52 protein-coding genes and 1 pseudogene (1 of these 53 running past the window's edge) are annotated in these 57,671 nt (G+C 71.5%); 24 read left to right on the top strand and 29 right to left on the bottom strand.

Annotated elements, in window-relative coordinates; all coding sequences use genetic code 11:
• From uvrA to BEP24_RS00225, 9 genes are all read left to right on the top strand, one after another.
• Nucleotides 1-2,315, top strand: the 3' portion of a protein-coding gene (uvrA, locus tag BEP24_RS00265) for an excinuclease ABC subunit UvrA (protein WP_065959294.1). 646 nt of this gene lie to the left of the window's left edge; the window shows 2,315 of its 2,961 coding nt (coding positions 647-2,961); its start codon lies off the left edge, out of view; its stop codon occupies nucleotides 2,313-2,315.
• Nucleotides 2,316-4,478 carry an excinuclease ABC subunit UvrC gene (gene uvrC, locus BEP24_RS00260; RefSeq protein WP_083229938.1) on the top strand — a complete coding sequence of 721 codons (2,163 nt, stop codon included), beginning with the start codon at nucleotides 2,316-2,318 and terminating at the stop codon, nucleotides 4,476-4,478.
• Between the two features lie 112 nt (nucleotides 4,479-4,590).
• Nucleotides 4,591-5,568, top strand: coding sequence for an RNase adapter RapZ (gene rapZ, locus BEP24_RS00255; protein WP_083229937.1), 978 nt, complete (start codon nucleotides 4,591-4,593; stop codon nucleotides 5,566-5,568).
• 73 nt (nucleotides 5,569-5,641) lie between these two features.
• Nucleotides 5,642-6,622 (top strand): DNA-binding protein WhiA, encoded by a 981-nt coding sequence (gene whiA / locus BEP24_RS00250; RefSeq protein ID WP_065959066.1) that lies wholly within the window; start codon nucleotides 5,642-5,644, stop codon nucleotides 6,620-6,622.
• Between the two features lie 266 nt (nucleotides 6,623-6,888).
• On the top strand, nucleotides 6,889-7,899 hold the full coding sequence (gene gap, locus BEP24_RS00245) for a type I glyceraldehyde-3-phosphate dehydrogenase (RefSeq protein WP_058742911.1): 1,011 nt from the start codon (nucleotides 6,889-6,891) through the stop codon (nucleotides 7,897-7,899).
• Nucleotides 7,896-9,113 carry a phosphoglycerate kinase gene (locus BEP24_RS00240; protein ID WP_065959064.1) on the top strand — a complete coding sequence of 406 codons (1,218 nt, stop codon included), beginning with the start codon at nucleotides 7,896-7,898 and terminating at the stop codon, nucleotides 9,111-9,113. The genes gap and BEP24_RS00240 overlap by 4 nt, the downstream gene beginning before the upstream one ends.
• Nucleotides 9,114-9,165: 52 nt before the next feature.
• Complete coding sequence (gene tpiA / locus BEP24_RS00235) at nucleotides 9,166-9,945, top strand: triose-phosphate isomerase (RefSeq protein WP_065959062.1); 780 nt, start codon at nucleotides 9,166-9,168, stop codon at nucleotides 9,943-9,945.
• Between the two features lie 183 nt (nucleotides 9,946-10,128).
• A complete protein-coding gene (gene secG, locus BEP24_RS00230; RefSeq protein ID WP_065959060.1) occupies nucleotides 10,129-10,380 on the top strand; it encodes a preprotein translocase subunit SecG in 252 nt (83 codons plus the stop codon).
• A 3-nt stretch (nucleotides 10,381-10,383) separates the two neighbouring features.
• Nucleotides 10,384-10,743, top strand: a complete 360-nt coding sequence (locus BEP24_RS00225; RefSeq protein ID WP_065959058.1) for an RNA polymerase-binding protein RbpA — start codon at nucleotides 10,384-10,386, stop codon at nucleotides 10,741-10,743.
• A gap of 282 nt (nucleotides 10,744-11,025) precedes the next feature.
• On the opposite strand, the gene pgl is transcribed toward BEP24_RS00225, so the two are convergent.
• From pgl to tkt, 6 genes are all read right to left on the bottom strand, one after another.
• Nucleotides 11,026-11,796 (bottom strand): 6-phosphogluconolactonase, encoded by a 771-nt coding sequence (pgl, locus tag BEP24_RS00220; RefSeq protein ID WP_065959056.1) that lies wholly within the window; start codon nucleotides 11,794-11,796, stop codon nucleotides 11,026-11,028.
• 147 nt (nucleotides 11,797-11,943) lie between these two features.
• Nucleotides 11,944-12,888 (bottom strand): glucose-6-phosphate dehydrogenase assembly protein OpcA, encoded by a 945-nt coding sequence (locus BEP24_RS00215; RefSeq protein WP_065959052.1) that lies wholly within the window; start codon nucleotides 12,886-12,888, stop codon nucleotides 11,944-11,946.
• Complete coding sequence (gene zwf, locus BEP24_RS00210) at nucleotides 12,885-14,423, bottom strand: glucose-6-phosphate dehydrogenase (RefSeq protein ID WP_065959048.1); 1,539 nt, start codon at nucleotides 14,421-14,423, stop codon at nucleotides 12,885-12,887. The genes BEP24_RS00215 and zwf overlap by 4 nt, the downstream gene beginning before the upstream one ends.
• Before the next feature lie 23 nt (nucleotides 14,424-14,446).
• Nucleotides 14,447-16,045, bottom strand: coding sequence for a glucose-6-phosphate isomerase (locus tag BEP24_RS00205; RefSeq protein ID WP_065959046.1), 1,599 nt, complete (start codon nucleotides 16,043-16,045; stop codon nucleotides 14,447-14,449).
• Entirely contained in the window at nucleotides 16,046-17,158 is a 1,113-nt protein-coding gene (gene tal / locus BEP24_RS00200) for a transaldolase (protein ID WP_065959043.1), read from the bottom strand.
• Nucleotides 17,159-17,292: 134 nt separating this feature from the next.
• The gene (gene tkt / locus BEP24_RS00195) at nucleotides 17,293-19,386 is read right to left on the bottom strand and encodes a transketolase (RefSeq protein ID WP_065959040.1); all 2,094 of its coding nucleotides are present in this window, start codon (nucleotides 19,384-19,386) and stop codon (nucleotides 17,293-17,295) included.
• Nucleotides 19,387-19,769: 383 nt separating this feature from the next.
• Here tkt and BEP24_RS00190 point away from each other — a divergent pair, with 383 nt between their 5' ends.
• Nucleotides 19,770-20,702, top strand: coding sequence for a heme o synthase (locus BEP24_RS00190; RefSeq protein ID WP_065959037.1), 933 nt, complete (start codon nucleotides 19,770-19,772; stop codon nucleotides 20,700-20,702).
• A 396-nt stretch (nucleotides 20,703-21,098) separates the two neighbouring features.
• Here the strand turns inward: BEP24_RS00190 and BEP24_RS00185 are convergent, their stop codons facing one another.
• Complete coding sequence (locus tag BEP24_RS00185) at nucleotides 21,099-22,085, bottom strand: COX15/CtaA family protein (protein WP_083229936.1); 987 nt, start codon at nucleotides 22,083-22,085, stop codon at nucleotides 21,099-21,101.
• 264 nt (nucleotides 22,086-22,349) lie between these two features.
• On the opposite strand from BEP24_RS00185, the gene sufB reads away from it, so the two are divergent.
• From sufB to BEP24_RS00160, 5 genes are all read left to right on the top strand, one after another.
• The gene (gene sufB / locus BEP24_RS00180; protein WP_065959033.1) at nucleotides 22,350-23,768 is read left to right on the top strand and encodes a Fe-S cluster assembly protein SufB; all 1,419 of its coding nucleotides are present in this window, start codon (nucleotides 22,350-22,352) and stop codon (nucleotides 23,766-23,768) included.
• Nucleotides 23,768-25,054 (top strand): Fe-S cluster assembly protein SufD, encoded by a 1,287-nt coding sequence (gene sufD / locus BEP24_RS00175; protein WP_065959030.1) that lies wholly within the window; start codon nucleotides 23,768-23,770, stop codon nucleotides 25,052-25,054. Before sufB ends, sufD begins: the two co-directional genes overlap by 1 nt.
• Nucleotides 25,051-25,380: a non-heme iron oxygenase ferredoxin subunit gene (locus tag BEP24_RS00170; protein WP_065959027.1), complete on the top strand. Its 330-nt coding sequence runs from the start codon at nucleotides 25,051-25,053 to the stop codon at nucleotides 25,378-25,380. Before sufD ends, BEP24_RS00170 begins: the two co-directional genes overlap by 4 nt.
• A gap of 103 nt (nucleotides 25,381-25,483) precedes the next feature.
• Nucleotides 25,484-26,257, top strand: coding sequence for a Fe-S cluster assembly ATPase SufC (sufC, locus tag BEP24_RS00165; protein ID WP_065959025.1), 774 nt, complete (start codon nucleotides 25,484-25,486; stop codon nucleotides 26,255-26,257).
• A gap of 2 nt (nucleotides 26,258-26,259) precedes the next feature.
• Complete coding sequence (locus BEP24_RS00160) at nucleotides 26,260-26,589, top strand: metal-sulfur cluster assembly factor (protein WP_022902786.1); 330 nt, start codon at nucleotides 26,260-26,262, stop codon at nucleotides 26,587-26,589.
• A gap of 316 nt (nucleotides 26,590-26,905) precedes the next feature.
• Here BEP24_RS00160 and BEP24_RS00155 read toward each other — a convergent pair whose 3' ends face one another.
• Nucleotides 26,906-27,505: a biotin transporter BioY gene (locus BEP24_RS00155; RefSeq protein WP_065959021.1), complete on the bottom strand. Its 600-nt coding sequence runs from the start codon at nucleotides 27,503-27,505 to the stop codon at nucleotides 26,906-26,908.
• A 116-nt stretch (nucleotides 27,506-27,621) separates the two neighbouring features.
• On the opposite strand from BEP24_RS00155, the gene BEP24_RS00150 reads away from it, so the two are divergent.
• The gene (locus BEP24_RS00150; protein WP_065959018.1) at nucleotides 27,622-29,220 is read left to right on the top strand and encodes an ABC-F family ATP-binding cassette domain-containing protein; all 1,599 of its coding nucleotides are present in this window, start codon (nucleotides 27,622-27,624) and stop codon (nucleotides 29,218-29,220) included.
• Between the two features lie 189 nt (nucleotides 29,221-29,409).
• Here the strand turns inward: BEP24_RS00150 and BEP24_RS00145 are convergent, their stop codons facing one another.
• From BEP24_RS00145 to BEP24_RS00135, 3 genes and pseudogenes are all read right to left on the bottom strand, one after another.
• Nucleotides 29,410-30,405, bottom strand: a complete 996-nt coding sequence (locus tag BEP24_RS00145; RefSeq protein WP_083229934.1) for an SURF1 family protein — start codon at nucleotides 30,403-30,405, stop codon at nucleotides 29,410-29,412.
• Nucleotides 30,406-30,503: 98 nt separating this feature from the next.
• A pseudogene (locus BEP24_RS00140) lies at nucleotides 30,504-30,710 on the bottom strand (hypothetical protein); the annotation flags it as partial.
• Complete coding sequence (locus BEP24_RS00135; RefSeq protein WP_065959015.1) at nucleotides 30,710-31,210, bottom strand: DUF3099 domain-containing protein; 501 nt, start codon at nucleotides 31,208-31,210, stop codon at nucleotides 30,710-30,712. The pseudogene BEP24_RS00140 and the gene BEP24_RS00135, both read right to left, overlap by 1 nt.
• Nucleotides 31,211-31,375: 165 nt before the next feature.
• Here BEP24_RS00135 and fabG point away from each other — a divergent pair, with 165 nt between their 5' ends.
• A complete protein-coding gene (gene fabG / locus BEP24_RS00130) occupies nucleotides 31,376-32,089 on the top strand; it encodes a 3-oxoacyl-ACP reductase FabG (RefSeq protein WP_065959014.1) in 714 nt (237 codons plus the stop codon).
• Between the two features lie 23 nt (nucleotides 32,090-32,112).
• Here the strand turns inward: fabG and serB are convergent, their stop codons facing one another.
• Nucleotides 32,113-32,751, bottom strand: a complete 639-nt coding sequence (gene serB / locus BEP24_RS00125) for a phosphoserine phosphatase SerB (protein ID WP_065959012.1) — start codon at nucleotides 32,749-32,751, stop codon at nucleotides 32,113-32,115.
• 113 nt (nucleotides 32,752-32,864) lie between these two features.
• Nucleotides 32,865-34,106 carry a glucose-1-phosphate adenylyltransferase gene (glgC, locus tag BEP24_RS00120; RefSeq protein ID WP_065959011.1) on the bottom strand — a complete coding sequence of 414 codons (1,242 nt, stop codon included), beginning with the start codon at nucleotides 34,104-34,106 and terminating at the stop codon, nucleotides 32,865-32,867.
• A 47-nt stretch (nucleotides 34,107-34,153) separates the two neighbouring features.
• On the opposite strand from glgC, the gene glgA reads away from it, so the two are divergent.
• From glgA to BEP24_RS00105, 3 genes are all read left to right on the top strand, one after another.
• The gene (glgA, locus tag BEP24_RS00115; RefSeq protein WP_065959009.1) at nucleotides 34,154-35,353 is read left to right on the top strand and encodes a glycogen synthase; all 1,200 of its coding nucleotides are present in this window, start codon (nucleotides 34,154-34,156) and stop codon (nucleotides 35,351-35,353) included.
• A gap of 9 nt (nucleotides 35,354-35,362) precedes the next feature.
• The gene (locus BEP24_RS00110; protein WP_065959006.1) at nucleotides 35,363-36,145 is read left to right on the top strand and encodes an ABC transporter ATP-binding protein; all 783 of its coding nucleotides are present in this window, start codon (nucleotides 35,363-35,365) and stop codon (nucleotides 36,143-36,145) included.
• A gap of 145 nt (nucleotides 36,146-36,290) precedes the next feature.
• Entirely contained in the window at nucleotides 36,291-36,539 is a 249-nt protein-coding gene (locus BEP24_RS00105) for a type B 50S ribosomal protein L31 (protein WP_065959005.1), read from the top strand.
• A 193-nt stretch (nucleotides 36,540-36,732) separates the two neighbouring features.
• Here the strand turns inward: BEP24_RS00105 and BEP24_RS00100 are convergent, their stop codons facing one another.
• From BEP24_RS00100 to treS, 13 genes are all read right to left on the bottom strand, one after another.
• Complete coding sequence (locus tag BEP24_RS00100; protein WP_065959002.1) at nucleotides 36,733-37,542, bottom strand: hypothetical protein; 810 nt, start codon at nucleotides 37,540-37,542, stop codon at nucleotides 36,733-36,735.
• Entirely contained in the window at nucleotides 37,539-40,190 is a 2,652-nt protein-coding gene (locus tag BEP24_RS00095; protein ID WP_065959000.1) for a phosphoribosyltransferase domain-containing protein, read from the bottom strand. The genes BEP24_RS00100 and BEP24_RS00095 overlap by 4 nt, the downstream gene beginning before the upstream one ends.
• On the bottom strand, nucleotides 40,187-41,374 hold the full coding sequence (locus BEP24_RS00090) for an HpcH/HpaI aldolase/citrate lyase family protein (protein ID WP_065958997.1): 1,188 nt from the start codon (nucleotides 41,372-41,374) through the stop codon (nucleotides 40,187-40,189). The genes BEP24_RS00095 and BEP24_RS00090 overlap by 4 nt, the downstream gene beginning before the upstream one ends.
• 3 nt (nucleotides 41,375-41,377) lie before the next feature.
• Entirely contained in the window at nucleotides 41,378-41,953 is a 576-nt protein-coding gene (locus tag BEP24_RS16765) for a hypothetical protein (protein ID WP_139197462.1), read from the bottom strand.
• Between the two features lie 347 nt (nucleotides 41,954-42,300).
• A complete protein-coding gene (locus tag BEP24_RS00080; protein WP_065958994.1) occupies nucleotides 42,301-42,861 on the bottom strand; it encodes a TerD family protein in 561 nt (186 codons plus the stop codon).
• Nucleotides 42,858-43,418: a hypothetical protein gene (locus tag BEP24_RS00075; RefSeq protein ID WP_065958991.1), complete on the bottom strand. Its 561-nt coding sequence runs from the start codon at nucleotides 43,416-43,418 to the stop codon at nucleotides 42,858-42,860. Before BEP24_RS00075 ends, BEP24_RS00080 begins: the two co-directional genes overlap by 4 nt.
• A gap of 18 nt (nucleotides 43,419-43,436) precedes the next feature.
• Complete coding sequence (locus BEP24_RS00070; protein WP_065958989.1) at nucleotides 43,437-44,657, bottom strand: toxic anion resistance protein; 1,221 nt, start codon at nucleotides 44,655-44,657, stop codon at nucleotides 43,437-43,439.
• A gap of 85 nt (nucleotides 44,658-44,742) precedes the next feature.
• Nucleotides 44,743-45,321 carry a TerD family protein gene (locus BEP24_RS00065; RefSeq protein WP_065958986.1) on the bottom strand — a complete coding sequence of 193 codons (579 nt, stop codon included), beginning with the start codon at nucleotides 45,319-45,321 and terminating at the stop codon, nucleotides 44,743-44,745.
• Between the two features lie 71 nt (nucleotides 45,322-45,392).
• A complete protein-coding gene (locus BEP24_RS00060; protein ID WP_065958984.1) occupies nucleotides 45,393-45,974 on the bottom strand; it encodes a TerD family protein in 582 nt (193 codons plus the stop codon).
• Nucleotides 45,975-45,994: 20 nt separating this feature from the next.
• Nucleotides 45,995-46,582, bottom strand: coding sequence for a TerD family protein (locus BEP24_RS00055; protein ID WP_065958982.1), 588 nt, complete (start codon nucleotides 46,580-46,582; stop codon nucleotides 45,995-45,997).
• Nucleotides 46,583-46,659: 77 nt separating this feature from the next.
• The gene (locus tag BEP24_RS00050) at nucleotides 46,660-47,787 is read right to left on the bottom strand and encodes a DUF475 domain-containing protein (protein ID WP_065958980.1); all 1,128 of its coding nucleotides are present in this window, start codon (nucleotides 47,785-47,787) and stop codon (nucleotides 46,660-46,662) included.
• A 76-nt stretch (nucleotides 47,788-47,863) separates the two neighbouring features.
• Nucleotides 47,864-48,577, bottom strand: a complete 714-nt coding sequence (locus BEP24_RS00045) for a 3'-5' exonuclease (protein WP_065959285.1) — start codon at nucleotides 48,575-48,577, stop codon at nucleotides 47,864-47,866.
• A gap of 243 nt (nucleotides 48,578-48,820) precedes the next feature.
• Complete coding sequence (treS, locus tag BEP24_RS00040; RefSeq protein WP_065958978.1) at nucleotides 48,821-50,530, bottom strand: maltose alpha-D-glucosyltransferase; 1,710 nt, start codon at nucleotides 50,528-50,530, stop codon at nucleotides 48,821-48,823.
• 359 nt (nucleotides 50,531-50,889) lie between these two features.
• Between treS and BEP24_RS00035 the strand changes: the two genes are divergently transcribed.
• Together BEP24_RS00035 and BEP24_RS00030 are read left to right on the top strand one after the other, a co-directional pair.
• Nucleotides 50,890-51,966, top strand: coding sequence for an alpha/beta hydrolase (locus BEP24_RS00035; RefSeq protein ID WP_253181513.1), 1,077 nt, complete (start codon nucleotides 50,890-50,892; stop codon nucleotides 51,964-51,966).
• A gap of 5 nt (nucleotides 51,967-51,971) precedes the next feature.
• The gene (locus BEP24_RS00030; RefSeq protein WP_065959284.1) at nucleotides 51,972-53,048 is read left to right on the top strand and encodes a glycosyltransferase family 1 protein; all 1,077 of its coding nucleotides are present in this window, start codon (nucleotides 51,972-51,974) and stop codon (nucleotides 53,046-53,048) included.
• Nucleotides 53,049-53,140: 92 nt separating this feature from the next.
• On the opposite strand, the gene BEP24_RS00025 is transcribed toward BEP24_RS00030, so the two are convergent.
• From BEP24_RS00025 to BEP24_RS00015, 3 genes are all read right to left on the bottom strand, one after another.
• On the bottom strand, nucleotides 53,141-53,860 hold the full coding sequence (locus BEP24_RS00025) for a hypothetical protein (protein ID WP_141693301.1): 720 nt from the start codon (nucleotides 53,858-53,860) through the stop codon (nucleotides 53,141-53,143).
• A 149-nt stretch (nucleotides 53,861-54,009) separates the two neighbouring features.
• Entirely contained in the window at nucleotides 54,010-54,648 is a 639-nt protein-coding gene (locus BEP24_RS00020; RefSeq protein WP_065958974.1) for a histidine phosphatase family protein, read from the bottom strand.
• Complete coding sequence (locus tag BEP24_RS00015) at nucleotides 54,645-55,478, bottom strand: NAD-dependent protein deacetylase (RefSeq protein ID WP_065959282.1); 834 nt, start codon at nucleotides 55,476-55,478, stop codon at nucleotides 54,645-54,647. Before BEP24_RS00015 ends, BEP24_RS00020 begins: the two co-directional genes overlap by 4 nt.
• A 74-nt stretch (nucleotides 55,479-55,552) precedes the next feature.
• Between BEP24_RS00015 and BEP24_RS00010 the strand changes: the two genes are divergently transcribed.
• On the top strand, nucleotides 55,553-56,371 hold the full coding sequence (locus BEP24_RS00010) for an RNA methyltransferase (protein WP_065958970.1): 819 nt from the start codon (nucleotides 55,553-55,555) through the stop codon (nucleotides 56,369-56,371).
• A 20-nt stretch (nucleotides 56,372-56,391) separates the two neighbouring features.
• Nucleotides 56,392-57,630, top strand: a complete 1,239-nt coding sequence (locus BEP24_RS00005) for a D-alanyl-D-alanine carboxypeptidase (RefSeq protein ID WP_171898682.1) — start codon at nucleotides 56,392-56,394, stop codon at nucleotides 57,628-57,630.
• The last annotated feature ends 41 nt before the right edge of the window (nucleotides 57,631-57,671 follow it).

The raw sequence follows: 57,671 nt of genomic DNA, 5'->3' as shown, positions 1-57,671 counted from the left end.
TCGTGGCCAGCGACGACGGCCTCGGACGCCTCACCGACTCGCTCGAGACGGCGCTGCGCCTGACGAACGGCACGGTGGCGATCGACCTCGTGGACCACGAGGGCCCGGGTGCCGTCCGCACCTACTCCGAGAACCTCTCCTGCCCGAACAACCACCCGCTCGCGCTGACCGAGATCGAGCCCCGCACGTTCTCGTTCAACGCGCCGTTCGGTGCGTGCCCGGAGTGCTCGGGCCTCGGCACCCGCATGTCGGTCGACCCCGACCTCGTGCTCGGCGACCCCGAGGCCTCGCTGCGTGACGGTGTCCTGCTGCCCTGGACGGGCACGAGCGGGCTGTACTCCTACTTCGAGAAGCTCCTCGCGGGTCTCGGCAAGGAGCTGGGCTTCAACCTGGACACCCCGTGGAACCAGCTCGACCCGAAGGTGCAGGCGTCGATCCTCACCGGCAAGGACTTCGAGGTCTCGGTGTCCTGGCGCAACCGGTTCGGTCGCGAGATGCGCTACACGAGCGGCTTCGAGGGCGTCATGCCGTACATCGAGCGCAAGTTCGCCGAGGCCGAGTCGGACTCGCAGCGGCAGCGCTTCCAGGGGTACCTGCGCGAGGTCCCGTGCCCGGTGTGCGACGGCACGCGGCTGAAGCCCGAGGTCCTCGCCGTGACGGTCGACGGGCGCAGCATCGCCGACGTCACCGACATGTCCCTCGACCAGGCGTACGACTTCATGGACTCGCTCACGCTCACCGAGCGCGAGGCCCACATCGCCGCCGCGGTCCTGCGCGAGATCCGGGCGCGGCTCGAGTTCCTGCTCGAGGTCGGCCTGAACTACCTGACGCTCGCGCGCGGGGCCGGTGGCCTCTCCGGCGGCGAAGCCCAGCGCATCCGGCTCGCGACGCAGATCGGTTCCGGCCTGACCGGGGTGCTGTACGTGCTCGACGAACCGAGCATCGGCCTGCACCAGCGCGACAACCGCCGGCTCATCGACACCCTCGTCAAGCTCAAGGACCTCGGCAACACGCTGATCGTCGTCGAGCACGACGAGGACACGATCCGCACCGCCGACTGGGTCGTCGACATCGGCCCGGGGGCCGGGGTCAACGGCGGCAAGGTCGTGCACTCCGGGTCGTACGAGGGCATCATCGCGAACCGCGAATCGGTCACGGGTGACTACCTGGCCGGGCGCCGCGCCATCGAGGTCCCCACCGAGCGCCGGAAGATCAACCCGAAGCGCGTGATCAGCGTGCAGGGCGCGCGGGCGAACAACCTCAAGCAGGTCGACGTCGACTTCCCGCTCGGCGTCTTCACCGCGGTCACCGGGGTGAGCGGCTCGGGCAAGTCGACACTGGTCAACGACATCCTGTACAAGGTGCTCGCCAACCAGCTCAACGGTGCACGGCACATCGCGGGGAAGCACACGCGCGTCAAGGGCCTCGACCAGCTCGACAAGGTCGTGCACGTCGACCAGGCACCGATCGGCCGCACCCCGCGGTCGAACCCGGCGACGTACACGGGCGTCTTCGACCGCATCCGTCAGCTCTTCGCCGAGACCCCCGAGGCGAAGGCACGCGGTTACCAGCCCGGTCGGTTCAGCTTCAACGTCAAGGGCGGCCGCTGCGAGAACTGCTCCGGCGACGGCACGATCAAGATCGAGATGAACTTCCTGCCCGACGTGTACGTCGCGTGCGAGGTCTGCGGCGGCGCGCGGTACAACCGCGAGACGCTGCAGGTGCACTACAAGGGCAAGGACATCTCCGAGGTCCTCGACATGCCGATCAGCGAAGCGGCCGAGTTCTTCGAGCCGATCTCCGCGATCCACCGGTACATGGCCACCCTCGTCGACGTCGGTCTCGGCTACGTCCGGCTGGGGCAGAGCGCCACGACGCTGTCCGGCGGTGAGGCACAGCGCGTGAAGCTCGCGACCGAGCTCCAGCGCCGGTCGAACGGGCGCACGGTGTACGTGCTCGACGAGCCGACCACGGGTCTGCACTTCGAGGACGTCCGCAAGCTCCTGCTCGTCCTGCAGAGCCTGGTCGACAAGGGCAACACCGTCATCACGATCGAGCACAACCTCGACGTCATCAAGTCCGCGGACTGGCTCGTCGACATGGGCCCCGAGGGCGGTGCCGGCGGCGGCACGGTCCTGGCCGTCGGGACCCCGGAGCACGTGGCCGACGTCCCCGAGAGCCACACCGGCGTCTTCCTGCGCGAGATCTTCGACGCGCAGGACGCCCGGGTCGGCAAGCAGCAGGCGGTGGGTGCGCGGACGGCGACCCAGAAGCGGTCCGGCACCGCGACGAAGCAGAAGGCAGGGGCTCGGTAGGTGGCGAACACCGTCTCGTGGCGGCCGAAGGCGTCGGAGATCCCGACCGACCCGGGCGTCTACCGGTGGCGTGACGAGGCGGGGCGGGTGCTCTACGTCGGCAAGGCGAAGAACCTCCGCGCCCGCCTCAGCAACTACTTCGCGCCACTGCCCACGCTGCACGAGCGCACCCGGCGCATGGTCCTCACGGCGCGCAGCGTCGAGTGGACCACGGTCGGCTCCGAGATCGAGGCACTCCAGCTCGAGTACACGTGGATCAAGGAGTTCGACCCGCCGTTCAACGTCAAGTTCCGGGACGACAAGTCGTACCCGTACATGGCGATCACCCTCGGCGAGGAAGCACCGCGGGTGATGGTGACCCGCAACCGCAAGATCAAGGGTGCCAAGTACTTCGGTCCGTACCCGAAGATCTGGGCGGTGCACGACACCATCGACCTGATGATCAAGGTGTTCCCGATCCGTACCTGCTCGGACTCGTCCTACAAGCGGGCGATGCAGACCGGCAAGCCCTGCTTCCCGGGGCAGATCGGCAAGTGCGGTGGCCCCTGCTCGCAGAAGGTCACGATCGCCGAACACCGGGCGATCGTCGAGCAGTTCGTCCGCTTCATGGCGAGCTACGACCGCCGCGTCATCACCGAGCTGAAGCAGCGCATGGCCGCGTCGGCCGACGCCATGCAGTACGAGCAGGCGGCGCGCTACCGCGACCAGGTCGGCGCGCTCGAGGCCGTGCTCGAGAAGTCCGCCGTCGTGCTCCGCGACTCGGTCGACCTCGACCTGTTCGGCGTCGCCGAGGACGAGCTCGCGGCCGCGGTGCAGCTGTTCTCGGTCCGCGGCGGCCGCATCCGCGGTGTCCGCGGCTGGGTGGTCGACAAGGAGCTCGACATCAGCACGGGCGACCTCGTCGAGCAGATCGTGCAGGGGCAGTACGCCACGACCGAGGAGCCCCCGCGCGAGGTCGTCGTGCCGGAGCTGCCCGAGGACGCCGAGGCGCTGCAGCAGTGGCTCAGCGAACGGCGCGGCGGGCGGGGGACCAAGCTCAGCACCGCCCAGCGCGGCGACCGTGCCGGACTCGCCCGCACGGCCGCGCAGAACGCCGCGCAGGCGCTCATGCTCTACAAGACCAAGCGCAGCGCGGACTACACCACGCGTGCCGCGGCCCTGGCGGACATCCAGGAGGCCCTCGGCATGACCGAGGCACCGCTGCGGATGGAGTGCTACGACATCTCCCACCTGCAGGGCACGAACGTCGTGGCGTCGATGGTCGTGTTCGAGGACGGTCTGCCGCGCAAGGACCAGTACCGCCGGTACTCGATCGCCGAGACGACCGACGACACCGACAGCATGTACCAGGTGCTGTCGCGCCGACTCGCCCGACTCGACGAGGACGCCGCCGTGCCGGACGTCCCCGACGCCACGAGCGACGCCGTCGTCGAGGGCACGAAGCCGACCAAGCGGTTCGCGTACCGACCGCAGCTGCTCATCGTGGACGGCGGGCAACCGCAGGTGCAGGCCGCGAAGCGCGCGATGGACGAGGCCGGCGTGCACGACATCGCCCTCGTCGGGATCGCGAAGCGTCTCGAGGAACTCTGGCTGCCCGACGACGACTTCCCGGTGATCATGCCGCGCAACTCCGAGGCGCTGTTCCTCATCCAGCGCATCCGCGACGAGGCGCACCGGTTCGCGATCACGCACCAGCGCACCCGTCGCAAGCGGGACGTCCGGTCGCAGCTCGCCGAGATCCCGGGGCTCGGGCCGACCCGGGTGTCGGCGCTGCTCAAGCACTTCGGGTCCGTGGCGCGGCTGCGGGAGGCGACGGCGGAGCAGATCGCCGAGGTGAACGGCGTCGGCCCCGCGACCGCGGCGGCCGTGGTGACGAAGCTGGCACAGGCCCCGGCCAGTGCGGCCGAGCCGGGCAGCGCCCCGACCGACAGCGCACCGCAGCCCGCCAGCGCGCCCGAGCCGGGCCGCACGCCGACCGACAGCGAGCCGGAGCCGACGAGTGCGCCGGAGCCGACCAGCGCGCCGGAGCCGACCAGCGCACCGGAGCCGACCAGCGCACCGGAGCCGAGCCGCGCCTCCCGACCGGACCGCGAGCCCGGCGCGGCCAGCGACACCGTCAGCGTGCCGGCCGTCAGCGCGGACGGACCGCACCGCCCCCGCTGATGGCCCCAACTCGCTCCGACGACCCCGTCCGGACGCCGGGCGGTACCCTCGAGACCAACCGAAGCCGCCCCGGGCCACGGGCCCGGCCCGTCACGACGGAGCCCTCCCACACATGAGCGACACGAGCGACACGAGCGACCGCACCAGCAGCGACCCGGCACCGGCCGACGACCACGACGAACCGGGGGCCGAGCACGCCGCGGACGCCGCCCCCCGCAGCTCCCAGCAGCACGACATCCTCATCGTCACGGGTATGTCGGGCGCCGGCCGCTCGACGGTGGGCAAGGCCCTCGAGGACCTCGGCTGGTACGTGGTCGACAACCTGCCGACCCAGATGCTCGCGCCGCTGACCGAGCTCGCCGACCGCGCGGGTGAGAAGATCCCCAAGATCGCGACCGTCGTGGACGTCCGCGGCGGCCGGTTCTTCACCGACCCCGAGCAGGCGGTCGCCCAGGTGCGCGCGAGCGCGTCCGCGCGGGTCCGGGTGCTCTTCCTCGAGGCGACGGACGCCGTGCTCGTCCGCCGGTTCGAGCAGGTCCGCAGGCCGCACCCGCTGCAGGAGGACGGCACGCTGCTCGACGGGATCGGGCGGGAGCGCGCGCGGTTGGCCGGGCTCCGCGAGGCGTCCGACGTCGTCATCGACACGTCCGACCTCAACATCCACCAGCTCGCGAACACCGTCACCGAGCGGTTCGCCGACGACCACTTCGTCGGTGTCCAGGTGACGCTCATGAGCTTCGGCTTCAAGTACGGTCTGCCCGCCGACGCCGACATGGTCGCCGACGTCCGGTTCATCCCGAACCCGTACTGGGTCCCGGAACTCCGGGCGCACACGGGCCTCGACGCACCCGTCTCCGAGTACGTCCTGGCCCAGCCGGGTGCCCGCTCGTTCGTCGAGCGGTACGCCGCCGTGCTCGAGCCCGTGCTGGCGGGATACCAACGCGAGAACAAAAGACACGCTACGATCGCCATCGGCTGTACCGGCGGCAAGCACCGCTCGGTCGCCGTCGTCGCCGAGTTGGCGAACCTCCTCCGCGGGATGCCCGACGTCGCCGTGCGTGTGAAGAACCGAGATCTCGGCCGGGAGTGACCGTCCCTCCGGCCGTGCCACACGAGTGCGCCGGGCCCGCGGACCCCACCGAAGAAACGTTAGGAATGATGCTGTGCCGTTGACTGCCGAGGTCAAGGACGAACTGGCCAGGGTCGTCGTGAACCGCAACACGGTCCGCGCCGCCGAGCTCGCGACCATCCTGCGGTTCGCGGGCGGCCTGCACGTCATCTCGGGCAGGATCGCGGTCGAGGTCGAACTCGACACCCGGATCATCGTCCACCGGGTCCGCAAGGACCTCGCCGAGCTGTACGGGGTGCGCTCCGAGGCGTCCGTCGGTTCGACGGCATCGTCGCGTCGCGGCACCCGCTACCTCGTCCGCGTGCTCGAGGCGGGGGAGACCCTGGCCCGCCAGACGGGCCTGATGGACGCCCGTCGCCGCCCGGTCCGCGGGCTGCCGAACCGGCTCACCACGGGCAACCGTGAGGACCTCGCCGCCGTGTGGCGCGGCGCGTTCCTCGCGGCCGGCACCCTGACCGACCCCGGGCGTGCGGCCGCCCTCGAGGTCACGTGCCCGGGCAACGAGGCCGCGATGGCCCTCGTCGGCGCGGCCTCGCGGCTCGGGATCGCCGCCAAGGGCCGCGAGGTCCGGGGCGTGCACCGCGTCGTCATCCGCGACGGCGAGGCCATCGGCCAGATGCTCACCGTCATGGGTGCCGCCCGCACCACGGCGGACTGGGAGGAGATGCGGCAGCGCCGCGAGGTCCGCGCGACCGCGAACCGGCTCGTCAACTTCGACGACGCGAACCTCCGCCGGTCGGCGCAGGCAGCGGTCGCGGCGTGCGCCCGCGTCGAGCGTGCGCTCGAGATCCTCGCCGACGAGGTGCCGGACCACCTCAGGTACGCCGGCGCCCTCCGCCTCGAGCACCGCGACGCGTCGCTCGACGAGCTCGGACAGCACGCCGACCCGCCCATGACCAAGGACGCCATCGCCGGACGCATCCGTCGACTCCTCGCGATGGCCGACAAGCGGGCGTCGGACCTCGGCATCCCGGGCACCGAGGCCAGCGTGCCGGAGGAGCTCGAGGGGGTCTGACCGACGCGGGTCCCCACCCACCGGACGGGAGGCGCGGTGCCAGCCGGCACCGCGCCTCCCGTCCGTCGTGTGGCGGGTCCACGGGCCGGTTCCCGGCCCGTCGGGGACCGTCCGGACGGACCGTCTCACGGCGCTGCTGCGCAGTGTCCGACTGCTAGGGTCGAGACGGCGACGTCACGGGCGTATCGTCCACCGCAGGTGGGCCCGCAGGGCCCGCGACTCCGAACGCAGCGCCCTCCGGGCGCCCAGACCCAACAGGAGATCCATTGACCGTCAAGATCGGCATCAACGGCTTCGGCCGGATCGGCCGTAACTTCTTCCGGGCCGCCCTCGCCAAGGGCTCCGACCTCGAGATCGTGGCGGTGAACGACCTCACCGACAACGCGGCCCTCGCGAACCTGCTGAAGTTCGACTCCGTCACGGGTCGTCTCGGCGTCTCCGTCGAGCTCGACGGTGACAGCATCGTCGTCGACGGCAAGCCGATCAAGGTCCTGGCGGAGCGCGACCCCGCGAACCTGCCCTGGGGCGAGCTGGGCGTCGACGTCGTCATCGAGTCGACCGGCTTCTTCACCAAGGCCGCCGACGCGCAGAAGCACATCGACGCGGGCGCCAAGAAGGTCATCATCTCCGCCCCGGCCACGGGTGACGACGTCACCATCGTGCTCGGCGTGAACGAGGACCAGTACGACCCGGCGAACCACCACATCATCTCGAACGCGTCCTGCACCACGAACAGCCTCGCGCCGCTCGCCAAGGTGTTCCACGACAAGTTCGGCATCGAGCGTGGCCTCATGACGACCGTGCACGCGTACACGGCCGACCAGAACCTGCAGGACGGCCCGCACAAGGACCCCCGTCGTGCCCGCGCCGCCGCGCTGAACATCGTCCCGACCTCGACCGGTGCCGCGAAGGCCATCGGCCTGGTCATGCCGGAGCTCGCCGGCAAGCTCGACGGCTACGCGCTGCGTGTCCCGGTCCCGACCGGTTCGATCACCGACCTCACCCTCGAGACCAAGTCCGAGGTCACCGTCGACGAGATCAACGCCGCGTACAAGGAGGCCGCCGAGGGCCCGCTCAAGGGCATCCTGCTCTACAGCGAGGACCCGCTGGTGTCGACCGACATCACCACGGACCCGCACTCCTCGATCTACGACTCCGGCCTGACCAAGGTCATCGGCGGTCTCGTGAAGATCACCTCGTGGTACGACAACGAGTGGGGCTACTCCAACCGTCTCGTCGACCTGACCGAGTACGTGGGCGAGCGACTCTCGGCATGAGCCTCCGCACCCTCGAGGACCTCGGCGACCTCGCCGGCAAGCGCGTCGTCGTCCGCTGCGACCTGAACGTCCCGCTCAAGGACGGCCGGATCACCGACGACGGTCGTGTCCGCGCCTCGCTCGGCACGCTGAACACGCTGGTGAACGCCGGGGCGCGGGTCGTCGTGATCTCGCACCTCGGCCGCCCGGACGGCAAGCCGGCGCAGGAGTACTCCCTCGCGCCGGTCGCCCAGCGGCTCTCCGAGCTGCTCGGGAAAGAGGTGACCTTCGTCGGCGAGACCGTCGGCGACGAGGCCACCGCGGCCGCCGAGGCCCTCGGGGACGGCGACGTCCTGCTGCTCGAGAACCTCCGCTTCAACCCGGAGGAGACCTCGAAGGACGCGTCCGAGCGGCAGGCCTTCGCCGAGCGGATCGCCGCCCTCGGCGACGCGTTCGTGTCCGACGGGTTCGGGGTCGTGCACCGCAAGCAGGCCTCGGTCTACGAGCTCGCGGCGGCGCTGCCGAGCGCGGCCGGCTCGCTCATCGAGTCCGAGCTGCGCGTGCTCGACCGCCTGACCGCCGACCCCGAACGGCCGTACACGGTCGTCCTCGGCGGCTCGAAGGTCAGCGACAAGCTCGGCGTCATCGACCACCTGCTGCCCCGCGTGGACACGCTGTGCATCGGTGGCGGCATGCTCTTCACGTTCCTCGCGGCCCAGGGTCACGGGGTCGCGAAGTCGCTGCTCGAGCAGGACCAGCTCGACACCGTGCGGACGTACCTCGCCCGCGCCGACGAGCTCGGCGTGACGATCGACCTGCCCACCGACGTCGTGGTGGCCTCCGGCTTCGCGGCCGACGCCGACCACGAGACGGTCGCCGCGGACGCGATCGAGTCCACCGCGTTCGGCACGGACGGCGTCGGCCTCGACATCGGTCCGGAGACGGCGGAGCGCTTCGCCGCTGCGGTGTCCGGGTCGAAGACGGTGTTCTGGAACGGGCCGATGGGCGTGTTCGAGTTCCCGGCCTTCGCCGCGGGGACCAAGACCGTCGCCCAGGCGCTCACCGAGGTCGACGGCCTCGGGGTCGTCGGTGGCGGCGACTCCGCTGCGGCCGTGCGGTCGCTCGGGTTCTCCGACGACCAGTTCGGGCACATCTCGACCGGTGGCGGTGCGAGCCTCGAGTTCCTCGAGGGCAAGTCGCTGCCCGGTCTCGAAGCGCTGGGGTGGTCAGCATGAGCCGCGGTACCCGCACGCCGCTGATCGCCGGGAACGCTCGGGGAGGCACAGCATGAACCGCACGCCGCTGATCGCCGGCAACTGGAAGATGAACCTGGACCACCTCCAGGCCATCGCCACGGTGCAGAAGCTCGCGTGGACGCTGAAGGACGCGCGCCACGACCACGACGACGTCGAGGTCGCGGTGTTCCCGCCCTTCACCGACCTCCGCAGCGTGCAGACGCTCATCGCGGCCGACAAGCTGTCGATCCGCTTCGGTGCCCAGGACCTGTCGCAGCACGACTCCGGTGCCTACACCGGTGACGTGTCCGGCGCGTTCCTCAAGGCCCTCGACGCGCAGTACGTCATCGTCGGGCACTCCGAGCGTCGCACGATGCACGGCGAGACCGACGAGGTCGTGGCGGCCAAGACCGCCGCAGCCGTCGAGCACGGACTCGTGCCGGTGGTCTGCGTCGGCGAGACCGGTGCGCAGCGCGAGGAGCGCGGCGCCGGTGTCGTCGCGGTCGAGCAGCTGCAGGTCGTCCTCGACGCCGTGCAGCCCGCCGAGATCGTGGTCGCGTACGAGCCGGTCTGGGCCATCGGCTCCGGCCAGGCCGCGACCGCCGAGCAGGCCCAAGAGGAGTGTGCCGCGATCCGTCGTGGCATCGCCGCCGCCTGGGGTGACGAGGCCGCCGCGGCGACCCGGGTGCTCTACGGCGGTTCGGTGAAGTCGGGCAACATCGCCGGCTTCCTCCGCGAGCCCGACGTCGACGGTGCGCTCGTCGGCGGCGCCTCGCTCGACGTGCAGGAGTTCGCGGCCATCGCGCGCTTCCGCCAGCACGTCGGCCTCTGAGGCTCCCGACCCGTTCGCTCCGACAGGCCGTCCGCGTCCGCGCGGTCGGCCTGTCGCACGACCCGGGCGACAGCGCCCGGGGCACCCGACCACGCCCCGACCGGGGCCACACCCGTGCCGGTGCGACGGGCCGCCGCCCCGGCCCGCTACACTTGCAAGGCTGACTGACACGAAAGGTACGTCGTGGCGATACTCTCCGTCGTGCTGCAGGTCCTGCTCGCTATCACGAGTCTCCTGCTCACGCTCCTCATCCTGCTGCACAAGGGCCGCGGTGGTGGCCTCTCCGACATGTTCGGCGGCGGCGTGACGAGCAACCTCGGGGCGTCCGGCGTCGCCGAGCGCAACCTCAACCGCATCACGGTGATCCTCGGTCTGATCTGGATCATCTCGATCATCGTGCTCGGTCTCATCAACAAGTTCACAGCGGGGAGCTGAGCCATGGCATCCGGAGGCAGTGCAATCCGAGGGTCCCGCGTCGGAGCAGGACCGATGGGGGAGCAGGACCGCGGGGTCCAGGCCGAGCGCGTCGCCGTCTCGTACTGGGACGCGCTCGGCAACGAGGTCGTGCGGTACTTCTCCGCGACCCTCCCCGACGAGGAGATCCCCGAGACGGTGGACTCGCCGTCGAGCGGGCTCCCGGCCGGCCGTGACAAGGAGAACCCTCCGCAGGTCACGAAGACCGAGCCGTACAAGACGCACCTGGCGTACGTGAAGGAACGGCGCACCGAGGAAGAGGCAGCACAGCTCCTCGAGGACGCGCTGCAGCAGCTCCGCGCCCGCCGCGGTACCGCGAAGTAGCGACTCCCACGTCGAAGGCCCCCGCACCGATCCGGTGCGGGGGCCTTCTGCGTCTCCCGCCTGCGGGCTGCCGCGCGGTTCGGTCGGACAGCAGCTGCAACAAGCCGAGGCGCGCTCGTCGAGGTTCCGCGAAACGCCGCGTGGCGTCCTGCGAGGTCGCACTGCGAGCTCGTGCCGGCCGCGAGATGCCAGAATTCTGGACCCTCGGGGGTCACTGGACACACGGAAGACGGGAGGCGCGGTGCCAGCTGGCACCGCGCCTCCCGTCCGTCGTCGCGCGCGTCAGTACGTCGACGCGATGAGGTTCTCGGGTACGTCGCGCGCCGCGTCCTGGTCGACGAAGAACACCGTGCGCTTGCGACCCTGCACGCCACCGACGGGGACCTCGTCCACCGCGGCGCCGGCGAGGGCGAGACCGAGCACCGACGCCTTCTCGGCACCCGACAGGATGACCCAGACCCGCTGCGACGCGTTGATGACCGGGAACGACAGCGTCAGACGCTGCGGCGGCGGCTTGGGGGAGTCGTCGACCGTGAGCACCGCGCGGTCGGTGACCGACAGCTGCGGGAACTCGGGGAAGAGCGAGGCGGTGTGCCCGTCGGGGCCGACGCCGAGCAGCGTGATGTCGAAGCGCGGCGCGACGGCACCCTCGGGGGCGGCGTCCTGCAGCTCGCGCTCGTACTGCGCGGCGGCCTCGTCGATGGAGAGCCCGGCGTCGGACGCGGCCATCGGGTGCACGTTCTCGGCGGGGATCCCGACGTGGTCGAGGAAGTCGGTCTGGGTACCGGTGACGTTGCGGTCGGTGTCGCCCTCGGCGACCCAGCGCTCGTCGACCCACCAGACGTGCACCTTCGACCAGTCGACGCTCTCGCGCGCGGGGGACTGCCCGATCGCGGCGAGGACGAGCGTCGACACCGAACCGCCGCTGATGGCGATGTCGGCACGCTCCTGCTCGTCCAGCACGTCGATGATCTTCGTGATGAAGCGAGCGGCGACGGATGCGCCGAGGGCCTGCTTGTCCGGGTGCACCAGCACCCGTCGTTCGTTGGTCACGTGACTCCCGTGTTCGTGGCGGCCGATCGGGTGCGACCGCCTTCGGTCCGACCGGAGGCCTCGGCCGGCCGGTCCGGCCGATCGGAGGGCCGGGCCCGGCGTCGGTGACGCTCGTTCCCGGCCCGTCCGGCCGACCGTGTGTGGGTGCTAGCCCGCGATCGACTCGCGGAGCTGGGGTACCCCGTGCTTGACGACGTCCCCGAAGAGGACGTCAGGGTCGAGTCTACGGAGTTCCTCGGCCAGGCAGTCGCGCAGGTTGCGGCGCGGCAGCGACAGGTCGTGCGTGGGCTGGCCCGGCATCGAGAGCGTGGCGACGTCCACCAGGGAACGCTCGAGGTCGATGACGCCCGAGGCACGTTCGAGCTTGACCCCGTGGATGCCGCTCGACCCCGTGGCCCGCGGCGACGTCACGACGCGGACCGGGACCTGGAGCTGCAGCTGGAGCCACGCGGCGAGCAGGATCGTCGACGGGCTGTCGCTCGCACCGGAGACCTCGACGCCGGTGATCGGCTCGTAGGGCGGCTGGTCGAGCGCCGCGGCGAGCTGGTTCCGCCAGAGCGTCAGACGGGTCCAGGCGAAGTCGGTGTCACCCGGAACGTAGGTCGCGCCGAGGGCCTCGATCGCCCGGTTCGGGTCCTTCTGCGCGGCGGCGTCGGTGATGCGACGCTGCGCGATCCGGCCCAGCGCCGACGCGGCGGGCTGCTCCGGGGCGTGCTGCGGCCACCACGCGACGACCGGGGCGTCCGGCAGGAGCAGGCCGGTGACCAGGCTCTCCTCGTCGGTCGCGGTCTCGCCGTAGGCGCGGAGCACGATCACCTCGCTCGCACCCGCGTCGCTGCCGACACGGATCTGGGCGTCGAGGCGACCCGGGGACTTCGTGTCCCCGGCGTTCTTCGACACGATGATGACGCGCATCGGGTGCTCGCGGGACGCCTCGTTCGCGGCCGAGATCGCCTCTTCCTCGTGGCCGAGGCCGGTCGAGATGATGAGGGTCAGGACGCGGCCGAGGGCGACGGCGCCACCTTCCTCGCGGATGTGCACCAGGGTCTTCTGGATCTTCGAGACCGTGGTGTCGGGCAGGTCGATCTTCATGGACGCCTCCAGGTCCGGCCGTCACGGGCGAGCAGGTCGTCGGCCGAGGCCGGACCCCACGTGCCGGGACGGTACTGCTCGGGCTGGCCCTGCGTGGCCCAGAACTCCTCGATCGGGTCGAGGATCTTCCAGGAGAGCTCGACCTCCTGGTGCCGGGGGAACAGGGGCGGGTCGCCGAGGAGCACGTCGAGGATGAGTCGCTCGTACGCCTCGGGGGATGCCTCGGTGAACGCGTGGCCGTAGCCGAAGTCCATCGTCACGTCGCGCACCTGGGTACCGACGCCGGGGACCTTCGAGCCGAAGCGCAGGGTCACGCCCTCGTCCGGCTGGACGCGGATGACCAGGGCGTTCTGTCCGAGGGGGGACTGCGGGATGCCGAAGACGTCCTCGGGGACGCGCTTGAACACGATCGCGATCTCGGTCACCCGTCGGCCCAGACGCTTGCCGGCGCGCAGGTAGAACGGCACGCCCTGCCAGCGGCGGGTGGCGATGTCGAGCTTGATGGCCGCGAACGTCTCGGTCGTGGACTCGGGGTTCATGCCCGCTTCCTCGAGGAAGCCGAGCACCTTCTCGCCGCCCTGCCAACCGCCGGCGTACTGACCGCGGGCCGTCGCCGTGGCGAGGTCCTCGGGCAGGCGCACCGCGGAGAGCACCTTCTCCTTCTCGGCGCGGAGGTGTCCGGCCTTGAACGAGACGGGCTCCTCCATCGCGGTGAGGGCGAGGAGCTGCAGCAGGTGGTTCTGGATGACGTCGCGCGCCGCGCCGATGCCGTCGTAGTACGCGGCACGACCGGCGACGCCGATGTCCTCGGCCATCGTGATCTGCACGTGGTCCACGTAGTTCGAGTTCCAGATGGGTTCGTACATCTGGTTCGCGAACCGGAGCGTCAGCAGGTTCTGGACGGTCTCCTTGCCGAGGTAGTGGTCGATGCGGAACACGTCGTCGGGCGCGAACACGCTCTCGACGATCGCGTTCAGCTCCCGTGCGGTGCGGAGGTCCGACCCGAACGGCTTCTCGACGACCACGCGGCTCCAGGAGCCCTCGCGCTGCTCGGTCAGCCCGGACAGCTTGAGCTGCTCGGTGACGACCGGGAACATCTTCGGCGGGATGGACAGGTAGAACGCGTGGTTGCCCAGCGTCCCGCGCTCCTCGTCGAGGGTGTCGACGGTGCGCTTGAGCTCGCGGAACGCCTCGGGGTCGTCGAACGAGCCCTGGACGAACCGGATGCCCTGTTCGAGTTGACGCCAGACGTCCTCGTCGAACGGGGTGCGTGAGTGTTCCTTGACCGCGTCGTGCACGAGCTGGGAGAAGTCTTGGTCCTCCCAGTCGCGACGGGCGAACCCGACCAGCGCGAACCCGGGCGGCAGGAGCCCCCGGTTCGCGAGGTCGTAGACCGCGGGCATCAGCTTCTTGCGTGACAGGTCGCCCGTCACGCCGAAGATGATGAGGGTGCTCGGTCCCGCGATCCGGTTCAGTCGACGATCGGTCGGCAACCGGAGCGGGTTGTGCTCCGGGGTGACAGCCACCGGTGACATGAGTCGGTGAACTCCTTCGAGAGTCAGAGGGAGACGGCGGAGCGCAGTGCTGTGGTGACAGCGGCGACGTCCGTCGTCGTGAGGGTCAGGACCGGGCGGCCGTGCGCGGCGAGGACGCTCGCGTCCCCGGCGGCCTGGGCCTGGATGAGCTGGCCGAACGTGAACGGCCGACCGGGGATCGCGAGGTCGTCGGCGTGGTCCGCCACGATCTGCAGGAACACACCGTTCGCGGGACCGCCCTTGTGGTACTGGCCGGTCGAGTGCAGGAACCGGGGGCCCCAGCCGAACGTGACCGGGCGGCCCGTGCGGGCCGCGAAGGCGTCGCGCAGCGACGCCAGGTCGGCGTTCGCGGTGCGGTCGACGTAGGCCTGCACGGCCAGGTAGCCGGTCGCGTCCACCTCGGCCAGGAGGCTCGACACGGCCTGGGCGATGGAGGTCCCGACCGCGAGTCCGGGCGTCGCGCGGACGGCGGTGCCGTCCTCGACGAAGGCCGGCTCCGACGGTGCGGGGCGCGCGTCGAGCAGCTCGCGCGTGGCCGCCTTCGCGGCCTCGACGTCGGGCTGGTCGAACGGGTCGATGCCGAGCAGGCGGCCGGCGACCGCGACGGCGTACTCCCAGACCAGGAGCTGACCGCCGAGGGAGCCGGCGATCTCGACCTCGCCGTCGTCGACGTGGCGTTCGTCGTCGCGCGAACCGACGAGGCGCACGACCTGCACGTCGGGCACACCGGCCGTGATCTCGGGGGAGTCGGGGTCGAGCACCACCGGGAGCAGTCCGCGACCGTCCTTGCCGGTCGACTCGGCGATGAGCTGCTCGGCCCAGTCGCCGAAGCCGACGATGTGGGTGCCGTCCGCGACGATCGCGATCTTGTCCCGGAGGGGCTGCGTCCCGGCGAGCACGGCACCGAGCACGAGGCCCGGGTTCTCGTCGGTGTCGACCGCGAGGAGGACCGAGATCGCCTCGGCCTCGTCGAGCAGCTCGGCGATGTCCGCGCCCGCGAGCCCGGAGGGAACGAGACCGAACGCGGTGAGCGCCGAGAACCGGCCGCCCACGTTCGGGTCGGCCGTGAAGACGCGGTGTCCCGCGTCGGTGGCCGCCGCTTCGAGCGGCGAACCCGGGTCGGTGACGACGACGATCCGTGACGCGGGGTCGAGCCCCGCGTCACGGAACGCCTGTTCGAACACCCGGCGTTGTGCGTCCGTCTCGACGGTCGAGCCGGACTTCGACGAGACCACGAGCACCGTGCGCTCGAGGTCGTGCTCCACCGCTGCCCGCACCTGGGCGGGGTCGGTCGAGTCGAGCACCGTCAGCGGGACGCCGGCCGTGCGCGTGATCACCTCGGGCGCCAGCGAGGAGCCGCCCATGCCGGCGAGGACGACGCGGTCGATCCCCTCGGCACGGAGCGAGTCCCGCAGCGCGGTGATCTCGGCGACGAGCGGGCGGGAGACCGCGACGGCCTCCACCCAGCCGAGGCGCTTCGACGCCTCGGCCTCGGCGTCCGGACCCCAGAGCTCGGGGTCCTGCGCGGTGATGCCCGACGCGACCAGGTCGGCGACGAGCCGCGGGACCGTCGTCTCGACGGCCCGTGCGGCGTCGCCGGTGGCAGCGATGGAGACCGTCACTTACTTGGCGTTCTCGAGCGCGGTCTTCACCGTGTCGACGAGCTCGCCCCAGGAGACGTTGAACTTGTCGACACCCTCCTTCTCGAGCAGCGCCACGACGTCGTCGTAGTCGATGCCGACGGCGGCGAGCTGGTCGAGGACCTGCTGGGCGTCGTCGAACGAGCCGGCGATGGCGTCGCCGTGGATCTCACCGTGGTCGAACGTGGCGTCGAGCGTCTTGCCCGGCATGGTGTTCACGGTGTTCGGCGCGGCGAGCTCCGTCACGTACAGGGTGTCGGGCAGCGACGGGTCCTTGACGCCGGTCGAGGCCCAGAGCGGACGCTGCGTGTTCGCGCCGGCCTCGAGCAGGCCGAGGGCACGCTCGGTGGAGAAGAGCTCGGTCCAGACCTGGTAGGCGAGCTGGGCGTTCGCGATGCCGGCCTTCGACTTGAGGGCCTTCGCCTCGTCCGTGCCGACGGCGTCGAGACGCTTGTCGATCTCGGAGTCGACGCGCGACACGAAGAACGACGCGACCGAGTGGATCTCCGACAGGTCGTGGCCGGCGGCCTTGGCCTTCTCGAGCCCACCGAGGTAGGCGTCGATGACGGCGCGGTAGCGCTCGAGCGAGAAGATCAGGGTGACGTTCACCGAGATGCCGGCACCGATGACCTCGGTGATGGCCTCGAGGCCCTCGACGGTCGCGGGGATCTTGATGAGGACGTTCTCGCGGCCGACCTTGTCGAACAGGAACTTGGCCTGCTCGATGGTCTTCGCGGTGTCGTGCGCGAGGCCCGGCTCGACCTCGATCGAGACGCGGCCGTCGAAGCCCTTGGTCTCGTCGTAGATCGGCTTGAAGACGTCGGACGCGTTCGCGACGTCCTGCGTGGTGATCTCGAAGATCGCCGCGGTGACGTCGGTGCCCGCCGCGGCGAGCTCCTTGACCTGCGCGTCGTAGCGCTCGCCCTTGGCGAGGGCCGAGGCGAAGATCGTCGGGTTGGTGGTGACGCCGACGACGTTCTTCTGCTCGATGAGCTCGGTCAGCTTGCCGGTCTCGAGCAGCTCGCGCGACAGGTCGTCGAGCCAGATGCTGACGCCGACCTCGGAGAGGGCGGCGGTGGGGGTGTTCTCAGCCATGGTTCCTTCTTCTGTGACGGGCCCGTGTGGGGCCGTTGAGTCTGGGTCCTGCGGACGGGAGGCGCGTGGCGGAGCCGAGCCGCGCCTCCCGGCAGGAGGGCCGGATCCGGTGTCCCGGACCCGGCCCCGGTGGGTCAGGAAGCTGCGATCGATTCCTTGGCGGCGGCCACGACGTGCTCGGTCGTGAAGCCGAACTCGGCGAACAGACGCTGGTAGTCGGCCGACGCACCGAAGTGCTCGATCGAGACGCTGCGGCCCTTGTCGCCGACGATGTCGCGCCAGCTCATGCCGATGCCGGCCTCGACCGAGACGCGGGCGGTGACGTCCTTCGGCAGGACCTGGTCGCGGTAGTTCTCCGACTGCTCGAAGAACCACTCGAGCGACGGCGCGCTCACGACGCGGGCGTTGATGCCCTCGCCCTTGAGCTGCTCGCGTGCGTCGACCGCGATCTGGACCTCGGAACCGGTCGCGATGAGGATCACGTCCGGGGTGCCGTTCGGCGCCTCGGCCAGGATGTACGCACCCTTGCCGACGTTCTTCGCCGAGGCGAAGGTCTCGCCGGACGCCTCGCCCTCGCCACGCTCGAAGACGGGGAGATTCTGGCGGCTCAGCGCGATGCCGGCCGGGCGGTCCTTGTGCTTGAGCATCTCGAGCCAGGCGTACGCGACCTCGTTGGCGTCGGCCGGACGGACGACGTCGAGACCCGGGATCGCACGGAGGGCCGTGAGCTGCTCGATCGGCTGGTGCGTCGGGCCGTCCTCGCCGAGGGCGATGGAGTCGTGCGTCCAGACGTAGATCGCCGGCGCGCCCATGAGCGCGGCGAGACGGACGGCCGGGCGCATGTAGTCGCTGAAGATCAGGAACGTGCCGCCGAAGGGGCGGGTGTTCCCGTGCAGGACGATGCCCGACAGGATCGAGCCCATCGCGTGCTCGCGGATGCCGAAGTGCAGCACGCGGCCGTACGGGTCGGTCGACCAGGTCTTCGTGCTCGCCTCGGCGGGACCGAAGGACTTGGCGCCCTCGATGGTGGTCAGGTTCGACTCGGCGAGGTCCGCCGAACCGCCCCAGAACTCGGGCATGAGCGGCGCGATGGCGTTGATCACCTTGCCGGAGGCGGCACGGGTCGACACCTCCTTCTCGGTGGAGAACACCGGGAGGGCCTCCTCGAGGCCCTCGGGGAGCTCGCCCGAGTTGATGCGGTCGAGCATCGCCTTCTTCTCCGGGTTGGCCGCGGCCCACGCGTCGAAGGTCTGCTGCCACTCGGCGTGCTCGGCCTGGCCCTTGGCGATGGCGCCGCGGGTGTACTCGAGCACCTCGGGGTCGACCTCGAAGGTCTTCTCCGGGTCGAAGCCGAGGACCTCCTTGAGGCCCTTGAGCTCGTCGGCACCGAGGGCCGAGCCGTGGATCTTGCCGGAGTTCTGCTTGGTCGGCGACGGCCAACCGATGATCGTCTTGAGGACGATGAGCGACGGCTTGGTGGTCTCGGCCTTGGCGGCCTCGACGGCGCGGTACAGGGACTCGACGTCCTCGGAGTACTCGCCGGTCTTCTTCCAGTCGACGTGCTGGACGTGCCAGCCGAGCGCCTCGTAGCGAGCCGCGACGTCCTCGGAGAAGGCGATGTCGGTGTCGTCCTCGATCGAGATCTGGTTCGAGTCGTAGAACACGACCAGGCGACCGAGCTGCTGGCGACCGGCGAGGCTCGCGGCCTCGTTCGTGACGCCCTCCTGCATGTCGCCGTCACCGGCGATCACGTAGGTGAAGTGGTCGAACGGCGACTCGCCGTCGGCGGTCTCCGGGTCGAACAGGCCGCGCTCGAAGCGCTGCGCGTAGCCGAAGCCGACGGCCGAGGCGAGGCCCTGGCCGAGCGGGCCGGTGGTGATCTCGACACCGTCGGTGTGGCCGTACTCCGGGTGACCCGGGGTCTTCGAGCCCCACTTGCGCAGGTGCTGCAGGTCCTCGAGCTCGAGGCCGTAGCCGTGCAGGTAGAACTGCACGTACTGCAGGATCGAGGCGTGACCGGCGGAGAGGATGAAGCGGTCGCGGCCGATCCAGGTGGAGTCGCTGGGGTCGCGACGCATCACCTTCTGGAAGAGCAGGTGGGCGACGGGAGCGAGGCTCATCGCGGTGCCGGGGTGACCGTTGCCGGCGGCCTCGACCGAATCGGCGGCGAGGACCCGTGCCGTGTCGACGGCCTTCCGGTCGATGGCGTCCCAGGTGAATTCAGCCACTTGGATGTAGACCCTTCGTTGTTGCGACATGTGCGAGGGCTCGTGCCATCGCACGGACATGGTCGCCGTCCCGGGCCGTGTGTCGTGTCGCCGTCGAGCGGCGGCCGATCCGGCACGGTGCGGCCGACGTCTTCGGGGCACGCACTGCGGGAGGGCACCCCCAGCATAGTGACCACGTACTCAGAAGGTGTTCAGGTGACACGGTCTGGTGTCGGACGTCGACCGGTCCGGCGGGGCGGGGCATCGTCGCGGCGCCGTGATGGCCTAAACTGACGGTGACCCGTGTGCATTCCGGGTCGACGCACGCCCCGACGACGACGGAGCCGTCCACCGAGTGTGCGAGCCGATGCGAACAGACTGAGGTTCCCTTGCCGACTGCCACCGTGACCCGGCCGGACACCGATCGACCCCGTTCGACGCTGTCCCGCAAGGTCCGTGCGTACGTCTCGCTGACGAAGCCGCGCGTGATGGAGCTGCTGCTCGTGACGACCGCGCCGACGATGTTCCTCGCCGAACGCGGCGTGCCGGACCTCTGGCTCGTGTTCTGGACGATGCTCGGCGGCGCGATGTCTGCGGGCTCCGCCTCGGCGTTCAACTGCTACATCGACCGCGACATCGACCGGCTGATGAAGCGCACGAGCACGCGTCCGCTCGTGACGGGGGAGCTGTCCGACCGCGAGGCCCTGGTGTTCTCGTGGGTGCTCGCCGTCCTGTCGACCGCGGTCCTCGGGTTCCTGGTCAACTGGCTCGCCGCCGCGCTGAGCGTCGTCGCGATCCTCATCTACGTGTGCGTCTACACGCTCTGGCTCAAGCGTCGGACGCCGCAGAACATCGTCTGGGGTGGCTCGGCCGGCTGCATGCCCGTGCTCATCGGCTGGGCCGGGGTCACCGGTTCGCTGTCCTGGACGCCGATCATCCTGTTCATGGTGATCTTCCTCTGGACGCCGCCGCACTACTGGCCGCTGTCGATGAAGTACCGCGACGACTACGACGCCGCCGACGTGCCGATGCTCGCCGTCGTGCGGGGCCGCACGGTCGTCGGGCTCCAGGTCGTCCTGTACGCGTGGGCGACGCTCGTCTGCTCGCTGTTGCTCGTGCCCGTCGCGAACATGGGTCCGCTCTACACCGTGGTCGCGCTGGCCGGGGGCATCTGGTTCGTCGTCGAGTCGCACCGCCTGTACTCGCGGGCGATCCAGCACGTCGAGCACGTCCAGCCGATGCGCGTGTTCCACAGCTCCATCACGTACCTGACGCTGCTGTTCATCGCCGTGGGCATCGACCCGCTGCTGCCGCAGGTCTTCACCTTCTCGGTTTAGTCCCGCGGGTCGCGCGCCGCGCCGACTGGCCGGATCCGTGCCTCCCGTCCGACGGGTGGCAGGCCGGGAGGCGCGTGGCGGGCTGGTTGCGCGCCTCCCGTCCGACGGGTGGCAGGCCGGGAGGAGCGTGGCGGGCTGGTTGCGCGCCTCCCGTCGCGTGGGTGGTCCGGTCGCAGGGGCCCCGCCGCTGTCCGGCGTCATCGCCGCTGTCGTCCGACGTCGGAGTCGTCGCACGACGCGGCCGAGTGTCCGCGGGGCGGCTGTCTGCGTCATCGCCGCTGTCGTTCGACGTCGACGATGTCGCGCGCGCCGGGCGCGTGCGACGCCGTCCGCCCGGACGCGACGATGCCCCGCGCGCCGAGGGCGCGCGGGGCATCGTCCAGTGGTGTGGACGGGTCAGGCGTGCAGGGGCTCCCGCACGGCCTGGCGACCGGCGCTCGCGCGCGTCGAGAGCACGACGACCGTGACCGCGCCGACGAGCAGACCCGCGAGGACCATGTGCGTGCCGACGAGTCCGACGGGGAGGCCGGTGCGCGCCTGGGTGAGGCCGACCGCGATCTGCACGAACTCGACGACGAGGAGCACGAGTGCCCACCGGCTCGACATGCGCAGCACCACCGCACCGGCGACGAGGACGAGCGTCAGGGCGAACAGGACGTAGGCCGGGACCGCGTGCAGGTGCTCCATGAGCTGCGGGTCGAAGCCCGTGCGGTGGAGTCGTCCGCCGTCGACGGCTTCGTCGGCGCCGGCGTGCGGGCCGCTCCCGGTCGTGAGGATGCCAACGAGCACCGTGACCGCGACGGCCGCGACGGTCGCACGGACGACGCCGGTGTACCACGCCGGGACCAGACGGGCCGCGGCGCGGGGGCCGTTCATCGACCGGTACACGAGCGTCGCGGTGACCGCCACGAGGGTCGCCGAGACCACGAAGTGCAGGCCGACGACGAACGGGTTGAGGTTCGTGAGCACGCTCAGGCCACCGATGACCGCCTGCACCGGGATGGCGATGCCCTGGGCGAAGGCGAGCCAGAACAGCTCCGGGCGGGTGCGGCGCATCCGGACGACGGCCAGGAAGGTGGCGATCGCGACGACGACGAGCACGAAGGTGAGGAGCCGGTTCCCGAACTCGATCACGCCGTGGATGCCCATCTCGGGCGTCGACACGAGCGACTCGGCCGTGCACTTCGGCCACGTCGGGCAGCCGAGCCCGGACGCCGTGAGCCGGACGAGCCCGCCGGTGCCGATCAGGACGACCTCGACCACGAAGGACGCCCACGCGAGCCAGATCACGCGGGGGTCGACCGCCCGGGGGAGGGACCACCACCGTGCGGTCCGGCCGTCGTGTGCGACGTGCTGTTCGACGGGTGGTCCGACGCGGGTCACGAGGATGGTGCCTTCCTGTTGTTCGGTGCGCTGAGCCTGTAGGATTCGAGGGTTCAGCAGCAGTCAAGTCTAGGCAGGCGCCGGCTCCGAATGGGCCGTGATCGCCGATCGATCCGGGGACTGCGTGGGACCATCGACGTTGCGAGGCAGCAACACCGCGTCCGCGGCACACGGCAGCACCGTGTCGGGGGTCTGCGGTGGAATGTCGTCCGACACCGACCGGTTGCACCGGCTGCAGCTGCCGCGAAGAGAATTGAGGAGACCATGTCCGACGTGCTCATCGACCGTCCCGAGCTCGAAGGGCTCGGCCAGTACGAGTTCGGCTGGTCCGACTCCGACACCGCCGGGGCCTCCGCCCGCCGCGGCCTGTCCGAGGAGGTCGTCCGCGACATCTCGGCTCGCAAGTCCGAGCCGGAGTGGATGCTGAAGAACCGGCTCAAGGCCCTGACCCTCTTCGACCGCAAGCCGATGCCCTCCTGGGGTGCCGACCTGTCGGACATCGACTTCGACAACATCAAGTACTTCGTCAAGTCGACCGAGAAGCAGGCGCAGTCCTGGGAAGACCTGCCCGAGGACATCCGGGCGACCTACGAGCGCCTCGGCATCCCCGAGGCCGAGCGTCAGCGCCTCGTCGCCGGTGTCGCCGCGCAGTACGAGTCCGAGGTCGTCTACCACCAGATCCGCGAGGACCTGGAGCAGCAGGGCGTCATCTTCATGGACACCGACACGGCGCTCCGCGAGCACCCGGAGTTCTTCGAGGAGTACTTCGGCTCCGTCATCCCGGCCGGCGACAACAAGTTCGCCGCGCTGAACGCCGCCGTGTGGTCGGGCGGCTCGTTCGTCTACGTCCCGAAGGGCGTGCACGTCGAGATCCCGCTGCAGGCCTACTTCCGGATCAACACCGAGAACATGGGCCAGTTCGAGCGGACGCTGATCATCGCGGACGAGGACTCCTACGTCCACTACATCGAGGGCTGCACCGCGCCGATCTACAAGTCGGACTCGCTCCACTCCGCCGTGGTCGAGATCATCGTGAAGAAGAACGCCCGTGTGCGCTACACGACGATCCAGAACTGGTCGAACAACGTCTACAACCTCGTGACCAAGCGTGCCATCGCGCACGAGGGCGCCACGATGGAGTGGATCGACGGCAACATCGGCTCCAAGGTCACGATGAAGTACCCGTCGATCTACCTCGCTGGCGAGCACGCCAAGGGCGAGACCCTCTCGGTCGCGTTCGCCGGTCCGGGTCAGCACCAGGACGCCGGCGCGAAGATGATCCACATGGCGCCGTACACGACGTCGTCGATCGTCTCGAAGTCCATCGCCCGCGGTGGCGGTCGTGCCGGGTACCGCGGCGAGGTCCGGGTCGACCCGGGCGCCCACCACGCGGCGAACACCGTCCGGTGCGACGCGCTCCTGGTCGACACGGTCAGCCGCAGTGACACCTACCCGGCGATCGACATCCGCGTCGACGACGTGCAGCTCGGCCACGAGGCCACGGTCTCGCGCGTGAGCGAGGAGCAGCTGTTCTACCTCATGTCCCGCGGCATGCCCGAGGACGAGGCGATGGCGATGATCGTCCGCGGCTTCATCGAGCCGATCGCCCGCGAGCTCCCGATGGAGTACGCACTCGAACTCAACAAGCTCATCGAGATGAGCATGGAAGGATCCGTCGGCTAGTGAGCAGCACCACGCCCACCCCCCGCATCGACCAGCCGGTCGCCCCGGCCCCSGGCTCGGAGCAGCACGGCGCGAAGGCGCACTCCGACGGCGGCTGGGACGCCCCGACCGCCGACGGCGCCGAGAAGAAGGTCCCGGTCCAGACGCGCTCCGAGCGTCCGCAGTCCGGTGACCTCGAAGCCTTCCCGCCCGTGACCGGGCGCGAGGTGAACTGGAAGTTCGCGCCGATCGCCAAGCTGCAGCCGTTGCTCGACGGCGGGCTCGACGGATCCGCGTACCCGTTCCTCGCCCGTCAGACCGCGGGTGCCGACGTCGAGTGGGGTCGCAGCGACGACCCGGCCGTCGGGACCGCTGGCCTGCCGGAGGACCGTGCGGCCGCGGCGGCCTGGACCGCACGCGACGCTGTGCTGAAGGTCACGATCAAGGCGACCGAGGCCCACGAGTCGATCACGATCACGCGGTCGGACTTCGGCTCGCAGGCTCGTGCCGCGCACACGGTCATCACCGCCGAGCAGCACGCGCAGGGCATCGTCGTGATCGACAACCGCGGGTCCGCACTGCTCAGCGAGAACGTCGAGATCGTCGTGCGGGACGGCGCTCGCCTGACCGTCGTCAGCCTGCAGGACTGGGACGACGACGCCGTGCACGTGTCGACGCAGTTCGCCGAGGTCGGCCGTGACGCCTTCCTCAAGCACGTGGTCGTCTCGCTCGGCGGTGACGTCGTGCGCGTCAACCCGTCGACGCACCTCGGGGCACAGGGCGCGGACACCGAGATGTACGGCGTGTACTTCGCGGACGCCGGGCAGTACATCGAGCAGCAGGTCTACGTGAACCACGACGCGCCGAACACGCGCGGTCGGGTCAACTACAAGGGCGCGCTGCAGGGCGAGGGCGCGCACACGGTCTGGATCGGCGACGTGCTCATCGGCCGTGCCGGCGACGGGACCGACTCGTACGAGCAGAACCGCAACCTGGTCCTCACGGACGGCACGCGTGCGGACAGCATCCCGAACCTCGAGATCGAGACGGGCAACATCGAGGGCGCCGGGCACGCGAGTGCGACCGGGCGCTTCGACGACGAGCAGCTGTTCTACCTGCAGGCCCGCGGCATCCCCGAGGAAGAAGCCCGTCGCCTCGTCGTCCTGGGCTTCCTCGTCGAGGTCATCCAGAAGATCGGCGCACCCGAGCTCGAGGAGCGCCTCATCGCCGCGGTCGAGCAGGAGCTCGCCGCCGGCCGGACCGTGATCGCCGAGCCCGAGGCCGGCGCCGAGCAGGCGGACGCCTGATGGCCGAGAAGGTCTGCGCCGAGTCGGAGATCACCGTCGACAGCCCGATGCGGGTCGTCGTCGACGGCACAGCGGTCGCGATCGTGAAGGACTCCGCGGGTGCGGTGCACGCCATCGGCGACACCTGCACGCACGGCGACATCTCGCTGGCCGAGGGCTTCGTCGAGGGGGACACCCTCGAGTGCTGGGCGCACGGCTCGCGGTTCTCGCTGGCCACCGGCAAGCCGCAGAACTTCCCGGCCTACGAGCCGGTCCCGGTCTTCCGGGTCGAGGTCCGGGACGGCGACGTGTACGTCGACGTCCACGACCCCGTACCCGTCGACTGACCGTCCCCGGTCCGTCGACCGGCCTCGTGCCCGTCGCCCGACCGGGCGCAACGACTTCCCGCGGCTCGTCCGCGGCACGACCGCAAACGAAGGAACACACGCAATGTCCACTCTGGAAATCCGCGACCTGCAGGTCTCGATCGACACCGACCAGGGCACGAAGGAGATCCTGAAGGGTGTCGACCTCACCATCAACGAGGGCGAGATCCACGCGATCATGGGGCCGAACGGGTCCGGCAAGTCGACCCTGGCCTACACGATCGCTGGTCACCCGCGCTACCACGTCGTCGGCGGCTCGATCACCCTCGACGGCGAGGACGTCCTCGCGATGAGCGTCGACGAGCGCGCCCGGGCGGGCATGTTCCTCGCGATGCAGTACCCCGTCGAGATCCCGGGCGTCACGGTGTCGAACTTCCTGCGCACCGCGAAGACCGCGATCGACGGCGAGGCCCCGGCGCTCCGCGGCTGGGTCAAGGACCTCCGCAGCTCGATGGCCGACCTCAAGATGGACCCGGCGTTCGCCGAGCGCAACGTCAACGAGGGCTTCTCCGGTGGCGAGAAGAAGCGCCACGAGATCATGCAGCTCGAGCTCCTCAAGCCCCGGTTCGCGGTGCTCGACGAGACCGACTCCGGCCTCGACGTCGACGCGCTGAAGATCGTGTCCGAGGGCGTCAACCGCGCCAAGGCCGCGACCGGCCTGGGCGTGCTGCTCATCACGCACTACACGCGCATCCTCCGCTACATCAAGCCGGACTTCGTGCACGTGTTCGTCGCGGGCAAGGTCGCCGAGCAGGGCGGCCCCGAGCTCGCCGAGCGTCTCGAGAACGAGGGCTACGACCGCTACGTGCAGGCCGCTGCCGCGACGACGGCGGAGTGACCGTGATCACCGCACTCTCCCCGGAGAAGTTCGACGAGGTCGTCGAGGGCCTCAAGGAGGTCCAGGACCCCGAGCTCGGCGTGAACATCGTCGACCTCGGCCTGATCTACGACCTCGCGATGGACGACGAGGCCAACGCACTCGTCATCAGCATGACGCTGACGAGCGCCGGCTGCCCGCTGACCGACGTCATCGAGGGCGACACGGCCAACGCGCTGGACGGCATCGTGGACGCGTTCCGCATCAACTGGGTGTGGATGCCGCCGTGGGGTCCGGAGCGGATCACCGACGACGGGCGCGAGATGATGCGCGCGCTCGGCTTCTCGATCTAGTCGCGACCACCGGACGGACGGGAGGCGCGGTGCCAGCTGGCACCGCGCCTCCCGTCCGTCGTCGGTGCGGGGCGCCGCCGGGCGGATCCGACGGCACCACGCCTCCTGTCCGTCGTCGGCGCAGGGCACCGCCGAGCGGGACCGTTTCGTCACCCTCCCCGCGTGGGGCCGACCGGTCCGGCCCGCTCGGCGTTGGACCCACGGCGTGTCCCGCCCGGTCGTGGCCGCCCCCCGAACGACGGAGGGCCCCGCACCGTCCGGTGCGGGGCCCTCGTCGGCGGGACGCTGCGTCACGACGCAGCGTCGGCGCGCTGCGTCAGCGGCGGCCGACCAGCTTCCACGTGAGGGGCAGCAGACCCGCGGCGATGAGCGCCTTGGCGACACCGCCGACGACGAACGGGTAGAGGCCGGCGGCGAGCACCGACTGCAGGTCGTTCGGCGCGCCGAGCTCACCGAGCACGACCGCGAGCCAGGGCAGCCCCGTGACGAAGGGGATCGCGCTCGCGAGGAGCATGGCGACGGTGGCGCGGCCGACCTTGCGGTCCCAGTCGCGACGAGCGAGCCAGCCGACGACGCCCGCGGCGGGGACGAAGCCGACGACGTACCCGAAGCTCGGCGAGGCCAGCGCTGCGAGGCCGCCGGAGGCCTCGGCGAAGAACGGCGCACCGGCGAGCCCGGCGACCGCGTAGACGAGCAGCGAGAGCATGCCACGGCGGGCACCGAGGGTGGCGCCGACGAGGACGACCGCGAGCGTCTGCCCGGTGATCGGCACGGGCCACATCGGGACCTGCACCTGTGCCATGGCGGCGGTGAACAGCGCTCCACCGGCGACGAGTGCGACTTTCGTGGCGAGGCCGTGGGTCCGAAGACGGTCGGCGAGGACTGCGCGGCGAGCGAACCCGGTGGCGTTCGTCATGGATTCTCCTAGAATGGACTGCTGGTCCCGTTCGGTGACCATCGGTCCCGTCAGCGTAGCGGTGCACCTCCCGCACACACCGTTGTGCAAAACCACCAACTGATTGGACGTCCTCTGTGCTTGCCGTGCACGAACTCGAGATCCGCGTCGGGGCCCGACTCCTCATGGAGGACGTGTCGTTCCGCGTCGAGAAGGGCGACAAGATCGGTCTGGTCGGGCGCAACGGCGCCGGCAAGACCACGATGACGAAGGCCCTCGCGGGTGAGACGCAGCCGACCGGCGGCAAGATCGAGCGCACCGGGGAGATCGGCTACCTGCCGCAGGACCCGCGCTCCGGCAACCCGGAGGACACGGCACGCAAGCGCATCCTCGACGCCCGTGGTCTCGGCGAGCTGGTCGAGGGCATCCGGCAGGCCACACTGGACATGGCGAGCGAGGACCCGGCCGTCTCCGAGAAGGCCATGCGTCGGTACAGCCGGCTCGACGACCAGTTCAACGCGCTCGGCGGCTACGCGGCCGAGGCCGAGGCGGCGTCCATCGCGTCGAACCTCAAGCTGCCGGACCGGATCCTCGACCAGCAGCTGAAGACCCTGTCCGGCGGTCAGCGCCGCCGCATCGAGCTCGCCCGGATCCTGTTCTCGGACGCCGAGACGATGATCCTCGACGAGCCGACGAACCACCTCGACGCCGACTCGGTCGTGTGGCTCCGGGAGCACCTCAAGACCTACCCGGGCGGCGTCATCGTGATCTCGCACGACGTCGAACTCGTCGACGAGGTCGTGAACCGCGTCTTCTACCTCGACGCGAACCGGCAGAGCATCGACATCTACAACATGGGCTGGAAGCTGTACCAGCGCCAGCGTGCCGCCGACGAGGAGCGCCGCCGCAAGGAGCGCGCGAGCGCCGAGAAGAAGGCCGCGACCCTCAAGGACCAGGCGGCGCGCTTCGGGGCGAAGGCGTCGAAGGCCGCTGCGGCGCACCAGATGGTCGCGCGCGCCGACAAGCTGCTCGCCGGGCTCGAGGACGAGCGCGTCGCAGACCGCGTCGCGAAGCTGCGCTTCCCGACGCCGGTGCCGTGCGGTCGCACCCCGCTCATGGCCGAGGGCCTGTCGAAGTCGTACGGGTCGCTCGAGATCTTCGCGGGCGTCGACCTGGCGATCGACCGCGGTTCGCGCGTCGTGATCCTCGGCTTCAACGGTGCCGGCAAGACGACCCTGCTGCGTATCCTCGCGGGCGCGGACCAGCCCGACACGGGGGAGATCCAGCCCGGCCACGGCCTGCGCATCGGCTACTACGCACAGGAGCACGAGAACATCGACGTGAACCGGACCGTCATCGAGAACATGGTCTCGGCGTCCACCGAGCTCAACGAGACCGAGGCCCGTCGGGTGCTCGGGTCGTTCCTGTTCACGGGTGACGACGGCTACAAGAAGGCCGGCGTCCTGTCCGGCGGCGAGAAGACCCGCCTGTCCCTGGCGATGATCGTGGTCTCCGGCGCGAACGTGCTGCTGCTCGACGAGCCCACCAACAACTTGGACCCGGCGTCGCGCGAGGAGATCCTCGGCGCGCTGGCCGGCTACGAGGGTGCCGTCGTGCTCGTGTCGCACGACGCCGGGGCGGTCGAGGCCCTGAACCCCGAGCGGGTCCTGCTGCTCCCGGACGGCACCGAGGACCACTGGAACAAGGACTACGCCGAGCTCATCGAGCTCGCGTAGCGCCCAGGGTGCGCCGGTCGGCGCACCCACCGGACGGGAGGCGCGGTGCCGGCTGGCACCGCGCCTCCCGTCCGTCTGTCCGTCCGTCCGTCCGTCGAGCGGTGCGCGCCGACGGTGGAGGTCGGCGCTGTTGCCGCGTCGTCGGCGCCGTGCGCCGGTCGTCGGTTCGGTTCGGTGCGGCGCCGGTCGTCAGCGCTGCGCGCCGAGCAGGGCGTCCTCGACCTCGTCGTCCGACCGCGGCTTGGCGTCCTTGCGCCGCTGCCGTTCGAGCGCGCGCTCCCGCTCCTCGGGGTCGTCCTGGTTGAGGTTGCGGTACTCCTGCACCATCACGTAGGCCAGGAAGCCGAAACCGCCGAACGCGAAGAGGAACCACTGGATGAAGTAGCTGAGGTGCAGCCCGGTGTCGGCCGAGGGGCGGTCCCAGCCGAGCGGCCGTGCCTCGGTGGGCCCGGGGCGCTCGGTGGCGAGCTGGCCGTACGCACCCGTCCAGATCGGGACGTCGACCTTGTCCGCGACGTCCGGCAGGGTGACCGACTGGACCTGGTCGGTGTGCTTCGGGTCGGTGCGCCCGGGGATCCGCGGCTCGCTCTGCTGCAGGCGTGCGGTGACCGTGACCTCGCCCGACGGCGGCGCCGGGACGTGGTCGGGCGCGTCCTGGGCGTTGCCGGTCGGCACCCAGCCGCGGTCGACCACGAACGCACGACCGTCGGCGGTGACGAGCGGCGTGAGCACCTCGAAGCCGGGTTGGCCGTTGTGCACCCGGTTCCGGACGAGCAGCTGCTCGTCGGTGTCGTAGCGTCCGGTGACCTCGACCCGCAGCCAGGTCTGGTCGTCGTCCCAGCTCGACGCCCGGGGGAGCGCCTGGTCGAGGGGCACCGGGGTGTGGTCGTAGTTCGTGGCGATCTGTTCGTTCACCCGCACGGCTTCGTTCCGGCGGTTCCACTGCCACATGCCGAACAGCGTGCAGATGATCGCGAACGCGACGGCGATCGCGAAGTAGCCCAGCCAGCGACGACTGCGGACGAAGTGCCACCCTGGCGTGGGGCCGCCGGTGCCCGGTCCGCCATCGCGGTCGGACGACGGCGTGGTGTCGGGGTCGACGGGCGGTCGTCCGCCGGCCTGCTGCCGGATCTTCGCCGCGTGCTTGCGCCCGTACCGGGTGCTCGGGTCGAACTCCTGGGTCATCGCCCGGTTCCGGAGGAACGCACCCCGACGTCGTTCTTCGGGGCGTCCTCACGCGCACGGACGTCGTCCAGGTGGTCGACCTCTTCCTGCATGCCGGTCACCCGCACCGGGAACGAGCGGGACCGCAGGTAGTCGGCGAGGAAGTCGCAGTGCTCCTCGCACGCCGCCCAGATCTTCACGCGGTCGACCGAGTGGATGCGCGGGTTGCGCCAGTTGATCCGCCACTCCGCGGTGTTCGTGCACCCGGCACGGGAGCACACCGGCGTCGAGCCCGGCTCGGTGAAGAGGTCGAACGTCGCCCCCATCAGCGGTGCGCTCGGGACTTGGAGGACCAGACGCGGGAGCGGTCGCCGTTGCGCTGCCATTCTTCCTGCGCGTGCTGGGCCTGTTCGCGGAGGCGTTCCTGCTCGGCACGGTAGGCCTCGGCCCGCGCGTCCTCCTGCTGCTCGCGGAGCCGCGGGTCGACCGCGTCGTAGAGCTCGATCGCACCGGCCGGGGACACGAGGTCGCTCTCGCTGTGGTTGCCGGCGTTCGCGACGATGACCGCGACCCACGGGATCACGGCGGCGAGGACGATCGGGATGACCGCGAGCCAGGTGTGCCACGTGGTCCAGATGAGCACCGCCCCGACGAAGCACACGACGCGGACGCCCATCTGCCACACGTAGCGGGACAGGCGGTGCGCCCGGTCCTGCTCGGGCGAGTCCGGCAAGGACGTGATGCTGTTCGTGCTCTGGAGCTGTCGCGCCCCACGACGACCGGCGTCGTGACGTCGCTGCTCTTGGTACCGCTGCGTCGACTTCATCCCGTGTTCTTCCCTCGGTCTCCGACAACCCTAAGCCCGCACCACCGACAGTCACCCCGCCGCGCGGGGGACAAGTGCGGGGATCGGCTCCGGTACGCTCGTCCGGGCGTGTCCGGCCGGGAGACCGACGGCACGCCGAGCCCCACACCACCGAACGGAGCGACCATGAGCACCCCCCGTACCGTCCTCATCACCGGCGGCAACCGCGGTATCGGCCACGCCCTGGCGGAGCGCTTCGTCGCCGCCGGGCACCGCGTCGCCGTGACCTCCCGCAGCGGCCAGGGCGGCCCCGAGGGTGCGCTCACGGTCGCCGCGGACATCACCGACTCGGCCTCGGTCGACGCCGCGTTCTCGCAGGTCGAGGCGGAGCTCGGGCCGATCGAGGTCCTCGTCGCCAACGCCGGCATCACGAACGACCAGCTGCTGCTCCGCATGTCCGAGGAGGACTTCACGAGCGTCGTCGACACGAACCTCACGGGCACCTTCCGCGTCGTCAAGCGCGCCACGAAGGGCATGATGAAGGCGAAGTTCGGCCGCATCGTCCTGATGTCGAGCGTCGTCGGCGCCTACGGCCAGGTCGGTCAGGTCAACTACGCGTCGTCGAAGGCCGCCCTCGTCGGCATGGCCCGGTCGATCACGCGCGAGCTCGGCTCCCGCGGCATCACCGCGAACGTCGTCGCGCCCGGCTTCATCCAGACCGACATGACCGCCGCGCTGCCCGAGGAGCTGCAGGCCGAGTTCAAGAAGCAGATCCCCGCGGCGCGCTACGGCACCGTGGACGACGTGGCCGAGGCGACGCTGTTCCTCGCCGGCGACGGTGCCGGGTACGTCTCCGGCGCGGTCATCCCGGTCGACGGCGGCCTCGGGATGGGTCACTAGCCCGACCGCGGCCGGCGTCCGCGCTAGCCGCGCAGCCCGAGGGTCGCGAGCACCGCGGACAGGTCTCGGTCGACGACCGCCACGTCCGCCCGCTCGCGCACGAGCGGCTTCGCGTCGAACGCCACCCCGAGCGCCGCGACGCCGAGCATCACGAGGTCGTTCGCCCCGTCCCCGACCGCGACCGTCCGCGTCATGGGCACGCCGTCCTCGTCGGCCCAGGCGCGCAGGGTCTCGGCCTTCGCCGCGGCGTCGACGACCGCGCCGGACACCCGCCCGGTGAGGACGCCGTCGACGACCTCGAGCCGGTTCGCCCGGCAGTGGTCGAGCCCGAGGCGCGCCGCGAACGGGTCGAGCACCTCGTGGAACCCGCCCGACACCACACCGACGGTCCCGCCGGCGGCGTGCACGCCGCGGACCAGGTCGTCCGCACCCCGCGTGACGCGGACCGCCTGCTGCGCGCGGGTGCACACCTCGGCCGGGAGGCCCGCCAGGGTCGCGACCCGCTCCCGCAGGCTCGCGGCGAAGTCGAGTTCGCCGCGCATGGCGCGCTCCGTCACCGCCTGCACCTGTGGCCGGGTCCCGGCGTGGTCGGCGAGCAGTTCGATGACCTCGTCCTCGAGCAGCGTGGAGTCGGCATCGAGGACGACGAGGAAGCGGGGCACGGACCAACGGTACCGACAGCAGGAGGCGCGGCCGACGTCCGTGACGTCAGCCGCGCCTCCCGGCCCGGTGCCGCGTCGTGGACGCGACCGGGCGTGGCGGTCGGTGGACCTGCCTAGGCCTCCACGCGGACGCCCTTGCCGACGACCGTGATGCCGGACTCGGTGACCGTGAAGCCGCGGGCCTCGTCGGTCTCGCGGTCGACGCCGACCCGGGCGCCGGGGGCGATCACGACGTCCTTGTCGAGGATGGCGCGGTTCACGACGGCGCCGGCACCGATCGAGGCCCGCTCGAACACGATCGAGTCGAGGACCTTCGCGCCGGAGTCGATCCCGCACCACGGACCGATCACGCTGCGCTCGACCTGCGCGCCGGACAGCAGGCAGCCGAGCGACACGATCGAGTCGACGGTCGAGCCGGTGTTGCCGTTTGCGTCGCGCACGAACTTCGCCGGGGGCAGGTTCGTCTGCTGGTTGAAGATCGGCCAGTCCTGGTTGTACAGGTTGAACACCGGCACCGGCGCGATGAGGTCCATGTGGGCGTCGAAGAACGAGTCGATCGTCCCCACGTCGCGCCAGTAGTACCGGTCGCGCTCGTTCGACCCCGGCACGTCGTTGCCCTTGAGGTCGTAGACGCCGGCGTCGCCACGGGCCACGAAGTCGGGGACGATGTCGCCGCCCATGTCGTGCTTGCTCGTCTCGATCTGCCCGTCGCGGAGCACGGCGTCGACGAGCGCGTCGGCGTTGAAGACGTAGTTGCCCATCGACGCGAGGATCTCGTCGGGGGAGTCGGCCAGGCCGACGGCGTCCTTCGGCTTCTCGAGGAACGCGTCGATCCTGGTCGGGTCCTCCTCGTCCACCTGGATGACGCCGAACTGGTCGGCGAGACCGATCGGCTGACGGATCGCCGCGACCGTGGCACTGCGGCCGGAGGCGATGTGGGCCTCGATCATCTGGTGGAAGTCCATGCGGTAGACGTGGTCGGCACCGACCACGACGACGATGTCGGGGCGTTCGTCACGGAGCAGGTTGAGCGACTGCAGGATCGCGTCGGCCGAGCCGGCGAACCAGCGCTTGCCGAGTCGCTGCTGCGCGGGCACCGACGCGACGTAGGACCCGAGGAGCCCCTCCATGCGCCAGGTCTCGGCGACGTGGCGGTCGAGGCTGTGCGACTTGTACTGCGTCAGGACCACGATCTTCTGCAGCCCGGAGTTGACCAGGTTGGAGAGCGCGAAGTCGATGAGGCGGAAGTTGCCGCCGAACGGGACTGCGGGCTTCGCGCGGTCGGCCGTGAGCGGCATGAGCCGCTTGCCCTCGCCACCGGCGAGGACGATGCCGAATACCTTCTTTGGTGCCATGTGGTTCACAGTAGGCGTCCGGACAGTGAACCCGTTACGTTGAACCAGTGCGAGTCGATCTGCTGACCAGGGAGTATCCGCCGGAGGTCTACGGCGGAGCGGGTGTCCACGTTGCCGAACTCACCGCTGCGTTGCGGTCGGGGACGGAGACGGACGTCCGTGTCCGGGCCTTCGGGGCCTTCCGTGACGAACCCGACGTGTGGGCGTACCGCACGCCCGCCGGTCTGGAGAACGCGAACGGCGCGCTCCAGGCCCTCGGCACCGACGTCGCCATCGCGGCCGACGTCGCGGGCGCCGACATCGTGCACTCGCACACCTGGTACGCGAACGCCGCGGGCCGCATCGCCCAGCTGACGCACGGCATCCCGCACGTCGTCTCCGCGCACAGCCTCGAGCCGCTGCGCCCCTGGAAGGCCGAGCAGCTCGGCGGCGGCTACCGCCTGTCCAGCTGGATGGAACGTGACGCGTTCGAGAACGCCGACGGGGTCATCGCGGTGTCGAAGGCCATGCGCGCCGACATCCTCCGCTCGTACCCGTCGATCGACCCGGCGAAGGTCCGCGTCGTCTACAACGGGATCGACATCGACGCGTGGAAGCCCACCGTCGACGAGGACGCCGTCCGGGCGCTCGGCATCGACCCCGGCAAGCGGAGCGTCGTGTTCGTGGGCCGCATCACCCGGCAGAAGGGTCTGCCCTACCTGCTCCGCGCGGTCGCGTCGCTGCCCGAGGACGTCCAGGTCGTGCTCTGCGCGGGCGCGCCCGACACCCCCGAGATCATGGCCGAGGTCACCGGGCTCGTCGAGTCCCTCCGGACCGAGCGCGAGGGCGTCGTCTGGATCGACCGGATGCTGTCGCACCAGGAGATCGTCAACGTCCTGTCCTCCGGCACGGTCTTCGTCTGCCCCTCGATCTACGAGCCCCTCGGCATCGTCAACCTCGAGGCCATGGCGTGCGGCATCCCCGTCGTCGGCACGCGGACCGGCGGCATCCCCGAGGTCGTCGCGGACGGCCTGACCGGCCGGATCGTGCCGATCGACCAGGCGCAGGACGGCACCGGGACGCCGAACGACCCCGACCGGTTCGTCGCCGACCTGGCCGCGACGCTCGAGGAGGTGCTCGCCGACGAGGGCCTCGCGAAGCTCATGGGACGCGCGGGCCGCCTGCGCGTCGAGACCGAGTTCACGTGGGACGCGATCGCCCGCCGGACACGGCAGGTCTACGACGAGGTGCTCGCACAGAAGCCGTAGGCTGGGGCCATGCCCTCGGTCGTGCGCTTGTCAGACGTCTCCGTTGTCCGCAACGGGTCCACCATCCTCGACGGGATCTCGTGGGAGGTGCAGGACGACGAGCGCTGGGTGGTGCTCGGCGCGAACGGCGCGGGCAAGACCACGCTGCTGCAGGTGGCCGGCGCGCAGACCTTCCCGACGTCCGGTTCGGTCGAGGTGCTCGGCACCGAGCTCGGCAGCGCGGACCTGGCCGAGCTGCGGCCCCGCATCGGCTTCGCGTCGACGGCACTCGCGCGCCGCATCCCGGTGACCGAGAAGGTCGTCGACGTCGTGCTCACCGCCGCGTACGCGGTCACCGGGCGCTGGAACGAGGAGTACGAGGAGCTCGACGTCCGCCGTGCCCAGCGCGTGCTCGACGAGTGGGGCCTCGGGTCGTTCACCGATCGGACGTTCGGCGAGCTGAGCGACGGTGAGCAGAAGCGCGTCCAGATCGCCCGCGCCGTGATGACCGACCCCGAGGTGCTGTTCCTCGACGAGCCGGCGGCGTCGCTCGACCTCGGCGCCCGCGAGAGCCTCGTCCGCACCCTCGGCGGCTACGCCCAGAGCAGCGACTCGCCCGCGATCGTGGTCGTCACACACCACGTCGAGGAGATCCCCGAGGGCTTCACGCACGCACTCGTGCTGTCCGACGGACACGTGCAGGCGGCCGGTCCGATCGACGAGGTCCTGACCGGCGAGACGCTGTCCACGGCGTTCGGCATCGGGCTCACCGTCACGAAGGACGCGGGTCGCTGGACGGCTCGCGCGTCCTGACGACGCGCCGCTCCACACCCGCCCGGATGCTCCCGTGCGGGCCGGTCGTCTGGTAACGTAGACGGCTGGCGCACGCCACAGACTTCCCGTGCCGCGCTCGTCTCGATCGCGACACAGTCCGACCCATCTCAACCGAGGAATCGCCATGAAGACCGAAACCCACCCCGAGTACAACGCCATCGTCTTCCGTGACCTGGCTTCCGGTGAGACGTTCCTGACGCGTTCGACCGCGACCAGCGACAAGACCATCGAGCTCGACGGTGCGACCTACCCGGTCATCGACGTCGAGATCTCCTCCGCGTCGCACCCGTTCTACACGGGCAAGCAGCGCATCCTCGACTCGGCCGGCCGCGTCGAGAAGTTCAACCAGCGCTTCAAGGGCTTCAGCAAGTAAGCAGCCACGGCGTCCGGACGGGCGGTCCTCCCCTGGGAGGGCCGCCCGTTCTGCGTGTGCGGCGTGGGTCGTGTCGGACGGGAGGCGCGGGGCGGGCTGGTCGCGTGCCTCCCGTCCGGCGGATGGTCGGACGGGAGGCGCGGGGCGGGCTGGTGGCGCGCCTCCCGTCCGGCGGACGGTCGCTGGTGGCGCCTCAGGCGCGCGCGACCGCTGCGGCGGCGCGGCGCACGATCTCCTCGCCGGCGAGCACGCCGGACGCGTCGGTGACGGTGCAGTGCGGGGCCGTCCACCCGGCGGCGTGGAGTTCGCCGTGCGCCGGTCGGAGCGCGACGTCTGCCCAGGCGAGCATGTCCCGGTCGAGCAGGGAGTCGCCGGCGGCGACCGAGGTGGTCGCGCCGACCCGGGCCGCGACCTCGGCGAGGGCACGTTCCTTGCGGATCGCGCGCGGCACGGCGTAGAGCTTCCGGCCCTGCAGCGAGACGACCCAGCCGCGGGCGTCGAGTTCGGCCGTGAGGGTCGCGAGCGCGTCGTCGGGGAGCTGTGCTCGGTCGACGACGGCGTAGACGAACAGCTCCTCGGCGCGGTGGTTGCGGAGGAGCGCCCCCTCGGGGAGGAGGGCGAGGAAGCGTTCCTCGGCTTCGGGCAGCGGTGCACTCGACGCGTCGATGTCGGTGCGGAGCGTCCGCGTCCAGTCGGCGTCCGGCTCGCCGTCGTGCAGCACGACGGCGCCGTTCGTCGTGACCGCCCACCCGGCGGTCGGGAGCGGGAGGCGGATGCGACGGTACTGCGCCACCGTCCGGGTGGTGACCGGCACGACGGTCGCGGCGCGGGCGAGGTCGGCGAGGGCGGTCTCGGCTGCGCGTGTCATGAAGGACAGCGGGGCACCCTGGTAGACCTCCGCGACGACGAGGGGTGGGGCGTCCTGGTCGGGGCCGCCGAGGAGGAGCGCGGCGGCCGAGTAGACGAGGGTGCGGTCGAGGTCGAACCCGACGAGGGCGGTCACCGGGCGACCCGGGTCGGTGTCGTGGGGGTGTCGGTCGTGGTCGCGTCGGGTGCGGTCGCCGTTGCGTCGGTCGTGTCGGTACCCGCGTCCGTCGCGGTGCCGGTGTCGGTCGGCACCCCTTCGCTCACGCGGCTGCCGAGGGGGTGGATGAGCCCGACGCAGCTGTAGGCGAGGTCGGGGCGGGTGACGACCGGCACGCCGCGTTCCCGGGCGAGCGCGACGACGTGCGCGACGTCCACGTCGTCGGGGTCCCGCACGAGCACCTGCCACGGGACGCGCCGGAGCAGCACCCGGGTGGTCTCCCCGACGCCGGGCTTGACGAGGTGCAGGTCCGCGATGCCGAACTCGGCCCCGATCGCCTCGACGGTCCGCATGCCGCGCCAGTCCACCGCGCGTCGGGCGACGGCGTCCGGCCCCTCGTCGGCCAGGGCGGCGCGGACACGGGGCAGGACGGCGCCGAAGTGCGCCTCGATCGCGGCGACGAAGGCCTGCGAGTGGTCACGGGCGGCGAGGTGCCGGTACTGCTTCGCGCCGTGCAGCGTGCCGAGCGGCGTCACCGCGCGGTTGAACACCGTCCGCGAGACCAGCCCCGAGACGGTCGAGTTCAGGCACGCCGAGGGCACGAGGTAGTCGTCGCGCGTCCCGTGCAGCGGGGTGCACCCGGCCGGGTCGGCGAGCACCGCGAGGTCGTCGCGGAAGCGGACCCCGTCGGAGGCCGCGAACCGGTCGAGCGCGTCGGTGAGTTCGCGGGTGATGGCGCCCTTGCCGGTCCAGCCGTCGACGAACACGACGTCGTCCGGGTCGTGGTGCGCGGCGAGCCAGCGGAGGGCGGTCTCGTCGATGCCGACCCCGCGGACGATGCTCGCGGTGCGGTGGGGGAGCAGGACGCCGTGCTGGCGCTCGGCCCACCGGCGCATGAGGTTCCCGACAGGCGTGCCGGCACGGGCGAGCGACACGAGGACCGGTCGGCGGCGGTCGCGCAGCACGAGTTCGGTGACGACGCCGACGGCCTCGGCGATGCGCTCCGCCGAGCGTGCCAGCGCGTCCTCGTACAGCCGCTCGTAGGCCTCGGACGGGACGTACTCCACGGGCAGGGACTCGGCGTAGTTCGCGCCCTCGAGCTGGATCGCGCGTTCCCGGTCGGCGGTGTCCGCCTCGAGCGCGACGTCCGCCAGGTCCTGCAGCAGCCAGGTGACGTCGTCGGGCGTGTAGGAGCCGAAGGAGGGGCCGGTCAGGGGTCGGGGCCCGGCGGCGGTCGACGCCGTCGGGGCCGTGCCGGCCGATGTGAACCCGCTCGACGCGGGGACGTGGAGCGGGGCCTCGACCAGGACGACGTGCGCGGTGACCGCCGTCAGGGCTGCGAGCAGGCCGTCGTCGCCGTCGAGCAGCGCACGGTCGGTGCCGGGTTCCGGCAGCACCACGATCGCGTCGAACCCGTGGACGTTGTACGCGAAGCGCTCGCCCGGCCCGTCGACGGTCCGTTCCCGTGAGCGGAACCGGACGCCGGAACGCACCGGCCAGGCCGGGTCGTCGAGGACCGCGACGGGCGACCGGGTCGTCGTGGACGACGTCACGTCGACACCGGTCCGGCGCAGCGCATCGGCGACCACGAGCGGCGTGTGCATGTGCTCCTCGGTGCCGAGCACCAGGACGCGTCCGGGCTCCTCACCGAGGATCCGTCGGAGGTCGGCAGCGGTCCCCTCGAGGTCGGTCCGCGGCAGGCGGCTGCGTCCGGCGGGCACGCCGTGGCGATCGACGTCGGTCGGTGCGGCCGTCAGCGCGGTCACGCGACCCGGCCCGCTCGCGCCGCTCGTCGGGGTCGTCCCGTGGTCGGCCACGACCCGTGCGGCGGTGTCGACCAGGCCGTCCGGGAGCGACACCGAGCCGCGTCCCAGTCCGACGACGGTGACCGGGGCGCCGAGTTCGCGCGCGAGGTCGTCCGTCGCGGCGACGTCGGCGGGGGAGCGCAGGTCCACCAGGCTCGCGACGACCCAGCGGCGCTGCGGCGCGATCGCGTGCAGTGCTCGGATCGTCGCCCGCGCGGTGGCGCCCGTGCTGAGCTCGTCGTCGACGAGCACGACCGTGCCGTCGGTCGGCAGCCACTCGGGGTCGCTCGGGAGCAGGCGGTGCGCGGTCGCGTGCGAGTGCGCCTCGTCGAAGCCGGCCGCCGCGGTGGCACCGACCGGGTCGTGCCGGGTGGAGTGCAGGTACCGGGCCCCGAGCGTCTCGGCGACCATCGCCCCGAGGGCGGTCGCGGTCTCGGCGAAGCCGAGGACGAGCACGTCTGGTGCATCCGGGCGGTGGACCGCGAGGTCCGTGCGGAGGGCGGTCGCCGCGCGGTGCAGGTCGGCGTCGGAACGGTCGGCGTCGAGCAGCGCGGCGAGGCGGCCGGCGGCACCGGCGTCGAGACGGGACCCGCCGTCAAGGGCGTCCGCGACGCGCGCGCCGAGTGCCTCGCCGGCGGCGAGGGCGACCGCGGGCACGGTCGGGACGTGCTTCGCGAGCACGGTCGACACGAGCAGGTGCGCGCGCTTCGGGTTGCGCCGCAGGGCGACGCGGACGAGGGCGGCGAGCGGGACGAGCGGGCCGCGTGCGGTCGTCGCGTCGGTGAGGACGACGCCGAGGTCGGCGGGCGTGGGGATGGTCACGGCAGGCTCCGTTCGAGCAGGTCGACGAAGGTCACGTCGGGTGCGGCAACGCCGAAGGCCCGGGCGCGGAGCAGGGTCCGGGTGGCCCATTCGTGGTGCGGCTTCATCTCGTTCATCTTGTTGCCGTAGCGGGACGCGGCGGCCCCGCCGGCGGTGTTCGCGAGCACGTCGGAGGCGTCCGAGAACTCCTCGTCGGTCACGACGGACATGGCGTGCACGAGCGGGACGTGGCGGGGGTGGATGACGGTCTTGCCGGTCAGTCCGTTCGCGCGGTCGAGGGTGACCTCGCGGAGGAGTCCGTCGAAGCCCTCGAGCAGCAGCTCGCGACGCAGTCCCGGGTCACCGGCCTGCTCGAACGGCGTCGATCGGAGCTGGGTCCGGAAGACCCGGTCCGAGCCGGGGTAGTGCTCCCAGACCGGACCCGACACGACGAACCCGTCGCGCGCCCGGCCGAGCACGTTCACCACGTCGCCGATCACCGACGCCAGCATCTGCACGTCGTAGACCGTCAGGTGCGAGGGTCGACGGAGCCCGTAGACGCTCGACAGGTCGGTCGCCCCGATCCGGACCGCGAGCACGTCACGTCGGCGGGCGAGCAGCAGGCCGCGGATGGCCGCGAGGGCACCGACACGGCTCTCGCGGTGCATGATCGACGGCGACTCCAGGATCGGCATCACGAGCAGTCGTCGGTCGTCCCCGCGGTCGACGTTGAGCCCGTCGAGCACCTCGAACCACCGTGCGCCGCGGCCGTCGCTCGCCTCGAACTTCGGCAGCACGATGCCGCTCAGGGCGTCGAGGGCCGCGGGACCGAGTCGCCCGGCGAACCGGGCGAGGTGCTCGGCGTCGCGCACGCGCAGGAAGAGCTGGGGGAGCGCGGCCACCGCGTCCGCGCCGGAAGCGGCGAGCTCGCGGAGGGCGGCGTCGACGTTGTCCTCGGCGCGGGGCAGGTCGGTGTCGGCCACCGAGTCCTCGAGGCACAGCACGATCGACGCGGCACCGAGGTCCCGCTGGCGCAGGACGTCGCGGACGAGGTCCGGCCGGATGCCCGGCGTGTAGAGGGTCGCTCCGAGCGCGACGGCGCGGAGGTCCTGGTCGCTCGCGCGGGTGACGTCCTCCGGCGGCGTGCGGAAGAACGCCGCGTGCCCCTCGGGATCGCTGCGCTCGAGCTGGGCGAAGTGGCGCACGGGTCAGGCTCCGATCGGCGGTGCGGAGAGGGTGAACCCGAACGCGGCGAACACCTCGCCGTCGTGGAGGACACGGGGGAACGGTTCGGCGCGGAGTTCGACCTCGCCGTCGATCACGGACAGCGCGGTGATCGTCATCGTGTCGGCGGTGCCGGGGTCCACCGCGAGCGTGGTGCCGTCGTGCAGGGCCACGACGGTGCGGTCACCACCGCGGTTGATGAACAGCGCGCGGCGCAGGGTGCGGACGTGCCGGAGCGTCACCAGGGCCACGTCGCCGTCGAACCCGACGAGGGGCCGGTTGCCCGGGGTCTGCACCGGGCGGCCGGCGGAGCGACCATCGAGGGTGAGGGCGCCGACCACGTGGTCGACGCTCTCCCAGACCGTGCTCGTGCAGCCGGAGACGGCCAGCGTGCCGACCGCGGAGCGCCGGCGGTCGACGCGGACGACGGGCGTCTCCGCACCGAGGACCTGGACGTCACGGGGGTCGGGCGCCGGGAAGGGCCGGACCCGTGCGGCACGGGCGGCGAGCCGCGCGGCCACACGTGCCGACGGCCCCTGCGCGGCGGGGGCGCCCGACACCGCGGACGGGCTCGGCGTTCCGGACGCGCCGGCGCCGCTGGCCGTCCGTGCCGGGCTGGGAGCGGTCGCCGGGACCGGTGGCGTGCCGGTCGCGCCACCGAAGGACAGCTGGAGCCCGGCACCGCCGGGACGCGGGCCCGTGCTGGCCCTCGTGCTCGTGCCTGCGGGAGCGGGCCCCGTCGACGCGCCGCGGGAGGGCTCCGGTGCGGTGCCGGCGGGGCCGGTCACCGGTGCGCCGGGGGTCGGACGGTCGCCGGTGTGCGCCGTGGGCAGCGTGGCGGTCGTGGCGTCGGCAGGGGTGGCGGGCCTCGGGCGTGTCCGCCGCCGGAGCCACGGGTGCGCGGAGGTCACCGGGCGCGACCGATGCCGTGGTCGGCGCGCAGACCGGTCAGCCCGGTCGTGTAGCCCTGGCCGACGGCCCGGAACTTCCAGTCCGACCGGTGCCGGTACAGCTCGCCGAGGATCACCGCGTCGATGGTGTGGTTGCGGTCGGCCGGCACCGCGAACGAGACGAGCTCGCGACCGTCCGGTGCGCACACCCGGATCGCCATCGACCGGACCGACCCGAGGTCACGCGGCGAGCGGCGCTCGGGGTCGAGGTAGAGCGCGAACACGATCTTGTCGACGACCGCGGGGACCGAGACGAGGTCGACGTCGATCTCCTCCTGGTCGGACTCGTCGAGGTACCGGACGGAGGCGTCGGCGCTCTCGAGCTGGTTGAAGAACACCAGGTCCTCGTCGGACAGCACGAGGCCGTCCTGCCCGCAGACCAGTGCGACCGGCACGAGCTCGGCGGACGGACCGCGGCTCGGGATCTGGTCCCACGAGATGCCGACCACGACGGCCTGCAGGTCGGGGTTCTCGGCGGTGAGCGCGGCGTTCGCCCCCGGGACGAGCCGGCCGGTCACGAGTCCGCTCCACGCAGGCGGAGACCGGCGTCGCCGTCGCCGAGGCGGTCCCGGAGGAAGCGTCCGTGGGTGGAGAGTTCGGCGATGGCTCCGCTCCTGATCTGTTCGTGCATGTCCTCGACCGTCTCGGCGACGACCTGCAGCTGGTCGGCCAGGGTGCGGGTCGCGGCGCTGTCCTCGCGCCGGTCGGACGCGGGCAGGGACCGGTACGTGCGGACCGGTGTGGGCAGGTAGTCGTCGACGACGGCCTGGAACAGGTACCGCTGCTCGGTCGAGGCCCCGCGCGCGACGGTCGTGCCGGCCGCGTCCCGGAGCAGGTCCTCGACGTGCCGGACGCGGGAGGCGATCACGGTGGGGAGGTCGTCCCCGGCGGCGCGCACGAACGCCCGGAGGTCGTCGAGCCCCGCGGCGACCGCGCCGTCGTCCGCCGCACCGCCCGCGCCCCGGACGTCGATCCGCGCCGCGGCCGCGGCTGCCGCCTCGTGCGCGGTGGGCGCCGGGGCCTGGTCGTCGCGGTCGTCGTCGCGGCCGAACAGGGACCGGAACCGGTCACGCACGGCGCGCGACCGTCCGGGTCATCGGCCGACCGACCGGGGGTCGTCGTCCGTCCGCCGGGCGCGCTCCAGGTACGGCTTCGCCCGCTGGATGCCCGACTCGAGCGCGGACACGGTGGACGCCATGTTCTGCGCGGCCTCGGAGCGGAATGCGTCGATCGCGTCCATCGTCTGGAACACGTTGTCGAACGCCTTCTGCAGGGTCTCGACGCTCACGCCCGAGTTCGTTGCCTGCTGGTGGATGCGCGTCGTCTGGTCGCGCAGCATCTCGCTGGTCTGCAGGATCATCGCGTTCGTCGTGTTGTTGACCGCGTCGATCTGGTCGAGCACCATCCGCTGGTTCGCGAGTGCCTGCGCGACGACCACCGCGGTGCGCAGGGCGGCGATCGTGGTCGTCCGGGCGCGCTCGACGCCCTTGATGAGCTCGGTGTTGTTCTTGCGCACCAGGTCCATCGCGAGGTACCCCTGCACCGAGACGGCGAGCTGCGTGAGGATGTCCTGGTGCCGCTGGCGCACCGGGAAGAGGACGTCCGACTCGAGCTGCTGGGCGGCCTCGACCTTGCCGGCGTTCCGGAGCGACTCGACCTTGGTGACGGTCGCCTGGTCGAGGGCCTTGGCGAAGACGGCGTACTCGCTCAGCTGCTGCATGGTCTCCCACAGCTGCACCTTCTCGTCGGCGAGGGTGGCGTTGTCCTTGCGGAGCTCGTCCTGCCCGGCCATGAGCGACTTGATGATGTGGTCGAGCTGGGTCTGCGCCGACTCGTAGCGCTGGAAGTACTTCGCCAGCTTGTTGCCGCCCGGGATCATCCCGAGGATCTTGCGTCCGGTGCTGAGGTCGGCCTGGTTCGGCGTGAGGTCCTCGACCGTGGACCGCAGGTCGCCGAGGGTCGTGGCGACCCGCACCTGCGCGTCGTCGCCGGAGCGCTTGGCCCCGGCGACGGACGACTGGGACCGCTCGAGCATCCGCGACGAGAATCCGCCGGAGCGGGCCATGTCACTGCCGGCGATCTGGTTGATGCCGTCGATCTTCTGCCCGAACTCCGGGGAGCGCGGGTCGAGCGCCGCGACCTCGTCGACGAACTCGCGGGCCTGCGCCGCGATCTGCGTCTGCCGCTCGGCGTCGACCGGCACCATGCCCGGCGCGTCGTCCGGGGTGATCGTCTCGGCGGCGTCGGCGGGCCGGAGGACGAGGGCGTCCTCGGACGAGTCGGCGGGTTCCGGCGGTGCGAGGGGTCCGGGCATCGTTGCGCTCCTGGGTCGGTCTGCTCGTGCGGGTCGTGCGGTTCGTGCGGTGGTGCGGGTGGTGCGTGGCGTCGGGCCGGGCGGGTCAGCCCAGCTGCACGCCGAAGTCCGTGGCGATGCCGGCGAGGCCCGTGGTGTAGCCCTGACCGACGGCGCGGAACTTCCACTCGCCGCCGTTGCGGTAGACCTCGGAGAAGATCATCGCGGTCTCGGGAGCGGCGTCCTCCGACAGGTCGTAGCGGACGATCTCGGTGCCGTCCTGGTCGAGCACGCGCGAGTAAGCGCTGCGGACCTGGCCGAAGTTCTGGCCGCGGGCGTCGCCCTGGTCGATGGACACGACGATCACCACGCGCACGACGTCGGCGGGGAGCGCCTGCAGGTCGATGCTGATCTGCTCGTCGTCGCCGTCACCCTGGCCGGTGCGGTTGTCCCCCTTGTGCTCGACGGCTCCGTCGGCGCTGCGCGGCTGGTTGTAGAAGATGAAGTCGGCGTCCGACCGGACCTTGCCGGACTCCCCGATGAGGAGCGCCGAGGCGTCGAGGTCGAACTGCTCACCCGAGGTCGTGCGCGGGTCCCAGCCGAGGCCGACGGTCGCGACGGTCAGCCCGGGGCTGGTCTTGGTGAGGGAGAGGTTGTTGCCCTTGGCGAGCGAGAGTCCGGCCATGGTCGGGTTCCTTCCTGGTGGTGCGGTGGGTGGTGCGGCGGACACGGCCGGTCGACCGTGTCCGCGTGGCGTCAGTCGAGGACGACGCCGAAGTCGGTCGCGACGCCGCGCAGCCCGGTGGCGTACCCCTGGCCGACGGCGCGGAACTTCCACTCCCCGTTGTACCGGTAGATCTCCGAGAAGATCATGCCGGTCTCGGAGGCGGCGTCCTCGGTGAGGTCGAAGCGGACCACCTCGTTGCCGGTCTCGTCGTTGACGACACGGCAGAACGCTCCCCGGACCTGCCCGAAGTTCTGGTGCCGGGCGTCGGCCTGGTCGATCGTCACGACGATGACGACGCGGTCGACGTCGGCAGCGACGGCGTCGAGGTCGATGAGGATCTGCTCGTCGTCGCCCTCGCCCTCGCCGGTGCGGTTGTCGCCCTGGTGGACGACCGAGCCGTCGACCGACTGCAGCTGGTTGTAGAAGATGAAGTCGTCGTTTGACCGGACCCGGCCGTTCGCGCCCACGAGCAGCGCGGACGCGTCGAGGTCGAACTGCTCGCCCGCGGTGGTCCGCGGGTCCCAGCCGAGGCCGATCATCGCGCGGCGGAGGCCCGGGTCGGTCTTGGTGAGCGAGAGGTTGTTGCCCTTGGAGAGCGAGAGGGTCGCCATGGTGGGTCCTTCCGGGTCGATCAGAGCGCGGCGGCGGCCGGGGCGATGAGGTCCTGGACGGTGCGGCCGTCGGCACGCTCGCCGATCGCGCTGAACGACCAGCCGTTCGCGCCGCGGGACACCTTCGCCATCACCATCGCGGTGTGCGGACCGGACTCGGTCAGCTGGTACCGGACGACCTCGGGGGAGCCCGCGGTCGAGTCGTCGACCACGCGGCAGAACGCGTTCTGCACCCGGTCGAACGTCTGACGGCTGTAGCTGCTGATCACGAACACGATCTGCGCGACGGCGGGGTGCACGGCGCTGAGGTCGATGCGGATGGTCTCGTCGTCGCCCTCGCCGGCACCCGTCAGGTTGTCACCGGTGTGCTGCGCCGAGCCGTCCTTGCTGCGGAGCTGGTTGAACCAGACGGTGTCCACCGCCGAGCCCTGCGCGTCGAAGAAGATCGCCGAGGCGTCGAGGTCGACCTCGGCCTCCTTCCGTCCGCCGAACAGCCCCCGCTTCGCGGCGACCGCGTCCCAGCCGAGACCGAGACGGACGCGCGACATCGCGCTGCCGTCCTGCTTCGTCAGGGAGAGCGACTGACCCTTCTGGAGGCTGAGACCCATGGTGTGACCCTTTCGTCGGTTCGTGCGGTGCGCGGATCGGGTCGCGCACGCTGGGGGAACGGCTCAGTGCACTCGGTTCAGTGCACGAGGGAGGCGGGCCGCTCGGCCTGCTCCGTCTCGGCCTTGCGCCGGTTGCGGACCACCGAGGACGTGAACGCCGCGAGGATGAACACGACGCCGATCAGGCCGGTGACGACCTCGTTGACCTCGGTCGAGATGGTGACGAGCAGGATGACCGCGAGCGCACCGATCGCCCAGTGGGCGCCGTGGTCGAGGTACTCGAACTCGTCGAGCGTGCCCTGTCGGACGAGGAACACGGTCAGCGACCGGACGAACATCGCCCCGATGAGGCCGAGGCCGAGGGCGATGATGATCGGGTCGGCGGTGATCGCGAAGGCGCCGATGACGCCGTCGAACGAGAACGACGCGTCGATGACCTCGAGGTACAGGAAGAGCAGGAACGCCGCGCGGCCGGCGACGTGGCCGACCCGGCGCTTCTTCGTGATGCGGTCGGCCTCGGCGACCATGTGGTCGGCGCTCTCGAGCGCGTCGCCCTCGTCCTCGGGGTCGTCGACGTCGAACAGCCCGCCGAGTCCGGTGACGAGGAAGTACGTGACGAGCCCCGCGATGCCCGCGATGAGCACGACGCTCTGGTGGTCGCCCGAGGTCACGGCGAAGACGGCGAGGAGCACGAGCGCGATGACGACGTTCACCATCGGCAGCTTGCCGACGAACTGCAGCGGGCGCTCGAGCCAGCGCAGCCACAGGATGTCGCGCTCCTCGAACATGAAGTCGAGGAAGATCATGAGCAGGAACATGCCGCCGAAGGCCGCGATCTGCGGGTGCGCCTCGTGCAGCAGGTACGCGTAGGTGCCGGGCTCGTCGATCGGGCCCTTCTCGAGCGCGAGCTGCACGGCCTCGACCGGGTTCAGCTGCGCCGTGACGCCGACGATGAGCAGCGGGAACAGCACGCGCATGCCGAACACGGCGATGACGATGCCCACGGTGAGGAACATCTTCTGCCAGAACGGGTTCATCCGCTCGAGGATCCGGGCGTTCACGACGGCGTTGTCGAAGCTCAGGCTGATCTCGAGCACGCCGAGGATGAGCGTGATGACCACCGCGCTCCACCCGCCGTAGACCAGGGCGGTGGCGAGGGCGATTGCGGTGATCACGAGGGACCACCCGAAGGTCTTCAAGAACACGTGCGGTCGTCTCCCGATCGGTACGTCGTCCAGCGGTGGGCGGGACGGACCACGTCGATCTGCCCCCGCCGTGATGCTACAGGTCCGCGGCCCCGCGGTGCGGCCAGCGACCGTCGGCCGTGAATGACGGGTCGCGCTTCTTGCGCATGTACTCCTGGAACGAGGTGGCCTGCTCGGCGCACCAGCCGACCTGCTTGCGGTGCAGTTCCTCTGCGGAGACCCCGAGCTCGTCCGGGTACTTCTTCGCGATCGCCTGCGCGACCCGACCGGCGGCCACCGCGTCGGCGCCGGCGTCGTGGGCGTCGGACAGCGTCACACCGTAGGTCTCGGAGGCGGCCTCGAGCGTGCGCTTGCCCTTCCGGTACGTGTCGAGCGCCTTGTCCATCACGAGCGGGTCGACGACGTTGCCGATCACGGGGGAGGGCAGGCCGTGACGCCGGGCCTCGCGGTCGAGGACGGTGAGGTCGTACGGGGCGTTGTAGATGACGAGCGGGATGCCCCGTGCGAAGACGGCCTCGACCGCGGCGATCACCTCGGCCACGACCTCGGCGGCGGGGCGACCCTCTGCCCGGGCGCGCTCGGTCGTGTACCCGTGCACCGCGGCGGCGCCCTCGGGGATCTCGATGCCGGGGTCGGCGGTCCACGCGCCCTCGACGATGGAGCGGCCCGTCATGTCGATGAGGCCGACGTGCGCCGTCACGATCCGTGCGGTCTCGACGTCGACGCCGGTGGTCTCGAGGTCGAACACACCGAGTGCGTGCCACCAGGGCCGGCCGGAGAGGTCCTGCACCGTCGGGGCGTCCGGCGTGGCCGTGTCGATCGCTGCTGCGGAGGAGGTCACGTCACGAGGCTAACGGGACGCACCGACACGACCACCGCGACCCGCCCGCCGGGCGCGCACCGCGCCTCCCGACCGACCCGGCCGCGCACCGCGACCCGCCCGCCGGGCGCGCACCGCGCCTCCCGACCGAACCGGGTCGGCCGCACCGACCCGCCGACGCCGCGCCGACCCGCCGACGCCGCGCCGACCCGACTACGCGACCGGCGCGCCCACGTGCAGCCAGTAGAACGACTGCGTGCCCATCGTCAGCGTGACGTTCCCGTCCTCGTCGAACGACGGGAACGAGCCCCCGCCGAACAGGTCGTAGAGCGGCCGCCCCGCGAACTCCGGAGCCGACACCGTGACCGACGTCGGGTTCGTGGCGAACGAGAACACGCAGAGCACGTCCTCGGCGCTGGGACCGAACTGCTGCCCGGAGCCCTCCCACGACCGGACGAAGGCGAGCACCGAGTCGTTCGTCGTGTCCTGCACGTGCAGGCTGCCCATGCCGAACACGGGGTGCGCCTTCCGGACGTGGATGACGTTCCGCACCCAGTGCAGGAGCGAACGCGACTGGGCGAGCTGCGCCTCGACGTTGACCTGCGCGTAGTTGTAGACGAGCGACTGCACGACCGGCAGGTAGAGCTTGCCCGGGTCGGCGGTCGAGAACCCGGCGTTGCGGTCCGGCGTCCACTGCATCGGCGTGCGCGAGGAGTCGCGGTCCGGCAGCCAGATGTTGTCGCCCATCCCGATCTCGTCGCCGTAGTACAGGAACGGCGAGCCAGGCAGCGAGAACAGCAGCGCGTGGATGAGCTCGAGCTCGGCGCGGGAGTTGTCGAGCAGCGGCGCGAGTCGGCGGCGGATGCCGATGTTGCTGCGCATCCGCGGGTCGTAGCCGTACCAGCCGTACATCGCCTGGCGGTACTCCTCGCTCACCATCTCGAGCGTCAGCTCGTCGTGGTTGCGGAGGAACACGCCCCACGCGGCCTTCTCGGGCACGTCGAGCGTCTCGGACAGGATCGCCTTGAGCTCGGCGGCGTGCTGCGCGCGCAGCGAGTAGAAGATGCGCGGCATGACGGGGAAGTCGAACGCCATGTGGCACTCGGGCTCCTCGTCGGTGCCGAAGAACGCGGCGGTCTCGCGCGGCCACTGGTTCGCCTCGGCGAGCAGCACGCGGCCCGGGTACTCGTCGTCGACCATGGCGCGGAGCTTCTTGATGAACTCGTGGGTCTCCGGCTCGCCCTCGCCGTTGCCCTCCTCGGACTGGAACAGGTACGGGATCGCGTCGAGCCGGAGCCCGTCGACGCCCATGTCGAGCCAGTGCCGGACGACGTCGTACACGGCCTCGACCACGGCCGGGTTCTCGTAGTTGAGGTCCGGCTGGTGCGAGAAGAAGCGGTGGAAGAAGAACTGCCGACGGACCGGGTCGAAGGTCCAGTTCGACTCCTCGGTGTCCACGAAGATGATGCGGATGTTCTGGTAGTGCTCGTCGGTGTCGCGCCAGACGTAGAAGTCGCCGTAGGGCCCGTCCGGGTCCTCGCGGGACTGCTGGAACCACTCGTGCTGGTCACTCGTGTGGTTGAGCACCATGTCGATGACGATGCGCATGTTGCGCTCGTGCGACTTCGTGACGAGCTCGCGGAAGTCGTCGAGCGTCCCGAACTCGGGCAGGATCGCCTTGTAGTCGGCGATGTCGTAGCCGCCGTCACGCATCGGCGACTGGAAGAACGGCGGGAGCCACAGCGCGTCGACGCCGAGCCACTGCAGGTAGTCGAGCTTGCCGATGACCCCCTGGATGTCGCCGATGCCGTCACCGTTCGAGTCGACGAACGAGCGGATCATGCACTCGTAGAAGACCGAGCGCTTGTGCCACTGGGGGTCGAGCGTGAGTCCGGGCAGCTGGATCGGGGCCGTGAACGTCAACCGTGCTCCTCGTCGAAGGGTCGGCGGGCCGGCGAGGTGGCCCGACCACGGCCACACTAGGCGCGCGATCCTGCGACTGTCCGCGGGGAGTCGTCGGTGGGCGCGTCGCGGAGCGCCCGGGGTCGTCGGGTGGGTGCGGCGTCCCGCCCGTCGCGTGGGCGCGGCGTCGCGCCTCGTGCGCGCGGACGGATTCGCGGCGTCGCGCCTCGTTCGTGCGGACGGGGCGCGGCGTCGCGCCTCGTGCGTGCGGACGGACGGGAGGCGCGGCTCCTCCTCCACAGGCGTGCTCGCTGCGGCGGTCTCCACAGTGGGGCGCGGGGCGCCGCGCCCGCCGGGTGCGGCTTCGTAGACTGGCGGCGATGCAACCGCCCGTGATCTCCCCGTACCAGTCGCTGATGGCGGCCACCCCGGTCGTGCACCGAGCCGTCGTCGTCGACGGCCGCACCACGCACTACTGGGAGTACGGCCCGACCGACGCCGAGCAGACCGTCCTCGCCGTGCACGGGTTCCGCGGTGACCACCACGGGCTCGAGACGATCGCGGCGCACCTGCGCGGCGTCCGCGTGCTCGTCCCGGATCTGCCCGGCTTCGGGCTCTCCGACCCGCTGCCGGTGTCCGACGTCGGCGCCTACGCGGGCTGGCTGGCCGGGTTCCACGACGCGCTCGGTCTCGGCCACGACACCGTGGTGCTCGGGCACTCGTTCGGTTCGATCGTCACCGCGGCCGCCGTCGCCGCCGGGCTCGACACCCGGTTGCTCGTCCTCGTGAACCCGATCGCGGCGCCGGCGCTCCAGGGGCCGCGCGCGGTCGCCACCGCCGTCGCCATCGGGTACTACCGCGCGGGGGCGGTCCTGCCGAAGGCCCTCGGGCTCGGGCTGCTGCGCAACGGGGCGATCGTCCGCGCGATGAGCGTCGCCATGCTCAAGAGCCGTGACCGCGACCTGCGCCGCTGGGTGCACGACCAGCACGACCGCTACTTCTCGGCCTTCGCCGACCGCACGAGCGTGCTCGAGGCCTTCCGGACCTCGGTCACGCACGACGTCTCCGAGTACGCCGACCGCATCGACGTGCCGGTGCTCCTCGTGGCCGCCGAGCACGACGACATCACGGCGGTGCCCGAGCAGCGTGCGCTGGCGGCCCGGCTGCGTGACGCCGAGCTCGTGGTCGTGCCGGGAGTCGGCCACCTGGTGCACTACGAGACCCCCGGGGCCGCGGCCGACGCGGTCCTGCGGCGGATGGCCGACCGCGGTCGCGAGCGGCGGGGGCGGGCACGCCAGCGCGCACGCGGGCGCGGGACGACCGCGAAGGGCGGCACGACCACGGGCGGGGCGACCACCGGCGGGGCGACCGCGGGCCCCGGCAGGACGACGGGCTCCGACACGACGACCGGCCCGGGCTCGGACAAGGGCCACGGCACGACCGGGGCAGCGTCGTGACGCGGCTGCGGATCGGCATCGACTGCCGCTACGTCCGGATCGGCCGGCACGACGGGATCAGCCGGTTCACCGCGGGCATCGCGGCGCACCTGCCCGACCGCCACGACCCCGTGCTGCTCGTGCACGACGAGCGCCAGCTCGAGTCGCTCCCCGACCTGCCGTGGGAACGCATCCCGGCACCGACCGACGCGGGGGAGCCGCTCGTCGCCCGGGCCGTGAACCGGCTCGGGCTCGACGCGGTGTTCTCACCGATGCAGACGATGGGCTCGCGCGGTCGTCGGTACGCGCTCGTCCTGACGCTCCACGACCTCATCTACTACCGCAACCGCACGCCCCCGCGGGAGTTCTCGTGGCCGATCCGGCTCGGCTGGCGGCTGTTCCACCTGTCGTGGGCGCCGCAGCGGTTCCTGCTCGACGGGGCCGACGGCGTCGTCACGGTGTCCGAGACCACCGCGGGGTTGATCGCCGAGCACCGGCTCACCCGACGCCCGGTGACCGTGGCGTACAACGCCGCCGACCCGGCCGACCCCCGCGACCCATCGGCGGGTCGGGAGCGTTCGCTCGTGTACATGGGCTCGTACATGCCGTACAAGAACGTCGAGACCCTCGCGGCGGCCCTCCCGCTGCTCGGAGCCGACTGGGTGCTGCACTGCATGTCCCGGATCTCCGACGCCGACCGGCGACGGCTGACCGCGCTCGCCCCGTCCGGGTCGATCGTCTTCCACGACGGCGCCTCGGACGACGAGTACCTCGCGACGCTGCGGTCCGCGACCGCGCTGGTGACCGCCTCCCGCGACGAGGGGTTCGGGATCCCGCTCGTCGAGGCGATGGGGGTCGGGACGCCGGTCGCCGTCAGCGACATCCCGATCTTCCGCGAGATCGGCGGGAGCGCGGCCGAGTACTTCGACCCGTCGTCGCCTTCGGCCGTCGCGGCGGCGGTCCGTCGGCTCGAGGACCGCTGGGACGAGGCCTCGGTGGCGTCGCGGGAGCGAGCGGCGCGGTTCCGCTGGCAGGACTCCGCCGAGCAGGTCGTCCGGGCCGTCGAGCGGGCCGTGGCGGACCGGGCACAGCGGGGGCGCTGACCTCCCGGTCCGACGGTCCGTCCCCGCGCGGTCCGACGGTCCGACCCCGCCCGGTCCGACCTGGCGGGCCCACGTGCGGCAGACCGGCGCGGTCAGTTCGGCGACGACACCACGGTCGCCCCCGGGAACACGCCGTGCGCGCGCTCCGACGCCGTCGCCACGATCGTGTCGAGCGCGGCCCCGGTCCCGCCCGTGACGACCTCGATCCGCTGCAGGGTGGGGTCCTCGGCCGTGCGCTCCGCCCCGACCGAGCACCGGACGGCGGCCACGCCACCGATCGCGGCGACCGTGCGAGCGACGTCCAACCGCTGTGTGCTCAGGACGGTGTCCGCGGTGACCCCGATCGACAGGTTCCCGGCGACCACGACGGCCCCGACGCGGACGCCGTTCCCGCCGGCGTCGTCCGCCGCGGCGCTGACGGCTCGGACCACGGCGGTCTGGTCGATCGGCGCGGTGTCGTCGTCGAGGACGACGGTCGCCGTGACGTCGTACGCCGCGAACGCCCGTTTCTCGGTCGTGCCGTCGCGGACCTGCTGCACGCCGTCGATCGCGGCCGCAGCGGTGCTGAACCGCGCGAGTGCGGCCTCGGGCCGGGGGAACACGCCGCCGACACCGTCCTGCACGCGGCCGATGATCGTCCACAGTGCGGCGGCGAGGACCGCGGCGGTGAGCAGCACCCCGATCCCGATGACGGTCCCACGGCGGATCCGCTGCCGCGGCGTGGCGGTGCGGACCGACGCGGTGTCCGGTCCGAAGGCACGCGCGAGGTCGTCGTCCGTCGCGGCGGCGTGGTCGGGAGGTCGATCCGTCATCGCGTCCCCCTCCCGCCCGTCGTCGGACGCCACGAGTGTCCGTCAGGTGGCCCGTGGGACGGAGCGTAGCCCCCCGGGGCCCGGGGCGCCGCGCGCGCCGCACCGGGCTGTCCGCCGTGGGAGGTGGGGGCGTGCTGCGTCCGAGCGGGTCAGCTGCGCTGTTCGAGCGGGTTCTGCCGCTCGAAGGGCTCCTCGCCGGTCTGCTCCGACAGCTCGTCGATCGGGTCGTCGAAGCGCACCAGTTCGGCGCGGAACCGCTCCGGGTCCCAGCGGAACGCGTGCACCGAACCGTTGCGGATCGGGGTCGCGTACCGGTCGGCGGTCCCGGGCGCGGCCTCGTTCACCAGGCTGCGGATCACCGCACCGTGCGTGGCGACGACGACCGCGCCGGCGTCGTAGCGCACCGCGATCTCGGCCAGGGTCTCGGTGGCGCGGGCCACGAGGGCTGCGCGCGACTCCCGTCCCGGGACGTCGTCGTCCGGGTAGCGCTCGGCGACCTCGGTGTCGGTCAGCCCCTCGGCCTCGCCGTAGGACCGCTCCGCGAGCCCGGCGTAGGTGGTCGGTGCGGGCAGGCCGAGGTGGGCGGCGATGATCGCACCGGTCTCGGCGGCACGGGACAGCGGCGACGCGACGACGGCGTCGAACCGGCGACGGCCGAGCAGCAGTGCCGTGGCGGCCGCCTGCGATCGACCGGTCGCGTTGAGGGGGATGTCCGTCGAGCCCTGGATGCGGCGTTGCGCGTTCCAGTCGGTCTCGCCGTGCCGGACCAGGTACAGGAGCGTCGTCACCGCTCGATCATCGCAGACGGCAGGAGCCGCGCGGCCAGCGCCTCGAGCGTCTCGGTCGTGCCCGCGTCGACCTTCACGGCGGCGCGTCGGTCGCTCCGGGTGTCGCCGCGGTTGACGATCACGACCGGGTGCCGACGGCGCGTGGCGTGGTCGACGAGCCGGACGCCGGAGTTCACGGTGAGCGACGAGCCGACCACGAGCAGCGCGTCGGCCTCGGCCACGATCGACACCGCCTCGCGGAACTTCTCGGTCGGGACGAACTCGCCGAAGAACACCACGTCGGGCTTGAGGACGCCGCCGCACACCGAGCAGTCCGGCACGCGGAAGCGCTCGACGTCGGTGATCTCGACGTCGCCGTCGGGCTGCAGCTGCACGGTCCCGGGGTCGTCGATCCACGGGTTGTCCCGGTCGAGCACGGCGGCGAGGTCGGCGCGCGAGAACACCTGCCCGCAGGTCAGGCAGACGGCGCGGTCCATCGACCCGTGGATCTCGACGACGCGGCGTGAGCCGGCACGGAGGTGGAGGCCGTCGACGTTCTGCGTGACGACCCCGGTGACGAGGCCGGCCTGCTCGAGGGCGGCGAGCGCCCGGTGCCCGGCGTTCGGACGGGCGGCGGCGAAGCTGCGCCAGCCGAGGTGCGACCCCGCCCAGTACCGCTGCCGCTTCGCGGGGTCGGCACGGAACTCCTGGAACGTCATGGGCTTGCGGACGACGCGACCGGAGCCGCGGTAGTCCGGGATGCCCGAGTCGGTGCTGAGCCCCGCGCCCGAGAGCACCGCGAAGCGCTTGCCGTCGAGCAGGTCGACGACGCGGTCCAGCTCGGCCTGCATCGGGTCGGTCAGCACGTCGTCCACGGTACCCTCAACAGCCGACCGCCCCGCCCCCTTCCCACGAAACGAGCCCCGTGCAGACCGTCCGCATCGACTCCCTCGACGACCCCCGCCTCGACGACTTCGCGCGGTTGACCGACGTGGCCCTGCGGCGGGTGTCGGAGCCCGAGGGCGGCCTGTACATCGCCGAGTCGAACACCGTGATCGAACGTGCGGTCCGGGCCGGGCACGTCCCGCGGAGCGTCCTCGTGCAGGAGAAGTGGCTGGACGGCGTCCTGCCGCTCGTGGCCGACCACGACGGCCCGGTCTTCGTCGGGCCGGACGCCCTGCTCGAACAGCTGACCGGCTTCAACATGCACCGCGGAGCCCTCGCCGCGATGCACCGTCCGGCGCTGCCGAGCGTCGCCGAGGTCGTCCGGGACGCCCGGCTCGTGGTCGTGCTCGAGGACATCGTGGACCACACGAACGTCGGTGCCGTGTTCCGCAGCGTGGCGGGCCTCGGCGCGGACGCCGTGCTCGTCAGTCCGCGCTGCGCCGACCCGCTCTACCGCAGGAGCGTCCGGGTGAGCATGGGCACCGTGCTGCAGGTCCCGTGGACGCGCATCGGCGACTGGCCGGCGGCGGGGGAGGACCTGCGCGCGCAGGGCTTCCACCTGGCCGCGATGGCCCTCACGGACCGGTCGGTCGACCTCGACGCCTTCGCCGCCGACGTGCCCGAGCGGGTCGCCCTCGTGATGGGCACCGAGGGGCAGGGGCTCACCGACGCCGCGATCCGGTCGGCCGACACGACGGTGCGGATCCCGATGCACCACGGCGTCGACTCGCTCAACGTGGCCGCGGCGAGCGCCGTGGGCCTCTGGGCGGTCGCGCACGCCCAGCGCTCGGCCCGCTGACCCCGCTACGCTCGGCTCCCGTGCCGTCAGTCGTCCGTCGCCCCCGTTCCGCCGTCCGGAGGCCGGTGACGATCTCGGTCGTCGCCGTGCTCCTGCTCGTCGTGGGGTACCTCGTCGCCGCGGCCGTGGTTCCGTTCGCCCCGGCGAGTGCCCACACGACGACCTACGCGGCACCGACCTCGACGGTGCCCGACCTGTCGTTCCCCGCGTACGGCGCGACGGCGGTCGAGGCGACGGACTTCCCCGAGAGCCTGCGGACGAGCGGCGACCGGACGCCCCGGTCGATCGCGAGCATCTCGAAGGTCGTCACGGCGCTCGTCGTGCTCGACGCGAAGCCGCTCCAGCAGGGGCAGGCCGGTCCGACGATCGCGTTCGACGCGCAGATGCAGGCCCTCTACGCGCAGTACCTCGCCCAGGACGGCGAGGTCGCACCGATGCCGGCGGGGCTGCAGCTCTCCGAGTACCAGACGCTCCAGGTCATGCTCATGAAGTCGGCGAACAACTACGCGGGTGCCCTCGCGCTCTGGGCGTTCGGCTCGATGGACGCGTACCGGTCGGCTGCCGACCGGTGGCTCGACGCGCACGGCCTCGACCACACGACGATCCGCGAACCCACCGGGCTGGACGCGGGCAACACCTCGACCGCGACCGACCTCGTCGACCTCGGGCAGCTCGCCCTCGCGAACCCCGTCGTCAAGGAGGTCGTCGGGACGAAGCGGGCGACCATCCCCGGTGCGGGCGCGATCGAGAACTCGAACAAGCTGCTCGGGATGGACGGCGTCGAGGGCATCAAGACCGGCACGCTCGACGAGGCCGGCGCCTGTCTGCTGTTCGCCGCGACGTACGAGCGCGGCGGCCGCACGGTCACGGTGGTCGGCGCGATGCTCGGCGGGGTGGACCACGCGGCCCTCGACGGCGACGTGCAGCGCCTCCTGCGGTCCGTGGCCGACAACTTCCAGGTCATCACGCTCACCCACGCCGGTCAGACGTTCGGCACGTTCTCGACGCCGTGGCGCGACGAGGCCGACGCGGTGTCCGCGCGCGCGGCCGAGGTGCTCGTCTGGGGCAGGACGACCGTGACCGCGAAGGCCACGCTCGAGCAGGTGACCTTCGGGACGAAGGGCGAACGGGTCGGCACGGTGCGGTTCACGGTGTCGGACCACGACCCGGTGACGGTGCCGCTCGTGCTCGAGCGCCCCATCGAGGACCCGGGCGTGTGGTGGCGCTGGACGAACCCGTTCCAGGGCACGGACGCCTGACGGCGCCCGGTCCGCACGCACACCCCGCACGGTCCGCGCGC

This window comes from Curtobacterium sp. UCD-KPL2560 (genome assembly GCF_001705035.1).
Classification (GTDB): Bacteria; Actinomycetota; Actinomycetes; order Actinomycetales; family Microbacteriaceae; genus Curtobacterium.
This window is presented reverse-complemented; position numbering and strand designations above follow the sequence as displayed.

Bases quoted from the DNA above. Each gene is read 5' to 3' on its own strand.
- rapZ (WP_083229937.1), top strand. From the start codon at position 4,591: ATGAGCGACACGAGCGACACGAGCGACCGCACCAGCAGCGACCCGGCA.
- BEP24_RS00240 (WP_065959064.1), top strand. From the start codon at position 7,896: ATGAGCCTCCGCACCCTCGAGGACCTCGGCGACCTCGCCGGCAAGCGC.
- tpiA (WP_065959062.1), top strand. From the start codon at position 9,166: ATGAACCGCACGCCGCTGATCGCCGGCAACTGGAAGATGAACCTGGAC.
- BEP24_RS00225 (WP_065959058.1), top strand. From the start codon at position 10,384: ATGGCATCCGGAGGCAGTGCAATCCGAGGGTCCCGCGTCGGAGCAGGA.
- BEP24_RS00215 (WP_065959052.1), bottom strand. From the start codon at position 12,888: ATGAAGATCGACCTGCCCGACACCACGGTCTCGAAGATCCAGAAGACC.
- zwf (WP_065959048.1), bottom strand. From the start codon at position 14,423: ATGTCACCGGTGGCTGTCACCCCGGAGCACAACCCGCTCCGGTTGCCG.
- tal (WP_065959043.1), bottom strand. From the start codon at position 17,158: ATGGCTGAGAACACCCCCACCGCCGCCCTCTCCGAGGTCGGCGTCAGC.
- sufB (WP_065959033.1), top strand. From the start codon at position 22,350: ATGTCCGACGTGCTCATCGACCGTCCCGAGCTCGAAGGGCTCGGCCAG.
- sufC (WP_065959025.1), top strand. From the start codon at position 25,484: ATGTCCACTCTGGAAATCCGCGACCTGCAGGTCTCGATCGACACCGAC.
- BEP24_RS00155 (WP_065959021.1), bottom strand. From the start codon at position 27,505: ATGACGAACGCCACCGGGTTCGCTCGCCGCGCAGTCCTCGCCGACCGT.
- BEP24_RS00145 (WP_083229934.1), bottom strand. From the start codon at position 30,405: ATGACCCAGGAGTTCGACCCGAGCACCCGGTACGGGCGCAAGCACGCG.
- BEP24_RS00135 (WP_065959015.1), bottom strand. From the start codon at position 31,210: ATGAAGTCGACGCAGCGGTACCAAGAGCAGCGACGTCACGACGCCGGT.
- fabG (WP_065959014.1), top strand. From the start codon at position 31,376: ATGAGCACCCCCCGTACCGTCCTCATCACCGGCGGCAACCGCGGTATC.
- glgC (WP_065959011.1), bottom strand. From the start codon at position 34,106: ATGGCACCAAAGAAGGTATTCGGCATCGTCCTCGCCGGTGGCGAGGGC.
- BEP24_RS00110 (WP_065959006.1), top strand. From the start codon at position 35,363: ATGCCCTCGGTCGTGCGCTTGTCAGACGTCTCCGTTGTCCGCAACGGG.
- BEP24_RS00105 (WP_065959005.1), top strand. From the start codon at position 36,291: ATGAAGACCGAAACCCACCCCGAGTACAACGCCATCGTCTTCCGTGAC.
- BEP24_RS00070 (WP_065958989.1), bottom strand. From the start codon at position 44,657: ATGCCCGGACCCCTCGCACCGCCGGAACCCGCCGACTCGTCCGAGGAC.
- BEP24_RS00065 (WP_065958986.1), bottom strand. From the start codon at position 45,321: ATGGCCGGACTCTCGCTCGCCAAGGGCAACAACCTCTCCCTCACCAAG.
- BEP24_RS00060 (WP_065958984.1), bottom strand. From the start codon at position 45,974: ATGGCGACCCTCTCGCTCTCCAAGGGCAACAACCTCTCGCTCACCAAG.
- BEP24_RS00055 (WP_065958982.1), bottom strand. From the start codon at position 46,582: ATGGGTCTCAGCCTCCAGAAGGGTCAGTCGCTCTCCCTGACGAAGCAG.
- BEP24_RS00035 (WP_253181513.1), top strand. From the start codon at position 50,890: ATGCAACCGCCCGTGATCTCCCCGTACCAGTCGCTGATGGCGGCCACC.
- BEP24_RS00025 (WP_141693301.1), bottom strand. From the start codon at position 53,860: ATGACGGATCGACCTCCCGACCACGCCGCCGCGACGGACGACGACCTC.
- BEP24_RS00015 (WP_065959282.1), bottom strand. From the start codon at position 55,478: ATGCAGGCCGAGCTGGACCGCGTCGTCGACCTGCTCGACGGCAAGCGC.